At 58.6% G+C, this 57,671-nt stretch carries 46 protein-coding genes and 8 pseudogenes (1 of these 54 running past the window's edge); 25 read left to right on the top strand and 29 right to left on the bottom strand.

Annotation, left to right across the window (positions count from 1 at the left end):
• Positions 1–1,607: the 3' portion of a dihydroxy-acid dehydratase gene (ilvD, locus tag AACY45_RS03865; protein ID WP_339544230.1), read on the top strand. The gene continues 325 nt to the left of window position 1, outside the view; only the last 1,607 of its 1,932 coding nucleotides appear in the window; its start codon lies beyond the left edge, outside the window; the stop codon is at positions 1,605–1,607.
• A gap of 68 nt (positions 1,608–1,675) precedes the next feature.
• Here ilvD and AACY45_RS03860 read toward each other — a convergent pair whose 3' ends face one another.
• Complete coding sequence (locus AACY45_RS03860; RefSeq protein WP_339544229.1) at positions 1,676–2,119, bottom strand: tautomerase family protein; 444 nt, start codon at positions 2,117–2,119, stop codon at positions 1,676–1,678.
• 95 nt (positions 2,120–2,214) lie between these two features.
• Here AACY45_RS03860 and AACY45_RS03855 point away from each other — a divergent pair, with 95 nt between their 5' ends.
• Positions 2,215–3,177 (top strand): GlxA family transcriptional regulator, encoded by a 963-nt coding sequence (locus tag AACY45_RS03855; RefSeq protein ID WP_339544228.1) that lies wholly within the window; start codon positions 2,215–2,217, stop codon positions 3,175–3,177.
• 338 nt (positions 3,178–3,515) lie between these two features.
• Here the strand turns inward: AACY45_RS03855 and AACY45_RS03850 are convergent, their stop codons facing one another.
• The gene (locus AACY45_RS03850) at positions 3,516–4,013 is read right to left on the bottom strand and encodes a hypothetical protein (RefSeq protein WP_339544227.1); all 498 of its coding nucleotides are present in this window, start codon (positions 4,011–4,013) and stop codon (positions 3,516–3,518) included.
• Between the two features lie 12 nt (positions 4,014–4,025).
• Complete coding sequence (locus AACY45_RS03845) at positions 4,026–4,733, bottom strand: TetR/AcrR family transcriptional regulator (RefSeq protein ID WP_339544226.1); 708 nt, start codon at positions 4,731–4,733, stop codon at positions 4,026–4,028.
• Positions 4,734–5,057: 324 nt separating this feature from the next.
• Between AACY45_RS03845 and ltrA the strand changes: the two genes are divergently transcribed.
• Positions 5,058–6,824 (top strand): group II intron reverse transcriptase/maturase, encoded by a 1,767-nt coding sequence (ltrA, locus tag AACY45_RS03840; protein ID WP_445261157.1) that lies wholly within the window; start codon positions 5,058–5,060, stop codon positions 6,822–6,824.
• Between the two features lie 167 nt (positions 6,825–6,991).
• Here ltrA and AACY45_RS03835 read toward each other — a convergent pair whose 3' ends face one another.
• The 3 genes from AACY45_RS03835 to AACY45_RS03825 all read right to left on the bottom strand — a co-directional run bounded on the left by AACY45_RS03835 (position 6,992) and on the right by AACY45_RS03825 (position 8,752).
• Entirely contained in the window at positions 6,992–7,414 is a 423-nt protein-coding gene (locus tag AACY45_RS03835; RefSeq protein WP_339544225.1) for a GNAT family N-acetyltransferase, read from the bottom strand.
• 427 nt (positions 7,415–7,841) lie between these two features.
• Positions 7,842–8,462, bottom strand: a complete 621-nt coding sequence (locus tag AACY45_RS03830) for a substrate binding domain-containing protein (RefSeq protein WP_339544224.1) — start codon at positions 8,460–8,462, stop codon at positions 7,842–7,844.
• The gene (locus tag AACY45_RS03825) at positions 8,459–8,752 is read right to left on the bottom strand and encodes a LysR family transcriptional regulator (protein WP_339544223.1); all 294 of its coding nucleotides are present in this window, start codon (positions 8,750–8,752) and stop codon (positions 8,459–8,461) included. The genes AACY45_RS03830 and AACY45_RS03825 overlap by 4 nt, the downstream gene beginning before the upstream one ends.
• A 112-nt stretch (positions 8,753–8,864) precedes the next feature.
• Between AACY45_RS03825 and AACY45_RS03820 the strand changes: the two genes are divergently transcribed.
• The 3 genes from AACY45_RS03820 (at position 8,865) to AACY45_RS03810 (ending at position 10,919) form a co-directional block, all read left to right on the top strand.
• Positions 8,865–9,005: a hypothetical protein gene (locus tag AACY45_RS03820; protein ID WP_258615201.1), complete on the top strand. Its 141-nt coding sequence runs from the start codon at positions 8,865–8,867 to the stop codon at positions 9,003–9,005.
• Positions 9,002–10,195 (top strand): MFS transporter, encoded by a 1,194-nt coding sequence (locus tag AACY45_RS03815; protein ID WP_339544222.1) that lies wholly within the window; start codon positions 9,002–9,004, stop codon positions 10,193–10,195. The genes AACY45_RS03820 and AACY45_RS03815 overlap by 4 nt, the downstream gene beginning before the upstream one ends.
• A gap of 148 nt (positions 10,196–10,343) precedes the next feature.
• Positions 10,344–10,919 carry an NADPH-dependent FMN reductase gene (locus AACY45_RS03810; protein WP_339544221.1) on the top strand — a complete coding sequence of 192 codons (576 nt, stop codon included), beginning with the start codon at positions 10,344–10,346 and terminating at the stop codon, positions 10,917–10,919.
• Positions 10,920–11,161: 242 nt separating this feature from the next.
• Here AACY45_RS03810 and AACY45_RS03805 read toward each other — a convergent pair whose 3' ends face one another.
• The 4 genes from AACY45_RS03805 to AACY45_RS03790 are packed head-to-tail and all read right to left on the bottom strand — an operon-like array spanning position 11,162 to position 16,573.
• Positions 11,162–12,160, bottom strand: coding sequence for a helix-turn-helix transcriptional regulator (locus AACY45_RS03805; RefSeq protein WP_339544220.1), 999 nt, complete (start codon positions 12,158–12,160; stop codon positions 11,162–11,164).
• A gap of 6 nt (positions 12,161–12,166) precedes the next feature.
• Positions 12,167–13,396: a serine hydrolase domain-containing protein gene (locus AACY45_RS03800; protein ID WP_339544219.1), complete on the bottom strand. Its 1,230-nt coding sequence runs from the start codon at positions 13,394–13,396 to the stop codon at positions 12,167–12,169.
• A gap of 9 nt (positions 13,397–13,405) precedes the next feature.
• A complete protein-coding gene (locus tag AACY45_RS03795; protein WP_445261156.1) occupies positions 13,406–14,764 on the bottom strand; it encodes a DUF1329 domain-containing protein in 1,359 nt (452 codons plus the stop codon).
• Positions 14,765–14,776: 12 nt separating this feature from the next.
• Complete coding sequence (locus AACY45_RS03790) at positions 14,777–16,573, bottom strand: DUF1302 domain-containing protein (RefSeq protein ID WP_339544217.1); 1,797 nt, start codon at positions 16,571–16,573, stop codon at positions 14,777–14,779.
• A gap of 228 nt (positions 16,574–16,801) precedes the next feature.
• On the opposite strand from AACY45_RS03790, the pseudogene AACY45_RS03785 reads away from it, so the two are divergent.
• The 6 genes and pseudogenes from AACY45_RS03785 to AACY45_RS03760 form a co-directional block, all read left to right on the top strand.
• A pseudogene (locus tag AACY45_RS03785) lies at positions 16,802–17,347 on the top strand (IS66 family transposase); the annotation flags it as partial.
• Positions 17,348–18,016: 669 nt separating this feature from the next.
• Positions 18,017–18,637, top strand: a complete 621-nt coding sequence (locus AACY45_RS03780; protein WP_445261155.1) for a hypothetical protein — start codon at positions 18,017–18,019, stop codon at positions 18,635–18,637.
• Positions 18,633–19,094, top strand: a pseudogene (locus AACY45_RS03775) (enolase C-terminal domain-like protein); the annotation flags it as partial. The gene AACY45_RS03780 and the pseudogene AACY45_RS03775, both read left to right, overlap by 5 nt.
• Positions 19,095–19,196: 102 nt before the next feature.
• On the top strand, positions 19,197–20,510 hold the full coding sequence (dctA, locus tag AACY45_RS03770) for a C4-dicarboxylate transporter DctA (protein ID WP_339544216.1): 1,314 nt from the start codon (positions 19,197–19,199) through the stop codon (positions 20,508–20,510).
• Between the two features lie 120 nt (positions 20,511–20,630).
• Positions 20,631–21,503 (top strand): isocitrate lyase/PEP mutase family protein, encoded by an 873-nt coding sequence (locus AACY45_RS03765; RefSeq protein ID WP_339544215.1) that lies wholly within the window; start codon positions 20,631–20,633, stop codon positions 21,501–21,503.
• A 26-nt stretch (positions 21,504–21,529) separates the two neighbouring features.
• Positions 21,530–22,516 carry a 2-hydroxyacid dehydrogenase gene (locus AACY45_RS03760; protein WP_339544214.1) on the top strand — a complete coding sequence of 329 codons (987 nt, stop codon included), beginning with the start codon at positions 21,530–21,532 and terminating at the stop codon, positions 22,514–22,516.
• 157 nt (positions 22,517–22,673) lie between these two features.
• Here AACY45_RS03760 and AACY45_RS03755 read toward each other — a convergent pair whose 3' ends face one another.
• Positions 22,674–23,264 (bottom strand): TetR/AcrR family transcriptional regulator, encoded by a 591-nt coding sequence (locus AACY45_RS03755; protein ID WP_339544213.1) that lies wholly within the window; start codon positions 23,262–23,264, stop codon positions 22,674–22,676.
• 100 nt (positions 23,265–23,364) lie between these two features.
• On the opposite strand from AACY45_RS03755, the gene AACY45_RS03750 reads away from it, so the two are divergent.
• Positions 23,365–24,123: an SDR family oxidoreductase gene (locus tag AACY45_RS03750; RefSeq protein ID WP_339544212.1), complete on the top strand. Its 759-nt coding sequence runs from the start codon at positions 23,365–23,367 to the stop codon at positions 24,121–24,123.
• A 120-nt stretch (positions 24,124–24,243) separates the two neighbouring features.
• A complete protein-coding gene (locus tag AACY45_RS03745) occupies positions 24,244–25,116 on the top strand; it encodes an NADPH-dependent F420 reductase (RefSeq protein WP_339544211.1) in 873 nt (290 codons plus the stop codon).
• Between the two features lie 352 nt (positions 25,117–25,468).
• Here the strand turns inward: AACY45_RS03745 and AACY45_RS03740 are convergent, their stop codons facing one another.
• Positions 25,469–26,344, bottom strand: coding sequence for a LysR family transcriptional regulator (locus AACY45_RS03740; protein ID WP_339544426.1), 876 nt, complete (start codon positions 26,342–26,344; stop codon positions 25,469–25,471).
• Between the two features lie 160 nt (positions 26,345–26,504).
• On the opposite strand from AACY45_RS03740, the gene AACY45_RS03735 reads away from it, so the two are divergent.
• The 3 genes and pseudogenes from AACY45_RS03735 to AACY45_RS03725 form a co-directional block, all read left to right on the top strand.
• Positions 26,505–27,335 carry an oxidoreductase gene (locus AACY45_RS03735; protein WP_339544210.1) on the top strand — a complete coding sequence of 277 codons (831 nt, stop codon included), beginning with the start codon at positions 26,505–26,507 and terminating at the stop codon, positions 27,333–27,335.
• A 187-nt stretch (positions 27,336–27,522) separates the two neighbouring features.
• Positions 27,523–27,696, top strand: a pseudogene (locus tag AACY45_RS03730) (aldo/keto reductase); the annotation flags it as partial.
• A gap of 107 nt (positions 27,697–27,803) precedes the next feature.
• Positions 27,804–27,974 (top strand): annotated as a pseudogene (locus AACY45_RS03725) (IS66 family transposase); the annotation flags it as partial.
• A 58-nt stretch (positions 27,975–28,032) separates the two neighbouring features.
• Here the strand turns inward: AACY45_RS03725 and AACY45_RS03720 are convergent.
• From AACY45_RS03720 to AACY45_RS03690, 8 genes and pseudogenes are all read right to left on the bottom strand, one after another.
• Positions 28,033–28,620 carry a hypothetical protein gene (locus AACY45_RS03720; protein ID WP_339544209.1) on the bottom strand — a complete coding sequence of 196 codons (588 nt, stop codon included), beginning with the start codon at positions 28,618–28,620 and terminating at the stop codon, positions 28,033–28,035.
• Positions 28,621–28,715: 95 nt separating this feature from the next.
• Positions 28,716–28,886: a hypothetical protein gene (locus AACY45_RS03715; protein ID WP_339544208.1), complete on the bottom strand. Its 171-nt coding sequence runs from the start codon at positions 28,884–28,886 to the stop codon at positions 28,716–28,718.
• Positions 28,887–29,354: 468 nt separating this feature from the next.
• Positions 29,355–29,711 (bottom strand): NTP transferase domain-containing protein, encoded by a 357-nt coding sequence (locus AACY45_RS29230; RefSeq protein ID WP_445261160.1) that lies wholly within the window; start codon positions 29,709–29,711, stop codon positions 29,355–29,357.
• Between the two features lie 54 nt (positions 29,712–29,765).
• Positions 29,766–30,734: pseudogene (locus tag AACY45_RS03710) on the bottom strand (GTP 3',8-cyclase MoaA).
• Between the two features lies 1 nt (position 30,735).
• The gene (locus tag AACY45_RS03705) at positions 30,736–31,719 is read right to left on the bottom strand and encodes an XdhC family protein (RefSeq protein ID WP_339544207.1); all 984 of its coding nucleotides are present in this window, start codon (positions 31,717–31,719) and stop codon (positions 30,736–30,738) included.
• 2 nt (positions 31,720–31,721) lie between these two features.
• Positions 31,722–33,908: a xanthine dehydrogenase family protein molybdopterin-binding subunit gene (locus AACY45_RS03700; protein WP_339544206.1), complete on the bottom strand. Its 2,187-nt coding sequence runs from the start codon at positions 33,906–33,908 to the stop codon at positions 31,722–31,724.
• Positions 33,909–33,919: 11 nt separating this feature from the next.
• Positions 33,920–34,378, bottom strand: a complete 459-nt coding sequence (locus tag AACY45_RS03695; RefSeq protein WP_339544205.1) for a (2Fe-2S)-binding protein — start codon at positions 34,376–34,378, stop codon at positions 33,920–33,922.
• Between the two features lie 144 nt (positions 34,379–34,522).
• Positions 34,523–35,140, bottom strand: coding sequence for a hypothetical protein (locus tag AACY45_RS03690; RefSeq protein ID WP_339544204.1), 618 nt, complete (start codon positions 35,138–35,140; stop codon positions 34,523–34,525).
• A 477-nt stretch (positions 35,141–35,617) separates the two neighbouring features.
• On the opposite strand from AACY45_RS03690, the gene AACY45_RS03685 reads away from it, so the two are divergent.
• Together AACY45_RS03685 and AACY45_RS03680 are read left to right on the top strand one after the other, a co-directional pair.
• Positions 35,618–36,544 (top strand): AraC family transcriptional regulator, encoded by a 927-nt coding sequence (locus AACY45_RS03685; RefSeq protein WP_339544203.1) that lies wholly within the window; start codon positions 35,618–35,620, stop codon positions 36,542–36,544.
• Between the two features lie 100 nt (positions 36,545–36,644).
• Positions 36,645–37,922 (top strand): annotated as a pseudogene (locus AACY45_RS03680) (low temperature requirement protein A).
• A 315-nt stretch (positions 37,923–38,237) separates the two neighbouring features.
• Here AACY45_RS03680 and AACY45_RS03675 read toward each other — a convergent pair.
• Positions 38,238–38,747, bottom strand: coding sequence for a ClbS/DfsB family four-helix bundle protein (locus AACY45_RS03675; protein WP_339544202.1), 510 nt, complete (start codon positions 38,745–38,747; stop codon positions 38,238–38,240).
• Between the two features lie 149 nt (positions 38,748–38,896).
• Positions 38,897–39,484 carry a TetR/AcrR family transcriptional regulator gene (locus AACY45_RS03670; RefSeq protein ID WP_339544201.1) on the bottom strand — a complete coding sequence of 196 codons (588 nt, stop codon included), beginning with the start codon at positions 39,482–39,484 and terminating at the stop codon, positions 38,897–38,899.
• A 148-nt stretch (positions 39,485–39,632) separates the two neighbouring features.
• Here AACY45_RS03670 and AACY45_RS03665 point away from each other — a divergent pair, with 148 nt between their 5' ends.
• From AACY45_RS03665 to AACY45_RS03650, 4 genes and pseudogenes are all read left to right on the top strand, one after another.
• Complete coding sequence (locus AACY45_RS03665) at positions 39,633–40,733, top strand: alkene reductase (RefSeq protein WP_339544200.1); 1,101 nt, start codon at positions 39,633–39,635, stop codon at positions 40,731–40,733.
• Between the two features lie 54 nt (positions 40,734–40,787).
• On the top strand, positions 40,788–41,576 hold the full coding sequence (locus AACY45_RS03660) for an SDR family NAD(P)-dependent oxidoreductase (protein ID WP_339544199.1): 789 nt from the start codon (positions 40,788–40,790) through the stop codon (positions 41,574–41,576).
• A 73-nt stretch (positions 41,577–41,649) separates the two neighbouring features.
• Positions 41,650–42,648, top strand: a complete 999-nt coding sequence (locus tag AACY45_RS03655; protein WP_339544198.1) for an NADP-dependent oxidoreductase — start codon at positions 41,650–41,652, stop codon at positions 42,646–42,648.
• Between the two features lie 357 nt (positions 42,649–43,005).
• Positions 43,006–43,185, top strand: a pseudogene (locus tag AACY45_RS03650) (GNAT family N-acetyltransferase); the annotation flags it as partial.
• Here the strand turns inward: AACY45_RS03650 and AACY45_RS03645 are convergent.
• The 5 genes from AACY45_RS03645 to AACY45_RS03625 form a co-directional block, all read right to left on the bottom strand.
• On the bottom strand, positions 43,160–43,396 hold the full coding sequence (locus AACY45_RS03645) for a hypothetical protein (RefSeq protein ID WP_339544197.1): 237 nt from the start codon (positions 43,394–43,396) through the stop codon (positions 43,160–43,162). The pseudogene AACY45_RS03650 and the gene AACY45_RS03645 sit on opposite strands and share 26 nt — an antisense overlap.
• 443 nt (positions 43,397–43,839) lie before the next feature.
• Positions 43,840–46,218, bottom strand: coding sequence for a TonB-dependent siderophore receptor (locus AACY45_RS03640; RefSeq protein ID WP_339544196.1), 2,379 nt, complete (start codon positions 46,216–46,218; stop codon positions 43,840–43,842).
• A 16-nt stretch (positions 46,219–46,234) separates the two neighbouring features.
• Positions 46,235–46,963, bottom strand: a complete 729-nt coding sequence (gene fhuF / locus AACY45_RS03635; RefSeq protein WP_339544195.1) for a siderophore-iron reductase FhuF — start codon at positions 46,961–46,963, stop codon at positions 46,235–46,237.
• Between the two features lies 1 nt (position 46,964).
• Positions 46,965–48,626, bottom strand: a complete 1,662-nt coding sequence (locus tag AACY45_RS03630; RefSeq protein ID WP_339544194.1) for a cyclic peptide export ABC transporter — start codon at positions 48,624–48,626, stop codon at positions 46,965–46,967.
• A 143-nt stretch (positions 48,627–48,769) separates the two neighbouring features.
• Positions 48,770–49,732 carry a FecR family protein gene (locus AACY45_RS03625; protein WP_339544193.1) on the bottom strand — a complete coding sequence of 321 codons (963 nt, stop codon included), beginning with the start codon at positions 49,730–49,732 and terminating at the stop codon, positions 48,770–48,772.
• A gap of 207 nt (positions 49,733–49,939) precedes the next feature.
• On the opposite strand from AACY45_RS03625, the gene AACY45_RS03620 reads away from it, so the two are divergent.
• Positions 49,940–51,286: a lysine N(6)-hydroxylase/L-ornithine N(5)-oxygenase family protein gene (locus tag AACY45_RS03620; protein ID WP_339544192.1), complete on the top strand. Its 1,347-nt coding sequence runs from the start codon at positions 49,940–49,942 to the stop codon at positions 51,284–51,286.
• A 56-nt stretch (positions 51,287–51,342) separates the two neighbouring features.
• Positions 51,343–51,915 (top strand): annotated as a pseudogene (locus tag AACY45_RS03615) (GNAT family N-acetyltransferase); the annotation flags it as partial.
• Between the two features lie 39 nt (positions 51,916–51,954).
• Here the strand turns inward: AACY45_RS03615 and AACY45_RS03610 are convergent.
• Together AACY45_RS03610 and AACY45_RS03605 are read right to left on the bottom strand one after the other, a co-directional pair.
• Positions 51,955–52,911: an alpha/beta hydrolase gene (locus tag AACY45_RS03610; RefSeq protein ID WP_339544191.1), complete on the bottom strand. Its 957-nt coding sequence runs from the start codon at positions 52,909–52,911 to the stop codon at positions 51,955–51,957.
• 33 nt (positions 52,912–52,944) lie between these two features.
• Positions 52,945–57,671: amino acid adenylation domain-containing protein (locus AACY45_RS03605; protein ID WP_339544190.1), on the bottom strand; the 4,727-nt coding region annotated here is incomplete at its 5' end.

The following is a 57,671-nucleotide window of genomic DNA, read 5'->3' as shown; positions in this document are numbered from 1 at the left end:
ATGCCCATTGCGCCGATGCACTGGTGTGCATCTCCAACTGCGACAAAATCACCCCAGGCATGCTGATGGCTGCCATGCGCCTGAACATCCCTACCGTGTTCGTTTCTGGCGGTGCGATGGAGGCTGGGAAGGCGGTGATCAAAGGCAAGCTCCAGTCTCTGGACCTGATCGACGCAATGGTGATCGCCGCCGATGATTCCTATAACGACGAGGAGGTCGCAGCGATCGAGCGTGCCGCCTGCCCTACCTGCGGTTCGTGCTCCGGTATGTTCACCGCCAACTCGATGAATTGCCTGACGGAAGCACTTGGCCTGGCATTGCCGGGCAATGGTACGGTGCTGGCGACCCATGTCGAGCGTGAGGGACTGTTTCGCCAGAGCGGGCGACTGATCGTCGAGTTAGCCAAGCGCTGGTATGAACAAGACGACGCGCGGGCGTTGCCGCGCAACATTGCCAACCGAGCGGCTTTTTCAAACGCCATGAGCCTGGACATCGCCATGGGCGGCTCGACCAACACTGTCCTTCACCTATTGGCAGCTGCTCGCGAAGGCGGCGTGGAGTTCAACATGGCCGACATTGACCTGCTGTCTCGCCGAGTCCCGTGGCTGTGCAAAGTCGCGCCCGCCTGTAGCGATGTGCACATCGAGAACGTGCATCGAGCCGGTGGCATCATGGCGATCCTTGGCGAGTTGGACCGTGCAGGCTTGATCGACACAAGTTTGCCTACAATCCACGCGCCCACCTTGAGAGATGCGCTGGATCGCTGGGACATCGCCCGTAACCCAGACCAGCAAGTGCAGACTTTTTTCCGTGCCGCGCCGGGCAATGCCCTCACCCAGCGAGCCTTCAGTCAGTCAGCGCGCTGGGATGATCTGGACACAGACAGGTCAACGGGCGCGATCCGATGCGCTGAACAGGCTTTCAGCAAGGACGGCGGCCTCGCGGTGCTGTTTGGCAACCTGGCGCCGGAGGGCTGTATCGTCAAAACAGCCAGTGTCGCCCCCTCCATGTTGGTGTTCGAAGGCAAAGCCGTGGTTTTCGAAAGTCAGGAGGCGGCGGTGGCTGGCATCCTTGGCGACCAGGTGGTGCCTGGCGATGTTGTGGTCATCCGCTACGAAGGCCCCAAGGGCGGCCCTGGTATGCAGGAAATGCTCTACCCCACCAGCTATCTCAAATCCAAAGCGCTGGCCAAGTCCTGCGCTCTTTTGACCGACGGGCGATTTTCGGGCGGCAGCTCCGGCCTGTCCATCGGCCATGTATCACCGGAAGCGGCGGAAGGTGGACTGATAGGCCTGGTGGAAACAGGGGACGTGATCAAGATCGATATTCCCAACCGTTCCGTTGAACTGATGGTCGATGAGGCAACGTTGAACCAGCGTTACCACTCGATGGATGCCAAGGAAGGGCAAGCCTGGCAGCCAGCCGCACGGGCTCGAAAAGTGTCGGCGGCACTTCAGGCCTACGCGGCACTGACATCGAACGCAGCTCGCGGTGCGGTCAGGGATGTGACGCAGGTTCAACAGCGATTTGGCGGCAGGCGAGCATCTCCCCCTGTCTCACAGCGAATCGCAACAGTACCGCCAACCGTTTATCTCGACGGGGACTGAAACAACCGACAGTTCGGCCGGGGGACGAATAAGCGTACAGATGTACGCTTTCTGGAGGGCCCATATCGCTAGTCCGCGAGATGCCCGTATCCGGCTGCACGGGTGAAGTCGGCCAAATGCCAGATCTCACCGTTCGCCCCCCACGTTCCATCAACAACCTCCTCGATCTGTATCGAGCTCAGCAACCGGCGCTGATCCCCCGCGGCCAGGCTCGATTGTATGGCGCCATGCAGTTCACCCACGTAGCGCTGGCGCATCGGTGCATCAAGGACGCCGGCGGGCACCTTGACGATGACCATGCACGGGACAACCTGGGCATGAGGAGCAACGCCTCCGCACAGCCATTGATCGGCCTGCACTTCCTCGATGAGCACCCAGCACAACATACGTTGCTGAGGGGCATCGCCCATGTGTTCATTAATCATTGCCACCTCGCTCACGCTTCGAAGCAACTGGTGGCGCTGTGGCAGGTTGAAAGCGCCGGTAGGTACCTTGATCAGGATGTTTGGCATGGGGAAACCTCGCTGTTAACTGGAGGCGCCATTGGGCCAGTTATCCCTTCCCTCGATAAGTGACCGATTCGTCTTCTTTCGGGCATAATCGGACAATGTACGATTTCACTGTCCTCATCTTTCCCGGGTCGTTCGCCTCAAGCGTCGCAGCGACCTTGGACATCCTCGGCACCGCCGCCACACTGGCGCAGCGACGCGGCCTTGCCGTGCCACGCTGGCGCGTTTGTGGGCCGCAGCCAGGGCTGACTACGCTGGGCCAAGGCATGCTGTTGCAGGTTGACGCGCTGACCACAGACGTAGAGGACAACTCATGCTGGGTCATTCCGGGCCTCGGCATCAGCGACTTCGACGCGCTGCTGCAGCGTCTTGAAGAAGACTGGGTCCTTCAGACACTGCCAGCGCTGAAGGCACATGTGAATCAAGGCAAGGAGATTGCCGCCTCATGCTCGGCGGTCTTTCTCCTGCACGCCGCAGGGTTACTCACGGGGCGACGGGTGACGACTTCCTGGTGGCTCGCCCCCTGGCTGTCGAGCATTGCGCCTGACTGCATCGTCGACCCCAACGTCATGGTGCTCTGCGACCCGCCCTTGACGACCGCCGGCGCAGCCTTCGCGCAAGCTGACCTGATGCTGCACCTGCTGCGCAGACGTCTGTCGCCGGAGCTCGCCGACGTGGTGGGCAAGGCCCTTCTACTCGATGGCCGGCAGTTGCAATCCCCATTCATCAACCCGGCAATCATGGCCCAGGGCAATACGCTGGTCGCCAACCTCTCCGCCTACATAGAAGCACAACTGCCCCATCCGCCCAGTGTCCCGAGTCTTGCGGCTTACGTCGGCATGTCTGAGCGAACGCTGTCCCGGCACCTTCAAAAAGCGACCGGTCTTTCAACTCGGAATCTGATCCAGCGTGTGCAATTGAACAGAGCCCGCGTGCTGCTGGAAACCAGCAGGCACTCCGTTGAATCTATCGCCGCACAGGTGGGATACCAAGATGCCACGGCCCTGCGGCGACTGATGCGCCGCCTGTTGAACGCCTCCCCAAAACAACTGCGCCAGTAAGCTCCATCTCTGAAGATCTCGTCCGCAGACAGCTCGTAGCAGAAGGTTTGCCCATCACCAAGACGCTGAACTTATGCTTAGGTGTCTCTCCCGAGCTCCAGGCGACGCCGAGGGTTAACTTACCGGTCAGGTCTGCCATAACGGCGACGGTTGGCAGCCTTGATACGACGTCTACACTCGAAATCGGCCGGGGAATGGCCGACCTAACGCCACTGGGCCGCTACGACGAGATCAACGGCGCCGCCCACATTTACAACGTTGGTTCCGCGGATCGCTTCACCGCCCTCTACTGAAGATTGTGGTTAACGGCGTGAGTAAACCCGATGTGGCGCCATGACCTATAGACCCATCGCAGACTTGGTCGCGTAGGCGACAATGATCACCGCCACGATGACAAGACCGATCAGCACGGGCCCAGGAATCGATGGTCGGCTCGATATTACCGCGCTCGATGCGTCGTACCGGGAGAGCATGATCACCGCCAGCACCAGCGCCCCACCGAGGACGGTGCCGAGCCATTCAAGCGTGGTCAGGAGAGGCGACATAGGGTTCGGCGGTACCGGAAAAATACGGCCGAGATCGAGTAGATAGACGCAGACAAAAGCGAGACCGGCAAGCTCCGGCAGGCCATATCCCCGGCCCTTGCGCGCGACGATAACGGCAAGCACCAGACTTCCCAGACCAAGCACTGTCAGGAACGCATTGAATGCGCCAAGCACAATCGCGGGATAGGCGCTGAAATCACGGGTCTCGACAAACCCTCCCGGCACCATGAGGCTCAGATTGATAGCGGAGGCGATCAGGAGGGTGACAACGGCGAAACGGAAAACGGCCATGAGTGCGATCCTTCACGGTGATGTGGTCGAACTTGCCAGTTCGGTGGCGCTTTCCATCGGTGCCATCATGGCGATCATGAGGCCCACGGCCCGGCGGTTCAGGTTGAGCGCGTGTTGTTCGCCAAGGTCGTGCACGTTCAGCGCAAACCACCGATCAATCTCACGCACCACGGCAAAGGCCGTGTCGGTCAACAAGCTCAGCGGCAGATCCGAACGGACGGCACCAACATCCTGCCCAGTCTCGAGCAGCCGCTTCAGATGGCCATGCAGACCGCTGAGCAGGTCTTCAATGGCGGCTTGTGCAACCGCTTCGCGATAGATGCCGCGCCCCAATTCGGCCAGACGGTTGTTTTGCTGGAATATAACCGTTACTTTGCCGAAGAGCGCGGCGGTCTGGTGCCAGTAACTCAGGGCGGAATCCGTGGTGGGTAGGCGTGCGTCGAGCAATCCGGCAAGTTCAGCCATCGCTCGCTCGATCACGGCGCGATAGAGCTCGCCTTTGTCGGCAAAGTAATAATAGGCTTGTCCCTTGCTGATGCCGGCACGCGCCAGAATCCGGTTCAGCGATGCGCCTTCGAACCCATGGACCTTGAACTCGTCTTCTGCCGTATCGAGCCAGACAGTGCGCTGGACATCCGGCAGTTTCCGCAAGCGTTCTCGCGCCTGATCTCGATGATTAATGGAGTGATCCTCAATGGTTGTCACAATGAAGCCGGGCATAATTTTAGACCGATGGTCTAATTCAGGTCAAGCGCACGTCAGCATCGATGATACTCGGCAGGTACGAGGGGTGTACCGGCGACGCGGGAGGCTTATGGGGCTGATTCTTCATCCACTACGTAAAGCGCAGAGACGTGCAAACTCTTTCTGAAAACCACAGGTGAAACCATGGTGGGTTCCGGAGCGGGAAGCGAGAAGGTAGGTTGCACAACTATAAGCTGACTTGGCCGGACGCTTAGTGCGCCAGTTAAAGCTGGCGGAGGATAGTCGATGAAAGTTCGATACTGGTAAGAAATGGCGAATCAACCAGACCCCGAGTCATGCATGTTGCACCGTGAGGTGCAGGGTGAAGCGTTGACAGGGGAAACCGATGGGCCAGCCATTGAGCCGCGGAATCAGGAATCCGGGATGCCGATGCTGTTAAGCGAAGCAGAAGGCAATACGGAGCATGGCGTTATACGCCAGTCATGCTCTGATCCCGCGCGGTCGGAGACCCTGTGCACGTCGGGAAGTCCTTCGCACAGAAACTGGGAGATCTCAGCACTGCCCGGTGCGCAAGCACCGGGCGGAGCAGGAAAGGCCAAAAGCCGTAACCCTGCTGTCCACGGCGCTGAGAAGTCGGATACGTCCGTAGTACCTGAGAAGCCATCGAACAAAGGGCTAAGCCCTGCGGAGATAGTGGAGGAAAGGGACGTAGCCAAGGGAAACACCAACGGGCCTCCCGCGCCCCGGACACTGAGCCGGATCAGTTGCGCGTCGATGGGACTTGAAGGTGTACGTGAAGCAGCCCGAAGGAACAAGGGCACGCAGTTCACGGCATTGCTGCACCACGTCACACCGCAGTTACTGGCGCAGAGCTTTTATGCCCTGCGCCGCGATGCCGCAGTGGGCGTGGACGGCATGTCGTGGCGAGAATATGAGGAAGGTCTTCTCCAGCGGGTGAGCGATTTGCACGCAAGGCTTCACAGTGGAGCCTACCGGGCAACGCCGTCGCGGCGGGTCTATATCCCCAAAGCCGACGGCAGGCAGCGTCCGCTGGGCATTGCCTCTCTGGAGGACAAGATCGTACAGCAGGCGGTCGTTACCGTTCTGAATGCGATCTATGAAGAAGACTTTCTGGGATTCTCGTATGGGTTTCGGCCGGGGCGTAGCCAGCACGATGCACTGGATGCGTTGACGGTCGCGCTCAAGGGCCAGAAGGTGAACTGGATATTGGATGCGGATATCACGTCGTTCTTTGATGAGATCGACCATGAATGGATGCTGATGTTTCTGGGACACCGGATTGCAGACCGGCGCCTGCTCGGGCTTATCTGCAAATGGCTTCAGGCGGGTGTTATGGAGGATGGCCGTAGGATGGCTGCGACCAAGGGAACGCCCCAAGGCGCAGTGATATCGCCGTTGCTGGCGAATATCTATCTTCACTACGTGCTGGATCTGTGGGCAAGGCAGTGGCGCCAGCGGCATGCCCGTGGCGATGTGATTGTTGTGCGATACGCGGACGACAGCGTGGTGGGTTTCAGGACGCAATGGCAGGCTCAACAGTTTCTGGTGCAGTTGCAGAAACGCTTGGCCGGGTTCGGTCTATCCCTCAATGCCTCGAAAACACGGCTGATTGAATTTGGTCGTTTTGCTGCGAGAAATCGCAGGAAGCGAGGGTTAGGTAAACCGGAGACGTTTGACTTCCTGGGCTTCACGCACTGTTGCAGTACCAACAGAAGCGGTGGTTTTCAAATACTGCGACTGACGATCAAGAAGCGAATGCGTGCGACGCTGCTGGCTATTCGGGATGAGCTGAAGCGCCGATGTCATGAGCCCATCCGGGCTCAAGGGCAATGGCTTACTCGGGTGGTCAGGGGCTACTTCAATTACCACGCGGTGCCGGGAAACCTGATACGTCTTGGTGGTTTTCGTTCGGCGGTATGTCGCCTATGGCGGCAAGCCCTCAAACGTCGCAGCCAGCGTAATCGGCTTCAATGGTCACGCTACGGATGCCTTGCTGACCTCTACATACCTAGACCCAGAAATGCACATCCTTACCCTGAGGATCGCTTCGCGTCACATACCCGAGGCAGGAGCCGTATGCGGTAGTTCCGCACGTACGGATCTGTGCGGGGGGCGGCAGGCAACTGCCGTCCCTACCGCGACCGGCGATGCCACCTACTTAGCTGAATAATCAGCCACATCATAATTCTGCTCGGTTTGGTGCTCCAATTTCAGAACCCGCTCTCCGGAAACCACTCCACCCCCATATTAAATTAAGGGGATATGCGTATTTGAGGACGAATATCGGCACTCACGTCGTCCGTAAGATATTTCTGTCGCTCCCGTTTCATCTTGAAAGAGTTTCCTGAGTCCGTAACGATTTGGAACCCCAACCGCCTATAGAGATTTATGGCTTTGTTACCCTTCAAAACAGTGAGCGATACAGCAATATCAGCTGAATCTGCCCGGGCCAGCCATTCGGTTAGGAGTTGCTTCGAAATACCTTGCCCCTGGTAAGCCGGTAAAATTTGAACTTGCACGATTTCCCATTCAGCTAGACCTTCAACGTATTTAAGTAAGCCAATAGGAACAGATGCCCATAATACGATATGTGCATCGCAGGCTCGGTATCTGATACGGGCCAAGTGAGCGGCATCATCAGTAGGCTCCCCAGCACGCCTCAGGTGCTCATCCATGGTCACACGCCGCAAGGCAAGTAGAAACGGTTCGTCCTCCGACGTACACTGACGAAGGCTTATGTCATTTAGCCTCATATGTTTCCCCAGTATCATTTCAAGAGTCCGCTGGATCATCCTGTATAAGCTCGAATGGATCCACTGATACGGCAGTAGTTCTCCGGTCTCACCCGCACTATGCATACGGACCATCTCCGTTTTCCGCTGCGCAGTGCGCCTGCGAGTCGGGTCAACTGAAGCGAGTTTCCCCTCGGATCCTCACTGAACCGCACATGACAGTCTCCTGTCATACGGTATCCAGTACACGACTTGGCCGAACGGATACGACGCAACAGACAAGGGGATGACGAAGCTTGTGCCTCAACGGCTGGGCGTCTGTTTAGCCAGGCAAACTGTGCTGAAATCCCGTATCAGAGGGACTGTTCGACTAAATCAGATCCCAAGGCGCCTTACGCCAGCGTTCGACAAGAAAATCGCTGAATACCGTCAGTCGCCGAGGCACCGGCTCGCGACGTGCCCGCACCATGCTTATTTTCGAGGGCTGCGCCTCCCAATCCGGCAAAACCCGCAGCAACCGCCCATCGCGTAGCTCCTCGTGGATATCCCAAGTCTCACGCAGCGAAATGCCCTGCCCGGCCAAGCACCACTCATGCAGCGCATCGCCGCTGTCGCTGCAAAGTGTGCCACTGACCGCGATTGCCACTTCTCGCCGCCCGTTGCGCAGAGGCCAAGTATTTTGCAACAACCCCGGATAGGCGAATACCAGGCAGTTGTGTTGCTCAAGCTCCGCCGGCTGTTCAAGTTGGCCGTACTTCTGCAAGTAAGAGGCAGATGCCACCAGCACACGCCGGTTATCAGTCACTCGCCGCGCGACCAATCGCGAATCGGCCAGTTCGCCCATGCGAATCGCTAAATCCAGATCAGCGCTGAACAGATCTTGCACCGAATCGGACAGACGCAAATCGAAGCCTACTCCGGGATACAAACGGCAAAAGTCATGGATGGCCGCAGTAACGTACTTGCGGCCAAACGGCGCGGGTGCGGTCAAGCGAATGATGCCCCTGAGTTCCTGGCGCCCCCCGCTGCCAATTCCTGTATTTCTTCTAGCACCGCCAGGGCAACTCGCGCTCGCTCAGCGATGGCGCGGCCTTCGTCCGTAATCCGTAGATTGCGGGTGTTGCGCTCGAACAGGGTGGTGCCCAACGCGTGCTCAAGACGGGCAATCTGCTTGCTCACCTTCTTGGGTGCCAGGTGTAGATCACGTGCGGCGGCGGAGAAGCTCACACGGTCTACCACCTGCACGAATATCGCTAGGTCATCCAGATTACGCACACTCATTTGGGCAACTCCAGGGCAAGTACTTGTCCATTCTGGTCGTTTAAAGGGTATATCAAAATCGCCAGAATGGCGCTCCCGGCCGCATACGCCTGCCAGATTCCAGGAGTTTTTGATGACACAACGCATTCTTTTCGCCCTGATCCACCGCGATCGCAAAGGACCTGCGGTTCACCTCGACGCCAATGACTTGGTCAGCGCCAAGGGAGGCGATACGCAAGTCGATGGTCTCGATCTCGGTGGGTTTGATTCATGAACGAGCGCATGCCTTTTGTGATTTATGTTTTTGCACTCTGCACATTTGCCCTGGGCTTCACCGAGTTCGTCACGATCGGATTGATCTCGACCATTTCCGCGGATTTGCATACCAGCGTTAGCCAAGTGGGGGCGGCTGTCACCGCTTATGCGCTCGGCGCGATGATGGGTGCACCAGGGCTGACCGCACTGGCAACACGCTGGCCGCGTAAGCGGCTGCTGCTAGTGGCAATGGGTTTGTTCACGCTGGGCAATGTGTTGGTGAGCATGTCCGATACGTTGATGCCCATGCTGATGGCACGCTTCGCCTCCGGGCTGGGCCATGGAGTATTCCTGGCCGTGGCGTCCAGCGTCGCAACGCAACTGGCAGGGAGGCATCGCGCTGGAGTGGCTGTGTCCGTGGTATTTGGCGGCCTGACATTAGCCCAGGCGATAGGTGTTCCGCTCGGCACATATCTGGGCGGTTTGTTTAGCTGGCAAGTCATCTTCATGGCCGTGGCTGCGAGTGGCACCCTCGGCTTCCTGGGTTTGCTGATCATGATGCCAGCGGTTCGTGATGATGCATCAACACAGGCAAATGCGATGGATGGGATCAAAGTCATCTTTAATTCATACCTGTTAGCCGGCGCTGGCATCACGGTGCTGGCTTACGCAGGGTCATTCGCGCTCTACACCTATATTTCTCCGATTCTGTTGCAGGAGACGAGAGTCAGCGAGGGTACAGCCAGCTTGTTGATGTTGGGGTACGGCGTGATGGCGGCCATCGGCAACTTCTGGGGCGGACGCCTGACCGATCGAAAAGGCGCGGACTTTGCGGTGATGACGGTGCTGGCTGGGTTGCTGGTGGTACTGCTGGCCATCTGGCTGTCAACTTCGTCCCTGTCACTGATGACTCTATTGACCGGTGCCTTGGGTGCGCTGACCTATGCGGCTGTGCCGGCATTGCAGGCACGGGTGCTCGGCTTGTCGCACCTACACGCACCGCAGGCTCCGGCAGTCGCGGCGGGCCTGAATATCGCAGGCTTCAATGGTGGTATCGCGCTGGGTGCACTGCTGGGGGGCGCGAGTTTGGAAGGGATGGGCCTGATCAGTACAGCCTGGGTCGGGGCTATTGTCGTCGGTCTGGCGATCACGTGGATGCTTTGGCAGATGCGCAAGCCTTTGGCTCGAAACGCTCAAGTACTCGAATGACGATAGGGCGGTATACATCCGACCAACCATCTCCCTGAATCCAACGAATAGGTTTTTATCCTGTAAACACATTCGTTCGTAGCAGCAAGATGGAAGAATATATCCATTGCCGCATTGCTATGCAGCAATGGTGCATGAGGTCCGGCTCGTGCGAAACTTCACCGACTTACGAATCACGAATGGTGTTGAAATGGTACGTTTGGTTGCTGTTTCGGGAAGTCTGCGTCAGGCCTCCTCCAACTCGATTTTGCTACGAGCAGCTGAGCGTCTATGCCCCGAAGGGGTATTGGTCGTGCATTACGAAGTCATAGCTGAATTGCCTCACTTCAACCCGGATCTGCTCGAGGATCCCCCCGATGCGGTCATAGAGTTACGCGCAATTATCGGGCAGGCGGATGGGCTGTTGTTTTCATGCCCCGAGTACGCTCGAGGTATTCCTGGCGCATTCAAAAACATGCTCGATTGGCTCGTGAGCAGTGAAGAGTTTCCGGGCAAGCCTGTCGCGCTTTTCAACGCATCGCCCAGAGCCAGTCATGCGCAAGCCGCATTGCGACTGGTCCTGGATACGATGTCGGCTAGCATCATCGAGGAAGCGTCATTGACTGTTAACCTCCTGTCCAGCCAGTTGAGCGCCGAGGGCATTGCCACCGACCCGGTGATGGGCCCACTGATTGGTACTGCGCTCGGCGCTTTTAAACGACGCCTCGACAATCAAAACCTTTGATGCACCAACATGGGTTGCCCCCGTAGGTTTGACTGAGTGAAACGAGGCGACAAGCACTTGTCGGGCTTACGGGCGTTCAGCGCGGTTACCCGAGGCAGGAGCCGTATGCGGTAGTTCCGCACGTACGGATCTGTGCGGGGGCGGCAGGTAACTGCCGTCCCTACCGCGACCGGCCGTGCTTCAAAACAGCATGAAAAATCTAGAATTCGAGGCCTCATCTGGATTTTCCGACTCTCCGCCCTCTAATTGTCCTGTCGCGTTTCACGTTTAAATGTGTTGATGGAATACCCAGTCCACCTTCTGAAGGCGTGCCTGAAACTGGAGACGTCTGCGTAGCCAAGCATTTCGCTAATTTGCTCAATCCTTAGATGCGTCAGCGTTAGAAGCTGCCTGGCTTTTTGATGTCGTGACTCGTCGACAATTTGCCGGTACCCGCACCCTTCCTCTGCGAGCCTGCGGCGTAACGTGCGCTCGGTAAGTTTGAGGTGGAGGGCCACGCTTTGTATGTCCGGAAACGGTTCGGGCAGTGACTTCAGAAGGCTCACTACTCGCTGGCGTATGCCGCCCATCTCCATTTCTAAAAGCTTGGTGAAACTTTCGTTGGCCATGGCCAATGCAATTTCAAATACAGCCGGGTTTGCTGTTCGGATCTTCCTTTCCATCTGGTCGGCCGGAATATGGATCACGATGTTGCTACCGAACAGACGAACTGGAACATCGAAATAGTCTTCGTAGAGCCGGGCGGAACCTGGGCGTGCGGGTAATGTTAGGCCGGTGACTTCGAAGTCAGATCCGTGAAGCGCTCTCAGTAATTTGAAGGCACCAGAAGCCACCACATTGGTATGGAATAGGCAGGACTCTGCCGCCCAGCCGGGGCGTGAATTGACGGATATCGAGATACCTACCTCGCCTAGGCTGGGGTGCTCAACTCGAATGTCGGCGATGTCCCTATTGAAGATCAGCATGTAGGCACGAATAACATTGAGTGCGTCGGCAGAGGTAGCGGAACTCAGGAGCGCAAGCCCTGCGGCACCGTAGTCCGATATGTTGTAGAACTCACCCAGTTTCAGCCCCTCGGCAGCGCTTGAGCAGTTGCTCACAATCCAGTCGTATAGTATCTCACTCGGAAGCTGCCCTTTACGCTGCGCAGGCAAGTGCGGCGCACTAATACCCTGTTCTTGAAGATAGTTCTGTAGTGGGCGCCACTCGTAGTCGAACGCAATTAAAGTGGCGGACGGCATTAACTCTCACTCCCCTCGTTTGGTGAATTGTCGAGCGATGCTACGGAAGCCCTCGAGCGACTCGTACTCCATACGAATACCATCTTCGTTGTAGTTGGCATATGCCGAGGTCTTGGCGATAACAACGTTACGTGCGGGATTCACATACACGAACTGGCCGTACACACCGACCGCCATATATTCGCCTTCGCTGCTTTGCGGAATCCACCACTGGTAGCCATATCCCAGAATCGGCTGCCCTTCTTCCACTGCCCTGCCCGGCAACAAATGCGCTTTGTGCGGATGAACCGAGGCTTGCACCCATTGCGCAGGCACCACCTGCTCGCCAGCGGCATTCTTGCCATTGTGCAGATAAAGTTGGCCGAGCTTGGCGAAATCACGCAGACACAGGGTCAAGCCACCAAACGCCAGCTCGTTGCCCTGGCCATCGGCGAGCCAGTGAGCGTCGCACTCTGGCCCAATTCGTGACCACAGCTTTTCCGCAAAATAGTCGGACAGCGATTTGCCCGTGACAGCTTCTATCACCATGCCAATCACCTGCGTATCGACGCTGATGTAGTGATGTTGAGTACCGCCAGCGCGGTCACGTTGTTTCAACGCGGCAACCCAGTCATTGACCGACCGGCCATAGGCCAACACCTCGCCCAACTGGTTGATGTCCGCCTTGGGATCTGCGTAGTCCTCGTTGAAGGCCACGCCGGACGACATCTCCAGCACGTCTTCCAGAGCGACGCCGTCATAGCCACTGCCCTTCAAGGCCGGCACGTAAAGGGTCACCGGATCGCGCACACTTTTGATTGCGCCTTCGGCGATGGCGATGCCCGCTAGCGCCGAGACAAATGACTTGCTCACGGACCAGGCAATGGCCTGACTCTGCGGTTGGTAGCCTTGGAAATACCGCTCGTATGCCAGCTTGTCGTTATGAATCACCGCCAGGCCGGTGGTGCCCGTGCGCGTCAGCCACTCGTCGATGGCGACCTCTTTACCGGCAAAGGTGAACTGCACGGGAAGCGCCTTGCTCTCTTCCGCCCAGGCAGTCTGTTTACCGGCACGGGCAATTTCATGCGCGTCGAAAATGCTAGGCATGGATCGAAAGTTGTTGACGATTTTCTCCGGGGCGAAAATCGTGGTGACTTTCCAAAGTCGGTAGGCTTGCTGGCCGAAAATAACGGCAGCGATCAACACCACGGCGACAATCGCCGCGCCGATCAGGCGTTTGGAGGCGGTACGGTTCATAGCGATTCCTTAGTTGGTGCCCATGCGGCGAAGGTTGGCCGGCTGCCAATAGCTGTCGGCAGGCGCAGGAAGGTGGAATTGCCGAGGGTTTTTCTCTTGGCTGCGCAGGCCCAGCACGGTGTATTCGCGGCTGATCAGGTCGTGAAACGTGTTCGCTTCGGTCATCAGCACCGGCACTTCGTACGCCTCTTTGGTGAAGGCCAGGTTTACCCGCCAGAGCTGACCGCGCGAGTCGTAGCTTTCCGAAACAAGCGCTGCCCAGCTGTCTTCATCCAGGTAGAAGCGGCGTTTTCCATAGGCGTGGCGCTCGCCCGGTTTCAGGGTGGCTTCAACCACCCACACCCGATGCAGTTCCCAGCGCGTGAGGTCCGGATTGATATGGCCTTTTTGGATCACCTGATCCAGTGGCATGCCCGGTTGGTTGAGGCGATAATTGTTGTAAGGCACGTAGAGCATCTTTTTCCCCAGCAACCTCCATTCGTAGCGATTGGGCGCGCCATTGAACATGTCGGCGTCATCGCTCACATAGCCGTCCACCGGGTTGTCGTACGCCACGTTTGGTGCACGGCGTACACGGCGTTGGCCGGGCAAATAGCTCCAGGCCATGCGCGGCATTTCCACTTGGTCGATTGACTCGTGAACCAGCAACGCCTCCCCCGCCGACCGTGACGGCGGCAGCACCACGTTGAGGTAGCGGAACATCAGGTTGCCCAACGTGTCGGCCGTCTTGCCTTCGGCGTAGTAGTTGGACAGGTACTGACTCTGCTCGCGGAAGCTTGAGTAGCTGCCGTTGGCGCGGACGATGGCGGTGGTGGCGATGTCAAAAAAATATTGCCCCTGCCAGCGCGCGATGTGGTTCCAGATGGCCTCGGAACCGTTTTGCGGAATCGGAAACGGAATGCCGCCGTAGGCATGCACGAAGCCGTCGCCGCTCTCGACCAGTTCGGCATTCAGTGCGTTGTTATAGGTGTTCGCATATACCGCTTCCGGCGCCGCAAACGTGCGCTCGGTTGGGTAAACCGGGAGTTTGAAACTGTCTGGGTAAGACGCCAGCAAGGCTTGCACGCCTTCACTCAAATGCGCGTCGTATTGCTTGCGGTTAGCCGCGTTGATGACCAGCGTTGGCTTCTGATCCGCGAGCGGGTCGGCCTCGAAGCTACCCGGCCCTTTATAGTTGGCGGGCGGCACCTGCAGCCCACCGGACCACGCCGGAATACCGTTGGCGGCATCGCCTGCGCGCTCGGCGCCAAAGGGTGTGAGGTCGGTTTTTAAATGACTGGCCTGTTCAGGGCCGACTTTGGCGAAAGCCCCGACTGGTAATAGTGCGCAGAACAGCGCGCCAGCGAGACCACAGCGTAAAAATGTCATGGGTGTACCTGCTTAGAAGGAGTAGGAAACGTTCAGCGCAATGTTGTCGCGATCAATCAGCGGGTTGTCTTTTCGCGCGCCCCAGAACGCCGTATAGGCGAGCTTGCCGTTCAGGCTTTCGCCGTACTGGGCACCGAGTTGGACAGTCGAGGATTTACGCCCCTCAATGAAGTTTTCATTGAGCGCCGGTGAGGTCCCGCTGACGTCCTCACGAAAGGTCAGCCCGGGAAGTAAATCGATACCCGGCAGCGCATTTTCGATGGTCCCGGAAAAGCTCATCGTGTAGCCCCACGCGAACGGTGACAGGTACGCGTAGTTCGGCGTGCTGGTGTAGCTGCCCGGCACGTAGTTGGCCGCGACTTCGCCCACCAGATACAGCGCATCGAGCCCCAGGCTGGGACCGAACGCATGCACGACCGACACCGAGCTGGTGTAGAGCTCCTTGCGCTTGTACAGATTGATCGCGTCGGTGCCGGCGGCGCCGGATACCCCGAGGTCAATCGGCACACCGGACGCGCCTCCGCCCAGCAGCGCACCGTTGGCCAGTTGCTCAAGCTCATAACTCATCGATGGTTCGATGGGCGCGTTGGGGCGGTAGGTCAGCTCAAAACCGAAGTTGGTGTCGCCGACATTGCCGGAAGCGGTAAAACCAAATAGCCGAATATCTTCGGGGTACACCAGGTCATACGCCGAGGTGTCGAGCAACACCAGGCCGTCCACCAACGGCACGCTCGCCGGATCCACCGCACCGGCCAGCCCGCAGAGATCGGCAAAGCGCCCGCCACCGACAGCGCTGCATCCGAATGACTGCCCCGGCTGGATGGAAAGGAACGGCACCTTGCTGTGGTAGTTCAGGTAGTACAGGCTAAACTCGGCGTTGGCCATTTCCTCGGCCATAAACCGCAGCGCGATACCGAACTGGCCATCGTCGCGGGCGTCACGATCACTGCGGTAGCGTAGGCCCGCCACCACGCCATCGACACCGTTCACACCGGGCACCAGTTCCAACGGAATGCCAGCCTCAGTCAGTTGGTCGCGCAAATCAATTATCGGGCCGTTGGTGCCCTTGCCGAAAATGTCGGTGTTGTTGAGAAACGCGCCCGTCGGCATTACTTCATTGCCACGCCACTCGAGGCCATAGAAACCTTCAAGGCTAATGCTCTCGGTCAGCCCGGCCTGGAACGAGATTATGTTGGTTGGCAACAGCGCTTCTTTCAGGCTCGCGCCAGGCAACACGATGCGGCCCACATCCACCGGGTTCACCACGTTCAACCCATCGGCATAGAACAGCCCTTCGCCCCAATTGATGACCTGGCGACCGACGCGGAGGTTGACCGGCACATCGCCAAAATCTCGGTTGCCGTAGACATAGGCGTCAAGCAATCGAGCACCTTGGCCGAATCGATTTTTCAAGTCCGATGGGTAGCGCTCGCTGCTGTCTGTGTTATTCAGCGCAAACGTTCCGCCGCTCGGTTTGTGGTCCATTAGCTGGGTGTCGTACCACGCGCTTCCCCGTACGAAGAAGCCGTCGTCATCCATTTTAAGACTGAGTTCAGAGGTGATTTTGAACGCGTTGGAAACCAGCCCTCGGCTGTAATACTCGCTGCCATCGTTGGCGTTGGCGAAGATGTTTTGGCCGTCACGGACAATGCGTTCCTGCTTGGCCGTTCGGTACATCGCTGAGTATTCGACCACGCTGTCCAGCGATGCCTGTAAGTCCTCCACAGGAGTCTCGAAAGAAAATGCGCAAGCTTCATGCGAGGCCGCTACACAGACCCACGCAACTACTATCGCAGTAATTTTTTTCATTGTTATGTGCTCTGCCAGGATGAATTACCCCGACGCCTATTGAATCAGCAATCTCAGCGCTGCTTCGAGTAGATGAGCGGACAAAACGCGGCTTTTTTCGGACACATCTAGTTAAAAACCATCAGACCAGTGGGTCACTGCCCCACGCTATGGTTCCTACCCAATCCTCCTGCCCGGATGCGGCGGATGTAAGCGCGCAGCTGATGCATCGATTAAAAGGTTTTGGAGAAAATGCTCACTCCAGGTTCGAAGAAAACCCATCGCTCCTATGTCTGGGCCTACGCCACCAGCCAGTTCTCGGACTTCGCAGCGGTGGTTTACGACTTCAGCCCCAGCCGCGCCGGAGAACATGCACGCAACTTCCTGCAAGACTGGAAGGGCAAGCTGGTCTGTGATGATTTTGGCGGCTACAAAGCCGGTTTTTAGCTTGGCGTCACCGAGATTGGCTGTATGGCCCATGCGCGGCGTAAGTTCTTCGAATTACACGCCGCCAACAAGAGCCAACTCGCCGAGCAGGCCCTGCGTTACATCCAGTTGCTGTATGAAATTGAGGGTGAAGTCCGCACCCTGGAGCCGGATTTACGCCGCCGAATACGGCAAGAAAAAGCGGTGCCGGTGATGGGGGCGCTACATGCTTGGATGATCGTCCAGCGTGATCTTGTGCACGGTGGTTCGGCTTTCAGCAAAGCGTTGGACTACAGCCTGTAGCGCTGGACGGCGCTATCGCGCTACCTCGATGACGGGGCCTTGCCCATTTACAATAATTGGGCCGAGGTGCGACACGAAGTCGCTTAATGAAGTTGTTCCCCTCGACGGGAACCACCCGTGTCACCGGGTGAATCTAGAAGGCTGAATCAAGAGCGCCGTTGACAATGTAACGAGGCGCCGCGAGGTGCGGGGTACCAATCGTGAGAGGCGTACCCTTCTGGCAGCCATGGCCGGACAAGTGCTAGATAGTTGGTATGGTGAACACACGTGAATCTGCGCAACGATCGTTAAATTGAACGAGCGGAAATGGCTTACACGCTCGAACCAAAACGGTAATGGAGGTGGGAATTGCGTCTTTCGACTACGCACTCGTGACCCACAGCCACCCGGTCGATAGCAGGCACCTAACCCGACGTACTTCAGTAAGCGGAACGTGGACATCCCGTATCGCTCCCGTCAGGGAAAGCCGTTTGCAAAAACTGCCCATGGCGGTGCGGGCGAAGGAACGAGGAAAAAGCGAACGCCATTCTGTAAAGCGCAGAGACGTGCAAACTCGTTCTGAAAACCACAGGTGAAACCATGGTGGGTTCCGGAGTGGGAAGCGAGAATGTAGGTTGCACAACTATAAGCTGACTTGGCCGGACGCTTAGTGCACCAGTTAAAGCTGGCGGAGGATAGTCGATGAAAGTTCGATACTGGTAAGAAATGGCGAATCAACCAGGCCCCGACTCATGCATGTTGCACCGTGAGGTGCAGGGTGAAGCGTTGACAGGGGAAACCGATGGGCCAGCCTTTGAGCCGCGTAATCAGGAATTCGGGATGCCGATGCTGTTAAGCGAAGCAGAAGGCAATACGGAGCATGGCGTTATACGCCAGTCATGCACTGATCCCGCGCGGTCGGAGACCCTGTGCACGTCGGGAAGTCCTTCGCACGGAAACTGGGAGATCTCAGCGGCGCCCGGTGCGCAAGCACCGAGCGGAGCAGGAAAGGCCAAAAGCCGTAACCCTGCTGTCTACGCCGCCGAGAAGTCGGATACGTCCATAGTACCTGAGAAGCCATCGAACAAAGGGTCTGGCCCTGCGGAGATAGTGGAGGAAAGGGACGTAGCCAAGGGAAACACCAACAAGCCTCCCGCGCCCCGGACACTGAGCCGGATCAGTTGCGCGTCGATGGGACTTGAAGGTGTACGTGAAGCAGCCCGAAGGAACAAGGGCATGCAGTTCACGGCTTTGCTGCACCACATCACACCGCAGTTATTGGCGCAGAGTTTCTATGCCCTGCGCCGCGATGCAGCGGTAGGGGTGGACGGCATGTCGTGGCGGGAATATGAGGAAGGTCTTCTCCAGCGGGTATGAGGAGATCGGCGACCCGCTCGATTACGCACTCCAGGCTGAGCTTGCCAATCACTATGAACTGCCCATGGCGACCGGTGAAAACCTGTTCTCCCACCAAGACGCCCGTAACCTGCTGCGTCACGGCGGCATGCGCCCGGATCGCGACTTCCTGCAGTTCGACTGTGCGCTGTCCTACGGGCTCGTGGAGTACATGCGCACCCTGAAAGTGATGGAAGAAATGGGTTGGTCTTCCCGTCGCGTAGTTCCGCACGGCGGTCACCAGATGTCCCTGAACATCGCAGCCGGTCTGCACCTGGGCGGCAATGAATCTTACCCCGACGTGTTCCAGCCTTTCGGCGGCTTCGCTGACGGGATCAAGGTGGAAAATGGTTATGTCGGTCTGCCAGATATTCCAGGTGTTGGCTTCGAAGCCAAGTCCGCCTTGTACGCATTAATGCGTGAGTTGGGCGAAGGCTGATCAACCTCGATCTGCGGCCCCTTTGCAAGAGGCCGCAGACTCAGGCGTCACCCACTGACGCCAAGCCACATGCCCATCACAAAAATAAAATGAGGTGCTTCCGTGGGAATCTCCAAATCCCGTTGGTATAGCCAGCTGTATGTACAAGTGCTGATCGGCATCGTGATCGGTGCAGCTATCGGTTACTTCGTACCCGATATCGGAGCCAAGCTCCAACCTTTTGCCGATGGTTTCATCAAACTGATCAAAATGCTGTTGGCGCCCATTATTTTCGGTACGGTCGTTGTAGGTATCGCGAAGATGGGCAGTATCAAAGAAGTCGGGCGGATTGGCGTAAAAGCGCTGATCTACTTTGAGATTCTATCTACCATCGCCCTAGTTGTCGGCCTTATCGTGGTCAACATCGTCAAGCCTGGCGTCGGTATGAACATTAACGTCAGCGCGCTTGATGGAAGTGCTATCAACAAGTACAGCCAGGCTGCCAGTGAACAGGGCGGCACCATTGATTTCTTCCTCAATATCATCCCCCACACGTTCCTCGGCGCATTCTCCAATGGCGTCATGCTGCAGGTCATTCTGCTTTCGGTTTTGATGGGTGTTGCCCTGGTTCAGATGGGCGAAACCAGCAAGCCGCTGATCAACACCATTGATCTGTTCCTGCAAGGCCTGTTCAAGATCGTTGCAATGGTCATGCGCTTGGCGCCGATTGGTGCGGGTGCCGGTATGGCGTTCACTATCGGCAAGTACGGGATTGGCACCTTGCTGTCACTCGGTCAGTTGCTGATCGCGCTCTACATCACAACCTTGATTTTCATCGTGGTGGTGCTGGGTACGGTGGCCAGATGGTCGGGCATGCCGCTCATGCAATTCCTTCGTTACTTCAAAGATGAAATTCTCATCACGCTTGGCACCTGTTCAACCGAAGCCGTGCTGCCACGAATGATGGTGAAGCTTGAAAAGCTTGGCTGCAAAAAGTCAGTAGTGGGCATGGTGTTGCCAACGGGGTACACCTTCAATGCGGACGGCACCTGCATCTATCTCACCATGGCCGCCATCTTCATCGCCCAGGCGACCAATACGCCACTGACGTTTGTGGATCAGATGATTCTGCTGGGCGTATTCCTGCTGACGTCCAAAGGCTCGGCTGGCGTGGCAGGTGCGGGGTTTGTGACGTTGGCTGCAACGCTCACAACTATCCACTCCATTCCTCTGGTAGGGCTCGTTTTGCTCTTGGGCATTGACCGGTTCCTGAACGAAGCGCGGGCCGTGACCAACCTGATCGGTAACGGCATCGGCACCATTGCCATTGCCATTGCCAAGTGGGACAACTCGTTCGATGTCGAGGCCTGTGAGCGTGAAATTGCCGCCATGAAACATGAAAAGACGGCAAGGAAGGCATTGCTGGCGCAGAAATAATCCGCAAAGCGACCCGGTCATTCCACGTCAGAAACGGTTATGACCGGTAGTGCTTTCCAGGTCTCGTTCAACTCGGAACGAGCCCAACGAATTACTTGAAAGAATTTGATGGAGCCAAAAATGATTGAGCGATCACATCATGAATTGCGCAAGGTGTTTGGTGAATTACTTCAGGGAACCGTTTGTAAATTTGCCGCTTCTGTATTCGATCCCATCTCGGTCCGTATGGCATCCGACCTTGGCTTTGAGGTTGCCATCCAGGGAGGCTCCGTCGCCTCGCTTCAAGTGCTCGGGGCACCGGACATTGCACTGCTCACGCTTGATGAATATGTCGAGCAGGTTTCCAGAGTCGGGCGAGCCAGCCAAATCCCAATTATTGGGGACGCTGACCATGGATTCGGAAACGCGCTGAATGTGATGCGAACAGTGACCGAGCTTCAGAAAGCTGGAGTTGCCGCCCTGACGCTGGAAGACACCCACCTGCCGGCCAAATACGACGAGCAGTCGCACGTACTTATCGAAAGGGAAGAAGCCGCAAGCAAGATTTACGCTGCACGGTTTGCCCGTTCAGATGATGCCCTCAACATCATCGCCCGTACGAATGTGGCCGTTACCACTTTGGAAGATTCCATTGCACGCACCACGGCCTATCAAAAAGCTGGGGCCGATGCGATTTGCCTTGTCGGAGTACAGGATTTCCAACACTTGGAAGCACTCACCTCACATCTTTCCCTGCCGATCATGCTGATCAATTATGGAAATCCTGCTCTGAGCGATGTTGAGAAACTGAGTGCAGCCAATGTGCGGATCGTGGTCAATGGGCATGCCCCCTATCTGTCCGCAATCAAAGCAACCTACGAGGCGCTGCGCGAACAAAGCGGCACGGAGGGGAGCGAGCTTTCCCTCCCTGAGCTGCTTTCTAAATACACGCTCTCGGACAATTACCAGGAGTGGGCAAAGACCTATTTGAAGTCAGAGCACGATTCGAATTGAGTTTGAAACAGGTGAAATAGAGCGTCATGAAAAAGACAATCCTGGCCTTCAGCCGCGTCTCACCCGGCCTGCTTGAACCCTATAAAGATAAGTACAACGTCATCATCATGAGTCCCGAGCTTGGTGACATGGATGCCCAGTTTGAAGCTGCCATTTCCAGCGCGCACGGACTGATCGGCGGTAATCGTCGCCTGGGTGAAGCTGAGCTGGCTTCGGCTGAAAACCTTGAGATCATTTCGAGCATATCGGTTGGCTACGACAACTATGACCTCAGCTATCTCAACGGCCGAGGGATCATGTTGACCAACACGCCGGATGTCTTGAACGAAACTACAGCTGATCTAGCTTTCGCTCTAATCCTCGCGACAGCGAGACGCATCCCTGAGCTTGATGCCTGGACGAAAGAGGGGAACTGGAAAAATACCATCGATGCATCCCATTTTGGGAGTGACGTGCATGGAAAGACCTTGGGCATTATCGGCCTGGGCAAAATCGGAGAAGCCATCGCACGCAGAGGTCGGTTTGGTTTTGGCATGAGCATTTTGTATAGCGGCAATAGTCGTAAGCCACATCTGGAACACGTGCTCGGGGCGAGGTTCGTCCCGCAAGAAAAGCTTTTAATCGAGGCTGATTTTGTCTGTCCGGTCGTGCCATTGACGGACGGAACGAGAAACCTCATCGGACGCAAAGAGCTAGCGTTGATGGGCGCGGAAAGTATCTTGATCAACGTTTCTCGTGGCCCTGTGGTTGATCAGGACGCACTCATTCAAGCGCTTGAAGAAAAGACGATACGAGCAGCTGGTTTAGATGTTTATGTGAAAGAGCCGCTAGCGAGTTCAAGGTTTTTCAAATTAAAGAACGTGGTCACCGTACCTCATATCGGCTCTGCGACCACCGATACGCGCAATGCAATGGCACAGCGTGCTCTGGAAAATTTGCTGATGGGTCTCGAAGGACGGCGACCGAGAGACCTCGTGAATGTCCACGGGCTAGGACGCAGGTGGACGGAGTGACCAGAAGGACGCTGGCAGTATGGTCGCCTTACTGGATGGAGCACGGCTTATAGGTTGGGGCACCTACTCAAGCTCAAGCCGACTCTAAACAAAACCGGCTTTTGGTCGATGCGCTCCGTTTCCTGTTGTCGCCGACGCGTCTCCTGATTTTTGGATGCTAGACGTTATTCTTTTTCAGGCTTTCGGGGCTGCCTGCGCATAGACCATCCATCACCAAGTTCATCAGTCTGTCAAGACGCGAGCGCCATTCGCTCTGGGAATCCATTTGCCATATTCCAGCGATGGCTAGAAAAAAGTCGTCGTTAGTAATCCCACTACGAATCGTTCCAGCCTTTTCATTTGCCCTCAAAAGCAACTCTGCAGCTGCCTGGACTGGAGCGTATCCCGACTTCCCAGGGAACTCGTAAATAGACGCAGCTTGTTGTATCGCTGTAGCGAGTCCTGCCTTTGTCATTGCATATTCAGCGAGGCAGTCCATCCATTCTCTGAGGGCCTCCTTAGGTGGTTTTGTCGCGAGGAGCTGTTCCGCCAACGATGCCACCTGCTGCATCTCGAATTGATAAACCTCGAATACCAGCTTCTCTCTGGTGGCGAAGTGGCGATAGAACGTGCCCTGTCCCACCCCAGCCTTCTTCGCAATCGTACTCAACGGAACCGCAGGATCGCTAGTCAGCTCCACCACCGCGACCTCCAGTATCCGTTCACGGTTTTTCTTGGCGTCAGAACGCATCACCAACTCGTCAGTCATGAGCAAAGTTTTCCTTCATTGCGTTGCTAAACGGACAGTTGTCCGGTACTTTTCTGCAAGTGGACACTTGTCCGCTTAAGCATCGTTTCTGGAGTTTACTATGAACAGCACTGGCAACACGATTCTGGTTACTGGCGGCACCTCAGGCATTGGCCTCGGTCTGGCGCTTAGGCTTCACAAGGCGGGCAACAAAGTCATCATCGCGGGACGTCGCAAGGCTCTGCTCGACGAAATCGTGTCAGAACACCCAGGTATTGAATCAGTATTGTTGGACGTCTCCGATCCACAATCCATCCAGCGCACCAGCGACGCACTTGCGATCAGCCATCCAAATCTGAACGTTCTCATCAACAACGCAGGGATCATGCACTGGGAGGATCTGACTAATTCGAAATACCTGAGTACAGCCGAAGATACCGTGACAACGAACTTACTTGGCACGATTCGTATGGTGTACGCGTTTACTCCCCATCTGATCAAGCAGCCTAGTGCAACGATTATCAATGTCAGTTCGTCGCTGGCATTCGTCCCGCTACCTGCGACACCGACATACAGCGCAACCAAAGCGGCAGTTCATTCGTTCACTCAAAGTCTTCGAGCGCAGCTAGAGGACTCGCCGGTCGAGGTCATCGAGCTTGCGCCGCCGGGTGTACGTACCACTTTGCTTGGGCAGGAAAACGACGAACACGCCATGCCCTTGGACGACTTTCTGGATGAAATCTTCGAACTGCTCGAGATCTCTCCGACCCCACGCGAACTTGTCGTCGAGCGCGCCAAGCCATTACGGTTTGCTGAAGCGAGCGGTTCACATGATGAGGTGTTGAAAATGCTTGCGGGATACAAACCACCGGCAGAATGATGTTAACCGTTTGGGTAGCACCTTGTGCCTTCCAGGTAAGCAGATGGCATCTGCTTGCCTGGACTCAGTCGCCTTTCGCTCAGCGTGCATGAGCGTTAAACAGCGACGTACGAAAACGTCATGATGGCACTGGAGATCGCTTGCCAAGGCCAGTCGTTTGAAGCTGGCTTTCGCAGCGTTTATGGACTGACAGGCACCGCTTGTTTGAATAGCCAAGCAATAGCTTGTTTTTTGTTTGTAGGTGAGGATGTTATTGAAATGAAAATCGGAATTATCGGCGCAGGCAACATCGGGGCTACGCTTGCTCGTAAGCTCGCTGCGTGTGGCCATGAAGTCAAACTGGCAAACTCGAAGAGTCCTCATACACTTCAAAACCTTGCCAACGAAATCGGTGTAAGCGCGGTGACTAAAGAAGATGCTGTGTCCAACGTGGATGCCGTTATCCTCTCGATCCCCTTTGCAAAATACCCGGATCTCCGGCAAACGTTGAGTAATGTTCCCGAGAAGGTCGTCGTCATTGACACCTCCAATTACTATCCGGGGCGAGACGGGGCAATTAAAGAAGTAGATGACGGTAAGCCAGAAAGCGTTTGGGTAAGCGAGCAAATTGGACGCCCGGTCGTTAAGGCATGGAATGCCGTCCTCGCAGCGACTCTTGCCGAGCACGGCCAACCAGCCGACTCGTCCTCACGCATAGCCCTACCTGTAGCTGGTGGTGACATCAATGCTGAAGCAATCGTGCAGGATCTTGTAGAGGATACCGGCTTTACCGCACTTGCCGCTGGAAGCCTTGAAGACTCATGGCGTCAGCAACCAGGCACACCTGCCTATTGCACCGAACTGAAGTTGCCAGAGTTGAAGTCGGCCTTGTGCGCGGCAGACAAGTTGAGGGCGCCTCAAAACCGGGATGCCCTGATGACCAAGTTCATGACTCCCGCTGGCAATTTCACACACGAGGAAATTGTTACCATGAATCGGGAACTAACAGCCTGACTATCGGGAGCCCCCTAACCTCCATCCACTAGCAGTCTGGAAGTACACTGAAGGCCACCCAGTTCCATCTTGGTTTTCTGTCAAAAATCGCCATTTGCGATCGCTCGCATATTGGCGGAGATTGGGGGCAACAATGGGGGCATTCTTTGGATAGTTTGAAAAGGATGCCCCCAGGCTGAAGGTCCAACAGCCACTTCTCGAAAAAGTCATACGCTGCTGCTCCCAAACCACCGTCGAGCGCTATCCGATCACCTCAATTTGTAGACTTGAAGCGATCTTCTGGCGCCTCTGAAATCCTGACAATTCCGTCCAGGAACGCCAATTACAGAGGTCGTTGGAAAAAATAATAACGCTATAAATTTTTGATCTGGCGGGTAGAGCGAGTGAATTCAATAAATGCCTTTAGCGGAGCAGGAGTATGTCGCCGGCCAGGGTAGTACAAGTGCAGCCCTGGATAGTATGGGCACCAATCGGCTAAGACCTGTTTCAGTCTCCCATCTGCTAAATATTCAGTCACCATGCCTTCAAAGACATAAGCCAACCCCAGCCCATCTATGGCTGGTCCGAGCATTAGGCTGACGTCACCCAGAGTGAGTGGACCGTTCACTTCGATTTCTTGGGCGATTCCCCCCCGCTCGAATTCCCAGCGATAAATCGAGCCGCTGGGAAATCGATGGCGAATACAGGGGAGACGATGCAAATCCTCGGGGTTTTGCGGCGCAGCATGGCGTTCGAAAAGCGAAGGTGCCCCCACAACAATTGACCGCATGTTGGGCCCAATAGCCAGAGAAACCATGTCTGCTTCTAGACGATTACCGAAGCGCACCCCAGCGTCAAACCCTCCAGCTACTACGTCTACAAACGCATCACTTTCGACAATCTCTACTCTGATATCCGGGTACTGCTGGAGAAACGGGCTAACAATTGGGAGCAGCACCAATTCGCAAGCTTGGCGTCCTGCGGTGATGCGCAAACTGCCAGAAGGCTTGTCACGAAAGCTATTGAGATCTTCAAGGGCATCATCGATATCTCGAAACGCAGGCCGCAAACGAATGTACAGCCGCTCCCCCGCCTCCGTAAGGGCGACGCTACGAGTCGTCCGATTGAATAAGCGCACGCCGAGACGACTTTCCAGTACTCGCAGCGAATGGCTCAATGCTGAGGGGGTAAGGCCAAGATCTATCGCCGCTCTACTCAGGTTTAGATGCTGAGCTATGCTCAAAAAGATCCATTAATCGGCGGGAGATGGAGATTTCATTTGTGAGCCGCTTTCACAGAGTTAAGTAAATTTCATGGTATTAACACATCAGTAATGCACATTTAAAGTTGCGTCAACTTATCAGTAAGGCCCGGCAATGCCGCACGGGCTACTGGCAGGAGGAGTTGATATGCATACTTGGTTCATTACAGGCGCTTCTCGTGGTTTTGGCACACTCATCGCAGAACAAGCTCTGCGTGCTGGTGATGCAGTCATCGCTACCGCTCGCAAGCCTCAAGACATTACCAGTCGCTTGGGAGATCACCCGAATCTGTTGGCTGTACGCCTGGACGTAACCAGCGAAGAAGAAGCACATCAGGCTGTTGCCGAAGGTATCAAGCGATTTGGCCAGATCGACGTGACCGTCAACAACGCCGGCTTTGGCGTGTTGGGCGCCGTTGAAGAAACCAGTGCTGAAGAGACGGAACGCCTGTTCGCCACAAACGTCTTCGGTGTGCTCAACGTGACGCGCGCTGTTCTGCCGCACCTGCGTCGGCAACGTAGCGGGCACATCATCAATATTTCCTCGGTAGGCGGATATCAGTCGTTTATTGGTTGGGGTGTGTACTGCTCCACCAAGTTTGCTGTGGAAGGCATTACCGAAGCACTGCATCAGGAATTGGCACCTTTGGGAATTCGAGTGACGGTCGTTGAGCCCGGTTTCTTCCGCACCGACTTTCTTGATGAGCAGTCGTTGATCAAGACCGCGCTGGAGCTGTCTGACTACGATGAGACGGTCGGTAAAATGCGGCAGTTTGCTGAGGGCGCTAACCACGCGCAGCCCGGTGATCCATTGAAGTTTGCAGAAGCCATGTTGACGCTGGTCAATGCACCTAACCCTCCACAGCGTTTGGCGATGGGTAGTGACACGGTAGCCATCGTTGGCGAGAAGAATCGTTTGGTTGAAGCTGAGTTGCTCGAATGGAAAGAGCTGTCTATCTCGACCGATTTCAAAGACTAAACACGCAATGACATAGAAACCGAACTTGCTCGGTTTTTGCGTTGAGGGCTGCGAATGCAACTACCCACCCAATCGAAGTTTTGATGGAGGATTTATGAAGTACGTGAAACTTGGTAGCACGGGCCTTGATGTTTCCAGACTGTGCCTTGGATGCATGACCTTCGGTGATCCTGATGCTGGCATGCATCTTGCGTTGGCATGGGTGTTAGCCAAGCGTGGCGTCTCAGCACCTATCGTTGGCGCTTCTAAGGCAACCCAACTCGACGACGCAATCGCTGCGCTGGAGTTGGTATTGAGCGAAGAGGAAGTCAAACACCTTGAGGCCCCATATGTACCCCATGCGGTGACTGGATTTTCCTGATGTGGCAGTAAAAGAGATACCGGCAAACTTATGCCGGTATCAGCTTATCGCCGCTGATCGACTCCTACTCTGGCACAACCTGCGGCATGACTTTCTCGCCCAGCCTCGATCAGATGCCCAATGGATCAGCAACGGCCAACACCCTGGGTTACAGACTTAAACGCTGGGTAGCGCTGACGCGCTACCTGGAAGACGAGGCCGCGCCCATCGACTACAACCCGGTGGAGAACCATATCAGGCCACGGGTACTTGGGCTCTCAACCGGTTGTTTACCGGGCCGCCGCGTGCAGATCGAAGCTTGCGGCGCCCGTGGGAGACCCGCGGGTGCGAGCCTTGTCAAAGGATGACATAAAGCCTCAAGATCCAACTCACCTGATAAGTAATGGCCGCGAGCACCAAAACCATCTGGAGTTTCTTTGAAGTGATTGCTACTGCAATTATGCAAAGGAGGACGAACGCAATCTGTCGGATCAAGTACTCGACCCCGAGTGAGTACAGATAGTCCTCGCCTTTGATTAATGTATCTCCAACATCTAGCAAAAACGCAAAGGCAAGTAGTCCGAAAAACCAGCGCTTGCGCTGCTCGAAGTAGTCCTCGAATCCCTGGTATTCATACATTTGGTCGGGAAACAATAATGCCGTGAGCGCTGCAAACACCATCGCATAGAAAAGCAGGAACCCATAGAGTGGGAATGTCCAGACGGGGATCCGCGATAAATGGAATTCATACCACCAAAAGTGCACGATCGTGATGAAGAGGAATATCACCCACCCAAGGTGGACAGGATAAACTTTAATTGTTCCAGGGTGCTGTACGAAGCGTGTCAGGCCATTTACCAGTCGCGCAAGGCTTAGGCCCAAGACCATGCCGATAATCGTGCGCACATGCGCAAAATACTCTGGATGAGTTGAGGTAACTTCCATAGATAGTTCCATCCTTGATGACCAGTACGGTTTTTGGGGCCAAGCGGCCGAGTATTCCTATATTTAACTCCAACGCGGTCTTGCCCGAAAGAAAATTACTCCGGTTCACCGGTCAACCTCCGAGTTTCGGCTTCTATGAGGTATCGCTTTATCAGCCCCCGAATGATTTGCGACGTTGTTTTGTCTTCCTCTTCTGCGACCTGCTCCAGACGCTGTTTAGTCGATGGGGCAATCAAGATTGTCAGCCTTTCAGTATTCTTTTGCATTTGCGTCCACTCCTCCGGCGCCTATATTTCGTCACTCCGCCTAGGCTTTTTGATTGTAGTGCATGCTGCCTCGCAAGCCAGTCCAGCTATTCTGGCTCGGTCATAGACCGCTGCCAGCTCTTCCGCTCTTTGTCAGGCAGTTGGAGCAGTTCGGGAAGCACCATGGCGACGCGGGTGGGTATCTGCGATTCGCTTTTCCAGGCGAGGACTTGCGCTTAGAAGGGATATGTCAAACTGCAGGTACCCTGAGTAGATATATTTTCCAACGACTAGGTAAAAATAGCGCCCCGAGGGGCGCTAAAGATTCATCTCTTTCCAAAGGAGCTCTACAGAAAAGCTTCAGAGATGAATGTTTCTCGATGTGTAGCTTGTAGACTTGGATGTTGTTATTCGCATTTAACCAGCTTAAAAAAGGTAGAACGTCGTACTTGTACAGCTAAGCGAACGATGAAAACTCTAAAGGCGTGATCACCATTCGATGAGCTCTTCGATTTCGACACGCCGCCGGGAATCGATATCGCTTAGTTCTGGGGGCCATACAGGGTGCGGAGCCACCTGCAATTGGTCTTTTTCATCGAAGTCCTCAGCAAGCAACTTTAACGTTTGCCAGAACTGCCGCTTTAACAAGAAATTAGCCCCTTGCACCCTCCTAAATGTCGGAATAACTATGCGTTCAGGCGAGACTACTGACACGAGATGATGCAGAGTGTCGCCAGTGATCCAGGGCATGTCACTGAGAAAGCTCGCCGCTGACAATGCATCCGCGTGCTCGATCGCCCGTATACCACTTAGCAGGCCCTGGCTCCTAGCCCGGGCAGAAACCATGCTGCGTATTACCCATACCCGAGGTGGCGATTCAGTTTCAGGGATCATTGCTTCTTACCCACCAATGACTTTCATGATCATGAGGTCGCCCGTGAAATGAGTCGGTTGTTTGTCCAGTAAGGCGTGCCTCGACAATTCGCGAATACGTGACAAGGCAAGATCGCGTGGAAGTTCAAGGGCATCGCCCAAGTAATGGCTTTGGCTGGAGGAAAGTCACCCATGCAGCCACCCGCTCGAACTTAGGCGCACTCGGTTACAACTGCAGCAAAAAGGCGCGCTGGCGTTGGCGATCACGCCGAAGTGACCTCGCCCAGGTATATCGAAGCGCAATGCCGTGGCGCTGGGCGCACTCGGTACTGCTCTGAACGGATGGTGCTGACCGATAACCTCAAGAATCTCGGCCATGCCATAGAACTGCCGACGAAAAGTTTCATCATCGCGCGCCAGATGCCCCATGCGCATCAACTCGATGAAGCGCAATTCCACCCCCCGGGCCAGACAGTACTCAAGTAGAGGCAGGATCTGATCATGGTTGTGCCCACGAAGCGGCACCATGTTGATTTTTACCTGCAAACCAGCCTCCAGGGCCTGGTCAATGCCATCGAGTACTGTGGCCAGATCCCCACCCCGGGCGATGCGCTGGAAAGCCTCTGCATCCAGTGTGTCGAGCGAAATGTTGATACGCTTGACGCCAGCCTCCAATAACAGAGGGAGCTTGCGCGACAGTAATTGACCATTGCTGGTCAGCGATACATCTTCGAAGCCCAGCCGCCCTACTGCCCCGAGAAAGCCATCGAACAAAGGGCTGATCAGCGGCTCGCCGCCGGTGATCCTCAGGCGCTCCAGTGGATTTACGGTTTTCAGGTATTCCACCGCCAGCAACAACTTGTCCAGCGACAAGCTATCGTTGCGAGCCTGAAGACGTTTGCCATCAGCTACGCAGTAGATGCACGCGTAATTACATGCGCTGGTCAGGCTCAGACGCAGGTTGCCCAGACGCCGCCCTTGCCCATCGACGATCAATTCAGAGCGCATCACGCGACCTTCCACGCTGGACTCGGATGATATCTGCCATCACTGCCAGTGCGATCTCGGCAGGCGTCTTGCTGCCCAAGGAAAGGCCTATCGGCATGTGCAATCGAGCGACTTGCGCGTCGCTCAGCCCCCCGATGCGGCGAAGTCGCTCCGCGCGCACCATAGACGTGTGCAGCGACCCCATCACGCCGATGTAGAAGGCGGGCGTGCATATAGCTTCCATCATCGCCAGGTCGTCGATGCGCGGATCATGGGTTAATGCCACTACTGCCGTGGCAGCGTGACATCCCCCTGCACTGATGAACATCGACGGCAAGATAGGCTTAATTTCTATGCCGGGTAGCTCGATGTCTAATAAAACTTCCTCCCGTGGGTCGCAGAGGATGACCTCGAAACCAAGCGTGCGGGCGAACTCGGCGCACGCCACCGATACCGGCGACATACCTGCGATGATCAGGCGCGCAGCCGGACCGATCCGCAAATGCACGATTTCACTTTCGACCTGTTCAACTACCCGCGGGCCAAGGCCGTCGTCGACCTCGAAACGGGCATCGCCGCTGCTTAAGTTGACACAACGCAGCAGATGGCGCTGCCCGCGCAGTGTCGAACGCATGATCTCCAACTGGTCCAGTGTCGCCGAGTCGGCCGGCAGACGCTCGATCAGCACTTTCAATATTCCACCGCAAGGCAGAGTGATTCGCGAATCCCGTGGTCCACCCTGGGCATCCCCGTAACGCACGACCTGAATACGATCCCCGAACTCACCCTCCTGCAAGCGTTCAAGGAAATCCTCCTCGACACAGCCACCCGACAGTGAGCCAACGTAGCGCCCATCGCTGCGGGCCACGAGCCAGGAACCTGGCCCTCGCGGAGAGGACCCGAAAGTGGCGAGCACTGTGCACAGCCAAACATCCTCGCCACTACGGGTCCAGGTCAACGCTTGCTCAATAACCTGCAAGTCCAAATGCTGCATGGTCAAGCCGACAACTGGTCACTGATAGGCAAGCGCCGAATACGCTTGCCGGTCGCCGCAGCCAAGGCGTTCACCAGCGCCGGCGCGAGGGGCGCAACGGGCGGCTCACCGATACCGCTTGGCGGGCTTGCCGACGGCACTATATGTACCTCGACCTTAGGCATGTCATAGATGCGCAGCGGTTCGTTGTTATGGAAGTTGGATTGATCAATCTTACCGTCGGTCAAGGTAATCGCTTCGTGCATGGCCGCTGAGAGAGCGAAGCCAATGGAGCCCTCGACCTGAGCACGGATTACATCCGGGTTGACCGCAATGCCGCATTCCACCGAGCAAACCACACGGTCCACTTTGAATTTGCCGTCGCTTTGCACCGTAACCTCGACCACTTGCGCCACCACAGAGCCAAAGGCTTCGTGCAGAGCCACTCCCCGGCCACGACGTTCACCCTGCTTGCCAGCTGCCAACGGCGTGTCCCAGGCAGCCTTTTGCGCCACCAACTTGAGCGTTTCGATGTGACGTGAATGCCCTTCGAGCATTGCCAGGCGCCAGGCCACTGGATCCTGTCCCGCCATCTGAGCGAGCTCGTCAAAAAAACACTCAGTGGAGAAAGCGTTATGGGAATGCCCCACTACCCGCCACCACTGTATGGGTACTGGAATATCGCTTGGGGTATGCAGATCAACACGCAGATTGGGGATTCGATAAGGAAGCGTCGACCCTCCCTCTACCGATGTGGAGTCGATGCCATCCTTAATAAACGCAGCGAAAGGTGATCCTGCGAACACGGATTGACCGACCAAACGGTGCTGCCAGGCGACCAGTTTGCCTTGCTCATCTAGCCCCGCAGTTAGACGATGATGGTACATCGGTCTGTAATGGCCGGCCTGCATGTCGTCTTCGCGCAACCACACCAGCTTTACCGGAGCTTTTCCACCGATAGCTTTGACGATATGGGCATTTTCCAAAACGTAATCAGCATCTTTACTAGCCCGCCGGCCGAAACTGCCACCGGCGTAAAGCGTGTGGACCCGAACCTGCTCCGGTTCCAGGCCGAACAGATCGGCCAACACCGTCTGCACATGTGACTGCATTTGCGCACCATGCCAAGTTTCGCAACCGTACTTAGTCAGGGCGACCACGCAGTTCATCGGCTCCATGGCCGAGTGGGCAAGAAAGGGAAAGTCGTACTCCGCTTCCAACGTACGCGTTGCGCCCGCAAGACCGGTATTAACATCACCATCGTTGCGAACAACCGTGCCCTGCGTTTTGGCTAACTCACGGTAGCGCTGGAACAATTGCTCCGAACTCTGCTTGAAGGCTCCACTCTCGTCCCACTGGATCGCTACAGCGTCACGGCCCTTCTTCGCGCTCCAGGTGTCTTTAGCCACAACAGCGACGCCGCTGGGGATCTGCACCACATGTACCACTCCAGGGATGGCAAGCGCCGCCTTGGCATCAAAAGACTTCAACTTGGCGCCAATGCGCGGTGGATGAGCAACCACAGCCGTAAGCATGCCGGGCAAGTGAATGTCCTGGGTGTAGATCGCCTTGCCATTGACCTTGTCAGCCGAATCTTTACGCGCCAACTGCTGCCGACCGATCAGTTTGAATGCACTAGGATCTTTGAGCTTGACCTCGGCCGGGACCGGCTGATCGGCGGCGAGCTTGGCAAGTTGGCCGAATGTTGCCTGCTTACCCGACGCAGCATGCCGCAGTACGCCATCTACCACTTCGATTTCTTGCGCCGGCACTTTCCACAGCCAAGCCGCGGCCGATACCAGCATGGCGCGAGCGGTAGCTCCGGTCATGCGCAGTTGTTCCCAAGAGTTGGCGATGGAGCTGCTGCCACCGGTACCTTGAATACCCAATAGCGAATTCTTGTAGCGCGATTCTGCTGGGGCGCTTTCAACACGAACTTGCGCCCAGTCTGCATCCAGCTCCTCAGCGACCAAAGTGGCCAGACCAGTGTAAGCGCCTTGTCCCATCTCCAAATGTTTGGAGATGACGGTGACAACATTATCTTCGCCGATGCGCAAGAAAGCGTTGGGTTCGAACTCTCCCTCCTTCTTGCCTGCGCGCGCGGCGCTGTCAGCCAGCGACCAAGGCATATAAACGGCCAAAGTGAGGCCTGCTGTACCTTTGAGGAAGCGGCGACGACTTTCGTTCTCGATAGACCGGATCATATTCATTACCTCGTTGCTCAAGCCAGCGACTTGGCAGCATCATGGATGGCCGCGCGAATGCGTACATAGGTTGCGCAGCGACAGACGTTGCCACCCATTGTTCGATCGATGTCGGTATCTGAAGGTGAGCGATTGGTTTGCAGCAAAGCCACAGCACTCATGATCTGACCTGACTGGCAGTAACCACACTGCACCACGTCGAGCCGTTGCCAGGCCTCCTGAACTACCTTACCGGTCGGGGTTTCGCCGATACCTTCAATCGTGACGATTTTGGCCTCGACTGCTGCCGAGACAGGTGTAACGCAAGAGCGGACGGGCTGGCCATTAAGGTGAACAGTGCACGCCCCGCACAGGGACATACCGCAGCCGAACTTGGTACCGGTAAGCTGCAAACTATCGCGCAGCACCCACAGCAGAGGCGTATCGGGGGCAACGTCGACACGCAGGTCCTTGTTATTGATATTAAGCGTGATCATGAAATCCTCCGGCCCGTAGGTGTTGTAATAGCTGGCTCCAGGCCAACCTTGCAAAGCGCTTGCCCGAAGGCTGTTCAAAGGACGAGCGCCAAGCACTCGCAAATCGCCCGCCAAAAACTGCTTGGCAGTACATCGATAAAGTCATCATTCGGGACAAGGCTGACCTGCAGCACCCCATACGGTCATGTCTTGCACGTGCGTCTCGAAACTACCAGGCGGTGTAGAGCGTCCTGGTCCGGGTACCCAGGCCCAGGGAATAAAGCCCTTTATTTTTGCGTCATGATGCAGGTGCTCAACCAGGCCCGCGGCATCACGGCCCCCATTGCGCTTGGGGTCGCGCAACTGGGTACAAATCTCCGCGCCGGTCTTTGCAAACCACTCGAACGCCACTGGGGCGAGTTGCCAGGGAAGGCCCACATGCGGCGGCATGTTGGGAGCAACGTTTGGTGTGTCCGAACTTGCGTGACAAGCAACGCAAGACACCGTTTCAGCGCCTATTCGCGAGTCACCCGCGTGGATATTCATGCCGTGCGGGCGGGTCTTGTTCTCACTGGAGATGGTCCACATTGGAATATTGTCGGGGCCGACGTGACAGTTGGCGCAGCGCGGGTGAGTCACCACGGCTTCAATCCTCTGCCAAGCCTTTAACCCCTCGGCTTTACTGACACTGCCTGCCGGAGGCATTGAATTGCCTGCGCTGTCAGCCAATGCCGTGCCCGAAATGGGCAATGCCAGTAGTAATGCGATCAGTCCTATTTTCATTGTAAAGGTCCTTCAGGCGAACTCACGGTGTTGGACAGACGGCTTGGCGGATGCTTTCTCCAGAACATGCCAGGTTATTCAGGCGGCATCTTTGCGCCGCTCACGATTGATCCGATGACAGCCAATGGATAACCAACAGCGCGATTTCTGATGGTGCAGTCACCACTTTGTTGTCCACGCAGATGCTTCAGACTAGGTGAGCCGCGTCTCGACCGCTTGCACAAAAGTTATGATTACTTGCCTGATTAATCGGATTCGGCAATTAGGGACGCGGGAGGCGAATGATCTTGCGATGCTGGACTGCCAGGCAACACCGGTCGGGCATGGCTTGCATCTAGTGGACTGCACTACAACCAAGACCAAGTTGCCTGATTCTTAGATTTTTTTACCTAAAAGACGGAAATTTCAGGGGGGCTGCAACTTCCAGTGGCGCCTGCTGCTACCATTTTCCGTTTAGGTAGCTAAGGAAATTACCAAATGCACGGCGATCAGGGATCTAAAACCGTAAATGTCCCTCAGGCAGCAGAGTTGTCCGCCGCGATTCAGCGCTTTGCCAGCACTGACGGTGATTTCACTACAGCGCTTCCCGCGCTGACGATGCATCGCCGTCATGGCGTTAGCGAGCCGATGCCTTGCATCTATAACCTGGGAATTGGCGTCATTACCCAGGGCTATAAGCAAATCATGGTCGGCGACAAGGTACACAATTACGGGCCTGGCCAATTGATGCTGTCGACTTTCGACATGCCAGTGACTGCCCATGTCACGCGGGCGTCTCGCAGCGAACCACTGCTGGGTATGATGCTGAAGCTGGACATTCGCCAGATTGCGCAAGTGGCCTATGAGATGGAGCTGCCGTCTTCGCCCGAGACCGCCTATGAGCCGATCTCTGTCCACAAGCTGGAGCCTGCTTTATTCGATGCGTTTTTGCGACTAGTACGGCTACTGGACGAGCCGCAATTGGTAAGCTCACTTGCACCACTGCTTCAGCAAGAAATCATCGTCCGTTTGTTAGTTGGCCCCCAAGGATCCCAACTTCGCCACATCATTGCCGATGGCACGCCGCGCCAGCGAATGGCCCAAACCCTTTCCTGGCTTAGAAAGAATTTCAAACAAGCTTTGAATCTGGATGACCTGGCCGCTCACGCGCACATGACTCCATCAACGTTCCGTCAGCACTTTCGCGATATCACCGGTATGAGTCCTCTGCAGTTCCAAAAGCAAATGCGCCTGCAAGAGGCTCGGCAATTGATGTTGAACCAGGCTTTCGACGCAGGCGAAGCCAGTAACCTTGTCGGCTACGAAAGCGCCTCGCAATTCAGCCGGGAATATAAGCGACTCTTTGGCTCGCCCCCTTCGCGTGATATTCGGCGCATACGTCTCGACGCGGACGTGTCTGAATAGACGACTCCTTGGGCCAACCTGTCGGTGACGTCACGCACGGGAAACAAAAAAGCCTATGCGGATCACGTAGATCCATAACTTTTCAAACCACCTTTGATACATGGCGCTTGCCAACGAGGGATCACGCATGAGCGCATCGGCGTCTGTTACTAAGGCTCTTCACCATCACCTACGACGGATGTCCGGCCGCGACCCGCACGAGACACACCGCGTAGCTTCGTCTCTCGAGTTATTGTTCGACCTGACCTTCGCGACCTGCTTCGCGTTTGCTGCTACCCAACTCGCACATGCATTAGCAGCAGGCCACTACTCCACTGCATTGATCGGGTTCGGATTCGCGAGCTTTTGCATTTGTTGGGCTTGGACCAATTTCTCGTGGTTCGCATCAGCCTACGATACTGACGATTGGATTTTTCGCCTTACCACAATGGTGCAGATGGCTGGTGTCCTCGTGCTTGCGATCGGATTGCCACGGCTGTTCTCCTCAATAGAGGAGGGTCACCAGCTGGATGCTTCAGTTATGGTACTGGGCTACGTGATCATGCGCGTTGCGATGATATTTCAGTGGTTGCGAGCAGCGAAACAAGACCCTTCAAGGCGCCGCGCCTGCATCACTTACGCTGTCTCGATCGCGGTTGCGCAACTTGGCTGGATCGCACTTTTCATTTTTCCTCTTTCGATAGACGCCACCATCACACTGTTTTTTTTGTGGTTTCTGGTCGAGTTTGCAGGTCCGATATTGGCGGAACGCAGGGACGGCGGCACGCCGTGGCACGCGGAGCACATTGCAGAACGCTACAGCTTGTTCGCAATTATTGCCCTGGGCGAAGGGTTGGTGGGGACGGTCGCAGCCCTGTCTGCGGAGATGGAGCATGTGGGATAGACGGCTGAAACGGCACTGGCCTGCGTTGCAGGTGTCGGAATCACCTTTGGAATGTGGTGGGTCTACTCAATTCTGCCATCGGCTAATGTGCTGCACGCTTATCGCTCCCGCGCTTTCGTATGGAGCTATGGGCAGATACTGATCATTGCCTCGATTGTTGCAACGGGTGCGGGACTGGACGTCGCGGCGAACTTTATCGAGAACAAAGCCCACATTGGAGTGCTACCGGCTCTGCTCGCCACAGCTATTCCGCTTGCGATCTTTCTTGGGTTGATTTACGCGCTTCATTATTTTCTAGTGCGCCACTTTGACCTACTGCACGTATGGCTCTTGCTAGCGACCGTTGTGGTCATCGCGATTGCGATCGGCGCAGCTATGTTGGGCATGAGCATCGTAGTGTGCCTGGTCGTGCTCATGTTTGCGCCTATCATCACAGTAGTAGGTTACGAGGTTCTAGGGCATCGTCATCAGGGAGAAATGCTCAGTGCCCATTGAACGATTAGCGGAGGTCGCGTAAGTCGGAGTTATCTTTCGACTCCTTACCTCGATAGCTTGGGCCTGGAGGCAACGATCCCCGCGGGAGAAAAACACTGAGTACCAGCCACTGCCATACTGGAGTCCGTCGGAAACCGCCCTTCGCGTTCATTCGCGTATTCGGTGCGAATGGGGGCAAAAGTGGGGGCAAAAACAAACTCGTTCGACCTGGAAACACCGTCCTAGAGCCAAGTCAAAATGTTCTTTGGGGATCCGGACAGTCTCTAATGATGAGTCCAGACCAAGTGCCAATACACGCTCGTAAACCATCCGCACTCACAGTAGGTTCTTGGCCTTTATCCCTTTGCGCAAACGCACGCGCGCATTGCTGTAGGGCGAGGCTGTGTTGAACTGGATCATGCGTCCCAGCGTCCATTTCCCATACCAGCCACGGCCGTACAGATCGTCGTTGCTGCGGGCCTGTACCGAAGCAACAATTCGAGCCTTGGCGCCTTCCAGCCGCTCCACGAGCGGCAGGAACGGCACGTCTTCATAATCCCGGTAGAACTTCTGCGCGAGCCGGCCTAGCTCATTCCATTTGAAACCTGTTTCGGGAAAGTCAATCGCTTGGCCGGCGACGCTGCGGTCGAGCCATTTCAACACCAGTTCGTTCCAGCCGACCAGGTAGGCCGTGAGATTGGCGATGCTCATCTGTGTTCCCTGAGCGTGCCCCTCCATGCAGCAGTCATCCACCGATGACAACGGGACGCTGCGCAGGTCTTTCAAAAGCTTGTCGAACGTCGAATTTATCGCGCCAAGGAGTTGGTCTTTGTTTTGCGGGATCATGCTTTTCTGCTCTATAGATCAACAATAAAGACACCCTTCACGAACCGCTCCTGCTCCGCCGCTGAGACTGTAGTTCATCAACCTGACCTGCCGTGCGCAGACCAATGAAACCCGCTCATGTGTCCCGGGTCGTTGAATGAGTCGCCCCGCTACACCGCTTCCACTTCATGGGGCGACAACGAAGCCAAGATCTCGGCGCGGCACACCTCAAGGATCTCGTCCGCCAGTGCAGAATCGTCCGGGCAGGCACGCGACAGAATAATCGCACCGACCGCACGAGACAGCAGGTCGATCATCTTCTTTCTTCCCTCATCTGGAGCGGCATCCGGCCTCGTCGGGCATTTGTCCCCCAGTGTCTGCAGGGTGTGCTCGATCCCTTCGGCAAACGTCGCTTTCAGGTCATCCGATTGACGCGCCGCGTCGCCACACAACGCCGCCAGGGTGCAACCGCTGCCACGTCCATCCCGATGTTCGCGTGTCACATAGACGTCGATGAAACCCGCAACATCGAGCGACTGCGCACCGGCCAGGGATTTGGCAAGGCTGCAGGCCGAGGCTTCGGCCATCAGGTCGGCCTTCGAAGCGAAATGCTTGTAGAAACCTCCGTGGGTGAAGCCGGCAGCCGCCATGAGATCCGACACACCGACGCCGTCGAACCCGCGTTCACGAAACAGCTCAGAGGCCGTCTCCACGATGTGCTCCCGATTGGCCTGCGCCTGGGCCTTGGTCACTCTCACGTGCAATACCTCATGTTCACTGGGTAATCGTGCCCCGATGATACATAGATGTTGGTCATAATCAAAATCGTTGACAGTTTAGATTTCGATCATCATCCTAATTGCAAGTTCCACCCACCTCCATTAACGGGCACGGAAGACATACCAGATGACTGACCAGAATCTGTTCACCCCTTACACCCTTGGCGCCCTCACGCTGTCGAACCGTATCGTGCTCGCGCCACTGACACGCAACCGCGCAGGCGAAGGCTGTGTGCCAAGCGCGTTCGCGGCCACCTATTACAGCCAACGCGCCAGCGCAGGCTTGCTGATCAGCGAAGCCACGCAGATCTCCCAACAAGGCCAGGGCTATCAGGACACTCCCGGGATCTACACCCAGGCGCAGATCGAGGGCTGGCGTACAGTGACCGAGGCCGTCCATGCCAAAGGCGGGAAAATTTTCCTGCAACTCTGGCATGTCGGCCGCGTGTCCCACGTTGATCTGCAGGAAAACGGCGCCGCCCCCGTGGCCCCTTCTGCGCTGCGCGCCGCGACAAAAGTATTCGTCAACAACCGCTTTGAAGACGTCAGCGAGCCGCGCGCCCTGGACATCAGCGAACTGCCGGGGATCGTCGCCGATTTCCGCCAGGCCGCGGCAAACGCTGTCGCCGCCGGGTTCGATGGCGTGGAGATTCACGGTGCGAACGGCTATTTGCTGGATCAGTTCCTCAAGGACAGCGCCAACGTGCGCACCGATGCCTACGGCGCATCGATCGAAAATCGTGCGCGCCTGTTGCTCGACGTGACGGCTGCTGTCGTCAATCAAATCGGCGGGGATCGTACCGGTGTGCGCTTGTCGCCGGTGTCGCCCGCCAATGACGTTTCCAGCAGCGATCCGCAGGCGCAATTCGAGTACGTCGTCGATCAACTCGACGCCCTCGGCGTGGCTTATCTGCACGTGGTCGAAGGCGCGACCGGTGGCCCGCGTGATGTGGCGCCCTTCGATTTCGATGCCCTGCGCCAGCGCTTCAAAAACACCTACATCGCCAACAATGGCTATGACCTGGACCTGGCGACAGCGCGGCTCGCCGCAGACCAGGCCGATCTGATCGCGTTCGGGCGCCCGTTCATTGCCAATCCGGATCTGGTGGCGCGCCTGCACAAGGGCGCGCCGTTATCCGCCTTCAATCCCGCCACCCTCTATGGCGGCGGCTCGGCAGGCTACATCGACTACCCGACGTTGGCTGAATCGAACACCACCGCAGGCTGAGCAATCAGTGACCACGCGTTGTGTTTTCACACACCCTGAAAGAGAGATAACCCCATGAGCACTCGCCCTACTGTTCTTATCACCGGCGCTTCCACCGGCATTGGCGCCGTCTACGCCGAACGCTTCGCCCAACGCGGCCACGACCTGGTACTGGTGGCCCGAGACCAGGCACGCCTGGACGCACTGGCCGCCCGCTTGCGCAGCGAGCACAACGTCGGCATCGAGGTGATTACGGCAGACCTGACCCAACTCAGCGACCTGACCACCGTGGAGGCCCGACTGCGCGACGATGCCCGTATCGGCATCCTGGTCAATAACGCCGGCGCCGCGCTGTCCGGCAACTTCATCTCGCAAAGCACCGACAGCATCGCGCACCTGGTGGCCCTCAACACCACGGCGCTGGTGCGGCTGGCCAGCGCCATCGCCCCGCGCCTGGCCAAAGCAGGCGTTGGCGCAATCATCAACATCGGTTCGGTGGTGGGTCTAGCACCGGAGTTCGGCATGTCGGTCTACGGTGCGACCAAGGCGTTTGTGCTATTCCTTTCCCAAGGCCTGAGCCTGGAACTCTCGCCTCAGGGCGTCTACGTGCAGGCCGTGCTGCCGGCCGCCACCCGCACGCAGATCTGGGATCGCTCGGGCATCGACATCAACACCTTGAATGAAGTCATGGAAGTCGGCGATCTGGTGGATGCCGCACTGGTCGGTTTTGATCGACGCGAGCCGGTGACCATCCCGCCGCTGCAGCAAGCTGAACGCTGGGATGGCCTGCAGGCCGCACGCCACGGCCTTCTGGAGCAGATCCGCCAGTCTGTGGTTGCCCCGCGCTACCAACCCCCCGTGTGATTTTTCTGTAGCGAACGACAACGCCGCAAACCCTGCGCCCACCCGCATGAAAACCGACAAGAGCCGCACAACGATGAAGGCATTTTTAATTGATCGCTATGGCAAGAACACCGGGCGCCTTGGCGAAGTGCCCGCCCCCGCGGTGGGCGCCCACGACGTTTTGATCGAGGTGCACGCCAGCAGCATCAACCTGCTGGATTCGAAGATCCGCAAAGGCGAATTCAAACTGATCCTGCCCTATTCATTTCCGCTGGTGCTGGGCAATGACCTGGCGGGCGTGGTGGTGGCGGTTGGCGCGCAAGTGAAACGCTTCAAACCGGGAGACGAAGTCTACGCCCGCCCGCCCGAAGCGCGGATCGGGACGTTCGCGGAGTTGATCGCGGTGCACGAAAACGCGGTCGCCCTCAAACCTGCCAATATCAACATGGCACAGGCTGCGTCCATCCCCTTGGTCGCACTGACCGCCTGGCAAGTGCTGGTGGAAACCGCGCAACTGAAAAGGGGCCAGAAAGTGCTGATCCACGCGGGCTCCGGCGGTGTCGGCAGCCTCGCCATCCAACTGGCCAAACACCTCGGCGCGTTTGTCGCGACCACCACCAGCACCACGAATGTCGAATGGGTCAAGGCGCTGGGGGCCGATCGGGTGATCGACTACACACAGCAGAACTTCGACAGTGTCTTGCACGACTATGACCTGGTGTTGAACAGCCTCGGCGCGGACGTACTGGAGCAGTCTCTCAAGGTCCTCAAGCCCGGCGGCCAACTCATTTCCATCTCCGGGCCACCCACTGCGCAGTTCGCGCAGGAGCAAGGGTTGTCCTGGCCATTGAAGCAAATCATGCGCCTGCTGAGCCTGGGTATTCGGCGCAAGGCACGCAAACGGGCCGCAAGCTACGCATTCGTGTTCATGCGGGCCAATGGTGCCCAACTGCAACACATCACCGCGCTCATTGAGGCCGGCATCATCAAACCTGTGGTTGACCGCACTTTCACGTTCGAATCCACGGCACAAGCATTGAAGTACGTCGAACAGGGGCACGCCAAGGGCAAGGTGGTGGTTACGATCAAATGACTACCCTACCTAGCGAAGAGTCGACCGCCGACGCTGCGCAACCTTTGCGGCTTCAACAGTCATCGTGCGAAGTGACTCCGCCCGCGTTGCACAAACAGCATGAGCTGCAACCGGACGTTGTGCCGGTTGCACCGCCCGTGATCATTTGGCGCAGCTTGATGCTTGAGCAGTAGGACGCGAGACGAAGGCCCGCACATCGAAGAATCCGAGCGTCGTCGGCGCTTGATCTGGATCAAACAGGGGGGCCCGGATAGGTGTAGAACCCTAAGGGGGCTGTATGAACCGTCCCCCTTCGGAGTAAATCCCATGGCAACTGGTCATTCCATTGCACACTCCCCGTCCACCCCCGCCTTTGCGGGCGCTCTGCTGCTGGGCCACCTGATCGACAAGGCGCGGGCCAACGGGTACACAACGATGTATTCAATTGACTCTGCCGCCAATACGGCAATGCACGAACTGGCTCGCGAGCTGGGTTTCTCGACCTCTCGAGACCCTGACGACAGCAGCCAAGTCATCCACCGCCTTTCATGGGCTTGACGAGGCTTGCGGGGTGGGCAACTGCCCCTTGAACAAAGGGTCGATACGGCGCTGCAACACCGTAGGCATCGGCCAGTTCGTCAAAGGGCTCACGCAAGGCCGCGACAGACTCTTCAACCCAACCAAGCACCGCACTGGCATCAGCAACAAAAGCGGGTGCAATGCCGTAGGCACACATCAGGTGCAACTGCGCATCGCACGGCAGCGCCATGCCGATAGCTGCGCGAATGATGGTGTGATTGAAGTCGTTCTGTTGCGCCAGTTGCCCAGCCCTTGGATGACGACATAGAAGACGCCTACGACTTGTTCGCCCATCAACGTGACGACGTCATGAAAGTAGCCATTACCCCCTGAGTTCACCTGGCCTGGAGTGCTTTGAACCCCCATCCGGCAGGCACCTGGGGCGGCGTTGCGTCAGGCGAGACATCGCCTGTCCAGCCTTCTGGGGCACACACCCAACCCTCCGCCCCCGGATCTAGAAATCATGGCAGTTCCCGCGACAGAATCGCTGGTGGGTCCACCTCGATGTCTGGGTGGGCAGTTATTGACCGAGACAGAGGTGCGCGAGGCCTTGATGCGCTTGGCCGCTGCCCAGGTCATTCTGAGAGATGATGAAGCGGCCGTGCAATTCAGCACGGCCCGGTCCACCGAGACTTACCAGTTGTAGCTCACCGTGCCATACACGGTCCGCTGCTGGCCGTACTGGCAGCCCACGGTGCTGTAGCAGCCTGCCACGTATTCTTTATCGAACAGGTTCGCGGCGTTGAGCGAGACTTCCACGCCGTCGAGCGAGGCGTCGACTTTGCCCAGTTGGTAGGCGAGCAAGGCGTCGACCACGGTGTAGCTATCGACCTTGAAACTGTTGGCCGAGTCGCCGAAGGTGCTGCCCACGTAGCGCGCGCCGCCGCCGATGCGCAGCCCCTCGAGCGTACCGCCCTGGACGATGTAGTCGCCCCAGATCGACGCCATGTGCTCCGGCACCCGGAACGGTGTATTGCCTTTGTTGCCGACGTCGGACTTAGTGACCTCGACGTCGTTCCAGGTGTAGCTGCCGATCAGATTGAACCCTTGGGTGATCTCGGTCTTGGCTTCCAGTTCGACACCCTGGGAGCGGACTTCGCCTTCCTGGCGTGAGAAGCCGCCGACGTTCTCGGTGGCGTTCTGCTTGGTCAAGTCGAACACCGCGACGGTGTACAGGCTGTTGCTGCCTGGCGGTTCGTACTTGAGGCCGATTTCGTACTGCTTGCCGATTTCCGGGTCGAGCTGCGAGTTGTCGATCGTGACGCCCATGACCGGCAAGAACGATTCGCTGTAGCTGGCGTACGGTGCCAGGCCGTTGTCGAACAGGTAGACCAGGCCCGCGCGACCACTGAATTTTTCATCCTTCTGGGTTTGCGGTGCGCGATCGTCCTTCTGGTTGCTGGCCCAGTCGTAACGGCCACCGAGCAAGAACACCCACTTGTCGATCTTCAGTTGATCCTGCAGGTACACGCCGGTTTGCGACATTTTCTGCTCATAACTGGAGGCACTGAACGGGACCAGGGTCAGCGGTTCACCGTAGACCGGATTGAACACGTCGAACTTCTGGTCGATGAAGTTCAGCGACTGGTCCTGGTTGAACTTGCCGTTGTTGTAGTCGACGCCAGTGAGCAAGGTGTGTTCCACCGGCCCCGTGGCGAAGTTGGCCTGGACCTGGTTGTCCATGGTGAACAGCCGGCCGTCGCCCTTGCGCTGGTCGTTGTAACGCGAGTAGAGGTCGCCTGCCGGGGCAAACAAGGCAATCTCGGAGCTGGACTGGCGGTAGTCGCTGTAACGCACGTTCTGGCGCAGGGTCCAGATCTCGTCGAGGTTGTGTTCAAACACGTAACCCAGCGACGTCTTCTCGTTGGTCATGTAGTCGTAGGCGCTGTCGCCGACGTAGGTATCGCGGTCCAGGCGGCCACGGGGGTCGCGAAACACGGTGCCCTGTGCGGGCAGTGGGTTGGCGAAGTTGCCCGTCTGCTTCTGGTACTCGCCCAGTACGGTCAGCTCGGTATCGTCGTTGGGGCGAAAGCTGATGGCCGGTGCCACGTACTCGCGGCGGTTGGTGATGTGGTCGGCCTGGGCATCGGCTTCGCGGAACAGACCGGTCAGGCGATAGCTCCACACCCCCTCCTCGTCCAGGGCATCACCGAGGTCGAAAGCGGTCTGCTGGTAGTCGTGGTTGCCCATCTGCAGTTGCACTTCACGCAGCGGTTCGGTGGTCGGGCGCTTGCTCACCAGGTTGATCTGGCCACCTGGGTCGGAAGCACCGTAGAGCACCGAGCTGGCGCCGCGCAGCACTTCGATGCGCTCCAGGCCATAGGGCTCGGGGGCGTCCCAGCCAAGAAAGTCTGGCAGGAAGGTGCGGGTCCCGTCGCGCAGCATGCGCCCGGTGCCTTGCTGGAAGCCACGGATGGTCAACTGGTCGGTGACGAACTGCGGGCCGGCCAGTTCCGCGTTGATCCCCGGGGTGTAGCGCAGGGCCTGGGCGACTGTCTTGGGTTGCTGGGCCTCGATCTGCTCACGGGTCACCACCGACACCGAATACGGCGTTTCAATGATCGGCGTGTCCGTCTTGGTGCCCGCCGAAGCGCGCTTGGCCACATAGCCGTCATCCGCGCTCACCGAGCTGTACGCCTGGCCGACCACACTGCTGACCGGCAGGGTCAGCGCCGCATCGTCGCGGCTGCCTTGCAAGGTCACATGGTTGCCGTCGATCCGATAGGCGATGCCGGTCCCCTGGATCAACTGGCGCAGCGCCTCTTCGGGCTCCATCTGCCCGGACACACTGCGGCTGCGCAGGCCGGAGACGGTGTCCTGGCTGTAGATGATCTGCAATTTGGCCTGGTTGCCCAGCTCGTACAAGGCCGAGGACAGCGACTTGGCTGGGATGTTGATCTGCACAGGTTCGGCCAGCGCCGGGACCGCCACCGCCATGGCAAGCCCGAGTGCAGCGGCGGCGATGCAGCGACGCAAGCGCTGTGCCGGGTGATTCAGTGGATAAACGCTCATGATGTTCCCTATGGTTTTATAGTTGTGTTGGCCGGTTGGATGGGGCTTGGCGTGTGGCCAGGGGGCAGACCGCACACCGTTCGAACGCCAGGCGCTCGCGCAGACAACAGACCCGCCGCTTGACCGCGCCGGCGCCATCGCGGCGCAAGGCACTGCGCAACGCCTGGCTGCCCTGGCCCTGGCCCTGGCCGCTGTCGCAAAAATGCGCCCGCGCTTGCCCCAGCGCGCGGGTGGGCACACAGCCCTGGGCCACCTCCAGGACCCAGTCGATACACAGCGCCACGTTGCCCCACAGCAGCCGCGGTGACAGCCCGCTATGGGCGGCGAAACGGCTGACGAACGGCTGCAGCAACTGCTCATCGAGCGCGTCCAACTGACGCGCGCCATCGCCCTCGCTCAATGGCGCCTGCCCTGGCGCCGGGACATGCAGCTCGTCGGGGACGCCCTGCTGATTCACGCTCATGCGCAGTTGCCCGGGATCCAGGCACACGGGCTCGCCGTACAGCAGGCGCGCCAGCAGCAGCGGTGGCAGGATCAGTGCGCTGACCTGCTGGTGCCATTGCGATGCAATTGCCCGTGGATCAGCCTGTGGCCAGTGCTGGGCATAACGCGCCAACCCCTGGGCCAGCATGTCTGGCTGCAGCCAGCGGCTCAGCGCAGGTGCCTCGCTGCCGGGCGCAATGTGCATCCGCGCCGCGAGCGGCCGCAGGTCCGGCGGCAAGCGCTGGGCCAGCGTCAGGCTCACCTCAGCCGGCCTCGACAGCGCTGGCGCGGTGCTGCACCAGACGGCCGTTCTCGATGCGCAACAGGCTGTCGGCGGCATCGAAATAGCGGTCATCGTGGGAGATCACGACGATGGTCTTGCCCAGGCGCTGCAGGTCTGGCAGCAGTTCGGTGTAGAAAATGCGGCGGAAGGTCGGGTCCTGGTCGGCTGCCCACTCGTCGAACACCAGCACCGGCCGGTGCTCGGTCCACGCTTGCAGCAGGGCCAGGCGTTTGCGCTGGCCGGTCGACAGATCGAGGGTGGAAAAACGACCGTCTTCGATGCGCACCTTGTGGGCGATCTCCAGGCGCTCCAGGTACACCATCGCCTCTGGCGGCACATCGGCGCCTTGCTGGACAAGGTCCTCGAACAGGAAGAAGTCCGACAGCACGGTGGTGAACAGTTGGCGGTAATCGTCGCGCTGGGTGGCGTCGACCGGTTTGCCGTCCAGCAGCAGGCTACCGCTCTGGGGCACGTACAAGCCCAGCAACAGCTTGATCAAGGTGGTCTTGCCACCGCCGTTCTCGCCGACGATGAACACAATCTCGCCCTTGCGGATCGACAGGTTGACCGGGCCAATGGCAAACCCTGCGCCACCCTCCTCGCTCGGATAACGGTACTGCACGTCACGCAGCTCGATGCTGTTGATTGCCTCAGGCAGCGGTTTGTCGTGTGCCTCCTGCAAGTGCGGTTCGGGTGAGGCGAACTGCTCGGAGAGTTCGGCCACCCGGCGGAACGCTACTTGCGCACGGCTGATGTTCGGCAGCGTACCGAGCAGATGCTCCAGCGGCCCTTTCATGTACAGCAACACCAGGATGAAGCCGCTCAGGGTCGCGGTGCTGGTGCTCGGCCACATGGCCTGGAACCCCAGGGCCACGCCAATCACGATGAAGAACAGCGTGGAGCCGACCCCCTTGGCCACCACGAACTGGTTGATCGCGTTCACCTGCTTGCGGCAGATACTGTCAGCGGTGCCTTCGATGCTGTCCTTGAGCAGGCGCTGGCGGCGCGGACGGTTGATGCGCAGTTCCTTGGCGCCCTCGGCGATGGAGCGATAGTGCTTTTGCAGATCGTCTTCCAGGTCGCGGGCCTCGAAGAAGCCCTTGATGCCACGGGCCCGGGCGTAATACTGGGCAACCGAGCCCAGCAGAATCGCCAGGGTGGTGGTGAGGAACATCCCTGGCGACAATTGCACCAGGTACACCAGGCAGCCAAGGGTGACGCTGAACGACACCGCGAGCGGCGCGAAGGCGAAGGCAAAGTCACTGATGGTGTCGACATCGTGGGTCAGCACGGGGATCAGCCGATGGCTGCGGTAGCGTTCCAGTTGATCGATCGGCGCGCTGAGGATCTTCAGGCCCAGGGTCTTGCGCAGCCGGGCGATCACATGCTGGCCCACATAGTTGGTGCCGATGTCCGAGATCACCGAACCGAGCAGCGCCATCAGGCACAGCCCGGCGAAACCTAGCAACACGCCGCGACTGGCGCCGCCTTCGGCGTGCAGGGCATGGTTGATGGTCGCCAGCAGGCCAGTGATGCTCAAGCCACCGAGAATGCCCAGCACGGTCGAAACCAGCAACAGCGGCCAGAAGGGTCGCAAAACCTGGGTCAATTCATGCAGGGTACTTCGTGCGGGTACGCTCATTGTCTCGGCTTCCAGGCTTGACGCCCGTCATCGTCCCGTCCGCAGACGGCCGGAATGAGGGCGTGTTAAGGGGCATGCCTGATCGACGAATGAGCGTGGGGTTTGTTCAGCAAATTATCTGAAAATAACGGCCGAGGCTGGGGTCAGCGGGACGAAACAAGGATCACGTCATCGCCGCGAAGCAATTTGACCGGGAGCACACGCGGCAGCGCGTTGATCAACTGGCCCAGGTCGTTGGTGTCGTAAATGCCGCCGAAACGCAGCTCGCCGACCTCGTTGCCTTCCAGTTGCAGGGGCACCTTGAGGTAGCGATTGATCTGCACGATGGCATCGCGCAGGCTGATGTCGTCCAGCATCAGCTTGCCGTTGCGCCAGGCCATCGAGCGCACCGGATCGATGCGCTTGAGCTGGAGCATGCGGCCCTGGCTCACCACCGCCTGCAAACCGGCAGTCAGTTCGGTGCCCTGGTTGCGGCCGTCGTCTGCCTCGCCGCGCGACACCAGCACCGTGCCTTCGCTCACGCTGACAGTGGTCTGCACTTGTGCGGTCCAGATATTGAAATGAGTACCGGTGACCCGCACGCTGGCGTTGTCGGTACTGATCAAGAACGGCTTGTCGATGTCGCGTTGCACAGCGAAATAGGCCTCGCCGTCACGCAGCAACACCTGGCGCCGATCACGAAAGCCCAGGTACAGCATGCCGGTGCGCTGATTGAGTTCCACCTGGCTGTGATCGGGTAGCTGGACCTGACGGCGCGTTTCCTCGGCCATGAAGTAGCGCACACTGCCCGGCAACATGCCCCCCGCCCAGCCGCCCGCCCACGCGGCGCCCACGGCCAACGCCAGCACCGCGGCGCGGGCCAGCAACGGTGTGCGACGGCGTCGCGCATGGGCCGCAAGCGGCACCGGCGCACGGGGCGGCAACTGCTCGCTGACCTGCCAGACCCGGCACATCTTCAGGTACTCCGCAGCGTGTTCCGGGTCGGCATCGTACCAACGCAAAAACTCGGCGCGGTCCGCGTCCGTGCAATCCTCGAAATGCAAACGCACGCACCAGTCGGCGGCCATTTCGCTCGGAGTTTGCTGGGGAAGGGAGGGGTTGGGCATGGTGGTAGACAGCGGAAGAATTTCGCCAAGCTTACTCCATCCACTTGGTTTTTGGTTGGTTTCACTCTAAATCGTTCATTTGCCTACGCGCCCCTACGACCACTTCTGAAGAAGCTGTCGGCTCATTCGTCAAGTCTGATGAACGCCTCTGACACGGCCTGTACATGGCCGCGTGCTCAGGGCACCACTTCAAAGGAGGATTCGCGAATGTCCCAGCGACAGTCCAGCAACAAGCCCTTCGACGTCATCGGCGTCGGCTTCGGCCCTTCCAACCTGGCCTTGGCCATCGCCCTCGAGGAACAGGCAGAAACGGCAGGCCGCCGAGCCAACACCTTGTTCCTCGATCGGCAGACTGACTATCACTGGCACGGCGATACCCTGGTCAGCCAGAGCGAATTGCAGATCTCCTTCCTCAAGGACCTGGTGACCCTGCGCAACCCCACCAGCCGCCACAGTTTCGTCAACTACCTGCAGCAGCACGGCCGCCTGATCGACTTCATCAACCTGGGCACGTTCTATCCTTGCCGCATGGAATACAGCGACTACCTGCGCTGGGTCGCCGGGCACTTCCGCGAGCAGTGTGCCTACGGCAACCGCGTGGATCGGGTCGAACCCGTGATCGGCATGGATGGCAGCGTCGAGTTGCTGGACGTGATTTCAGTGGACAGCCAGGGCCGCGAACACCGCCGGCGCACCCGTTCGGTGGTGGTCGGCACCGGTGGCACGCCGCGCATTCCTGCGGTGTTCAAGGACCTGCGCGACGATGACCGGGTGTTCCATCACTCCCGGTACCTGAGCCGCATCACCCAGCAGCGCTGTGCCCGTGGTGAGCCGATGCGCATTGCCGTGGTGGGCGGCGGACAGAGCGCGGCCGAGGCGTTCATCGACCTCAACGACAGCTACCCGAACGTGAAGGTCGACCTGATCCTGCGCAGCGAAGTGCTCAAACCGGCCGACGACAGCCCCTTCGTCAACCAGATCTTCGCCCCGGAAAACACCCACCTGTTCTTCAACCAGCCCGAGCCCGAGCGCGAGCGGCTGATCAGCGAATTCCACAACACCAACTACTCGGTGGTGGACCTCAATCTGATCGAGCAGATCTACGCCATTCTCTATCGCCAGAAAGTCTCCAAGCATGAGCGCCACGCCTTCCGCTGCCGCACTCAGGTGCAGAGCGCCACGTCCGGCGAACACGGCGTGCGCCTGCACCTGCGGGATGTCGCAACGGGCCAGGAAGAAGTCCAGCACTACGATGCGGTGATCCTCGCCACCGGCTACGAACGCACCTCGCACAAGACCCTGCTGGCACCACTGGCCGACTACCTGGGCGACTTCGACGTCGAGCGCAGCTACCGCGTGCGCGCCACGCCGAACCTCAAGGCCGGCGTCTTCGTCCAGGGTTTCTCGGAAGCCAACCACGGCCTGAGCGATACCCTGCTGTCGGTCTTGCCGGCCCGCGCCTGGGAAATCTCCGAGGCGTTGCTGGACATGGCCGAGTCCTGCGAGCACGAGCACCTGCAGTTGCTCGACACTGCCCTGTCGGCGTCCGCCTGAATGGAGCTGCCTGGATGAACATGACCACCGGACCACTGACCGCGGCTATTGGCAGCAAACCCCAAGGCGAACTGTACCGTCGCTACGACGAGCACCTGGGACTCTGGATGTCCTTGCGCACGCTGGACATCGAGCAGGACCTGACGCTGTTCAACCGCTGGCAGAACAACGCCCGCGTCGCGCACTTCTGGCAGGAACAAGGCACGCTCGAGGAGCACCGTGACTACCTGCAAAAGATCGCCGACACCGCGCACATCTTCAGCGTCATCGGCTGCCTGAATGACGAGCCCTTTGCCTATTACGAAGTCTACTGGGCGGCCCATGACCGCATCGCGCCGTTCTACCCGGCGGGTGAATTCGACCGCGGTATTCATATGCTGGTGGGCGAAGAGCATCATCGCGGCCCGGCCAAGGTCGATTGCTGGCTGCGCTCGCTGGTCAGTTGGCTGCTGCTCGACGAGTCACGTACCACCCGCGTGGTGGCCGAGCCTCGGGCCGACAACGACAAGATGATCGGCTACATGACCTCGGTGGGCTTTCGCAAGCACAAAGAGTTCGACTTCCCGCACAAACGCGCGGCACTGATGGTGCTCGAGCGCGACGACTTCGGCCCGCTGCTGGCGGGCTGACCTCCCCTGCCGGGCGCTTGGCGCCCGGCCCTCTTTTCTTCAGTTCGCCAACGCCTGGGCCAGATGGCTCGCCAGCTCGGCGTAGACCTGATCCACACCCGGCATGATCGCCCCCATCCGCAGCAGGTCGTGGGTCGCGGCGTATGAGCGGTAGGTCACCGTCACCCCGGCCTGTTGCAAGCGTTCGGCGTAGGCCAGGCCTTCATCGTGCAACGGGTCGTACTGGGCCAGCCCCACGAACGCCGGGGCCGCGCCCTGCAAGTGCTCACACAGCAGTGGCGAAAAGCGCCAGTCCAGGCGATCGGCCGGGGTGCGCTGGTAGTGGTTGTAGAACCACTCCAGCGTCGCGCTTTCCAGCAGGTAACCTTCGTCGAACAGCTCGCTGGACACCGTGGTGCGCGAGGCATCGGTACTGGGGTAACACAGCAACTGCAGGCGGATCGACGGCCATTGCTGCGGGGCCTGCGCTGCCTGGATGGCCAACACGGTGGCCAGGGTCGCGCCAGCGCTGTCGCCGCCCACCGCCAGCCGCGTCGCATCCAGGCCATGCTCGGCGCCCTCGGCCACCAGCCAACGCAGGGCATCCTCGGCATCGAACAGCGCGGTGGGAAAGCGGTGCTCCGGGGCCCGCCGGTATTCCACGGCGAGCACCGCACAGGGCGTGCGCCAGGCAAGCTCTGCGCAGATGCCGTCATGGGAGTCCAGGCTGCCCACCACATAACCGCCGCCGTGGAAGTACAACAGCACCGGCCACGGCTGCGCGCAAGCAACCTCGGGCACATACAGCCGCAGCGCCAGGCTGGCGCCATCGCGGGTACGCGCCGTCAACGCGTGGCGGGCCACTTGCTGGGGCCAGGGCCAGACCAGCCCCACCGAAGCCTGCTCAAACGTGTCGCGGGCCAACGCCGGCGACAAGGCGTGCAACGGTGGACGGCCGGCTAGCCGCCCCTCCTCCACCAGGTCCAGGAAAGCGCTCAACTCAGGATGCAATGACATGGTTCAAATTCCTTGAAAACGGGATCGCGCGGCTCATTCGAGCCCCGCGCATTGTTCAATCAGGCTGTGCAGTTCGGCCTGGAAGGCGTCCAGCAGCCCCTGCACGGTTTCCGGGCGATACCGCTTGCGGCTATAGATACAGCGCATCCCCAAGCGACCGTCATGCACCTGGCCGATGATTTCCAGCCAGTTGGCCAGGGGTGCCGACGGGCTGTGGAAGTCGCCCAGGCTTTCAGGCGCAGCACCGAACAGCGCCTGTGGGCTGGCGGCCTGATCCAGTTGCCCGAGGTAGTTGAAGGTGATGCGTGGCTGCGGCAGTTGCGCCAGGGCCTCGCGCACGTCGGCACGCCCCAGGTAACGCAGGACGCCAAAGCCCAGGCCGCGCTCCGGCAGTTGCGCCAGTTGCTCGCGCACCGCCCGGACCGACTCGGCCACCTGGCCATTGCCCGGACGCAGGTGCACCGGGAACATGCTGGTGAACCAGCCCACCGTGCGGCTGAGGTCGAGTTCGTCGAACAGGTCCTCGCGGCCGTGTCCTTCGAGCTGGATCAACGCCGAGTCGTCCTTGCTCCAGCGGCACACGGCACGCGACAGCGCGGTCAGCAGCAGGTCATTGATCTGCGCCTGCAGGGCCGCCGGCACCGCCTTGAGCAACAACTGGGTACGGGGTTGATCAAGAGTGATCCGGACTTCGGCCGACGTGCCCACCAGGTTGCATCCCCGCGGGTTATCGATCGGCAGAGTCTGCGGGGTCCCCGCGCCCAACTGTTGCCTCCAGTAGTCCAGTTCAGCCTCGCCTTCCGGGCTGCGCGCCCGCGCCTGCAGGCGCTGTGCCCAGTCACGGTAGCGACTGCCCGGCAGCGCCAACTCAGGCAATCGCCCGGCACATGCCGCCTGGTACGTCGCCAGCAGGTCCTCAAGCAACACCGGCCAGGACACCCCGTCCACTGCCAGGTGATGAACCACCAGCAGCAGGCGCTCGCCCCCTTGTGCCAGGCGTGCATGCAGCACCCGCAACAGCGGGCCGTTGCTCAGGTCCAGGCTGCGCTGGGCCAACTGGATGGCCGCTTCCAGCGCTTGGCTGTCGGCGAGGTCTTGTTGCCAGAGCACCGGCACCTGCTCGACCTCCTCGAGGCTGGCGTAACGCTGCGACCAGCCGCCCGGCCCCTGGACGAAGCGCAACCTAAGCGCCTCGTGACGCACCAGCAGGTGGTGCACCGCCTGCTTCAGGGCCTCGGTCTGCAGCGGTTGCAGCACGTCCAGCAGCAGCGCCTGGTTAAAGTGCTGGCGCTCATCCATCGGCACCTCGAACAACCACTGCTGGATCGGCAGCAGGTTGAACAGCTCACCCTCGGGCAAGGCCAGCTCCGCCGTGATCGCGCCAGCCGTCGGCGCATCGACCGCCGCCAGCAGCTCGGCGATGGTCGGTTTGCGCATCAGGTCGCGCAGGCGGATCTCCCGTTGCAACTGCGGATGGTTACGTGCCCGCGACACCACCTGCAGGCTGAGGATCGAGTCGCCACCGAGCTCGAAGAAGTTATCGGCGATGCCCACCCGCTCCACCCCCAGCACCTCCTGCCAAATCTGCGCCAGTACCTGTTGGTCATCGGTCTGCGGCGCGACGAAGCGGCTGTCCAGGCTGATCTGCGGCGCCGGCAAGGCCAGGCGATCGACCTTGCCATTGGCGTTGAGCGGCAGGGCTTGGAGCACCACCACGTGAGTCGGCACCATGTAATCCGGCAGCCGCTCACGCAAACGCTGGCGCAGGGACTCACCCAGGCCCTCGGCAGCCACCGCCGCCACATAGGCGACCAGTTGCTTGCCGGTCTGGCTGTCGCGGGCGACCACCACCGCGCTCTGCACATCCGGCTGCTCACGCAACCGCGCTTCGATCTCACCCAGTTCGATACGGAAACCGCGGACCTTGACCTGATGGTCGAGGCGTCCCAGGTAATCGAAGGTGCCATCAACGCGGCGGCGCACCAGGTCGCCGCTGCGATACAGGCGCCCGCCGACGCTGAACGGGTCGGCCACAAAACGTTCGGCCGTCAGTCCCGAGCGCTGGTGATACCCACGCGCCAGGCCTTCGCCGCCGATGTACAGCTCGCCGGCCACCCCTTCAGGGACCGGATTGAGGTCGGCATCCAGCACATGCAGGGTCCGCGCACCGACCCGCTGACCAATTGGCGCATAGGCCGCACCACAGGTGGTCGACCCTTCGGCCTTCCACAACAGCGGCGTGATGACGGTCTCGGTCGGTCCGTAGCCATTGATGATCGCTTGCGGGCGCAGCGCCGCGCGGGCACGTTCGAACGCGGCCTCCGGCACGGCATCGCCACCAAAGCAATACACCCGCACCGCCGGTGCCTTGCCTTCGGCCTCGGCCTGGCTGGCCAACGCTTGCAGATAGGCCGGCGGGAACGCGGCCACCGTGACCCCGTGTGCGGTCATGGCGGCCAGGGTCTGTTCCGGGGTCCACAGTTCATCGTCACGCACCAGCAGGCTGGCGCCGAACAACAGCGGCACCAGCCAGCGCTCATGGGCGCCGTCGAAGGCAAACGACATGAAGTGCAGCTCACGGTCCGCCGGGCTCATGCCATAGCGCTCACCGATCGCTTCGCAGTGCATGGCCAGCGGCCCGTGGGCCACCGCCACCGCCTTGGGCTGTCCGGTGGAGCCGGAGGTGTAGATCAGGTAGGCCAGGCTGTCGGCATGCCAGTCCACGACCGGCGCCTGATCGTCCAGCCCTTCCAGCGCCAGGCGGTCCAGCGCGTAGTGAGTGACGCCGTCCTGCACCGGCAGTTGCTCCGCGAGGCTGGAGTGGGTGAGCAACAGGCGCATGCCCGAATCGCCCATGATGAAGGCCAGGCGCTCGGCCGGATGACCGGTGTCCAGCGGCAGGTAGGCCGCGCCGCACTTGAGCACGGCCAGCAGCGCCACCGGCCAGTCCACCGAACGGGGCAAGGCCACGCCGACCACGGTTTCCGGCCCGGCCCCCTGGGCCCGCAGGAACTGCGCCAGGCGATTGGAACGCGATTCCAGTTCAGCGAACGTCAGGCGCTGCTCACCGCAGAGCACAGCATCCCAGTGCGGGCTGCGCCGCGCCCATTCGGTGATGCCCTGGGTGACCGACGGCAAGCGGCGGCGCGGCGGCAGGTGATTGGCCTGGGCGCGGGCGCGCAATTGCGCTTCATCGAGCATGCCCAGCTCACCCAGCGGTGTGTCGGCAGCGGCGCAGAAGCCTTCGAGCAGGTGCTCAAGGTGAGCGCGAATGCCCTCCACCTGGCTCAGGTCGAAGTGCTCGCGCAGGAACATGTACTCGATCTCCAGCGCTTCGCCGAGGGTGACCATCAGGTCCATGGCGAAGTTGGTCACGCCATGGCCACGCGCCGTCTCGAACTGCAGCTCGCCATCGTCCCATTCACTGAGCAGGCGGTCGACCGGCTGGTTCTCGAACACCACGATGCTGTCGAACAGGGCCTGGCCACCACGGCCAGCCCAGCGCTGCACCTGGCTCAACGGCGTGTGCTCGTGTTCCCGCGCCGCCAGGTTGTAGGCCTGCAGCGCCTGCAACCAGTCGCCCAGGCGCTGTTCGGGCTGCGGCGCCTGGACGATCGGCAGGGTATTGATGAACAGCCCCACGGTGTCTTGCGCTCCGGGCAATTGCGCAGGCCGGCCCGATACCGTGGCACCGAATGCCACGCAACGCTGGCCGGTGTAACGCTGCAGAAGCAGCAACCAGGCCGCTTGCACCAGGGTATTGAGGGTGACCCGCTGGCTGCGGGCAAAGTCTTTCAGGCGCCCGGTGCGCGTGCTGTCCAGATGGCTGTAGATCGCCTGGTGACCGCGCTCGCTGCGCTTGCCGGTCAACGCCTGAGCAAGGAAGGTCGGCTCTTCCAGTGGCTGCAGGCGCTCGCGCCAGAAGCGCTCGCTGACCAGGGGATCGCGGGTCTGCAACCAGTCGATGTAATCGCGGTAGCGACCCGGTTCCGGCAGCGGCTGGCGGAGGTAGCGACGCAAGACCTGGCCGATCAGCAGCGACAGGCTCCACCCATCGAGCAGCAAGTGGTGATAGGTCCACACCAAGCGATAGCGACGTGGCCCCAGTTGCACCAGCAACAATCGTTGCAGCGGGGCCTGGCCCAGGTCGAACGGACGCTCGCGCTGCTCGCGGGCCACGGCCTGGACCTGCTCCTCCGTCGGCGTGTGTTCACGCCAGTCCAGTTGCTCCACCGGCAACGTCACGGCGTGATGGATCACTTGCATGGCATCGCTAAAACCTTGCCAGACAAAACTGCCACGCAGGCTGTCATGGCGCCCGCTGACCTCGTCCCAGGCGGCAATGAAGCGCGGCGCATCCAAGCCGTCGATCACCACGTCGAGCTGGTTCACGTACAGCTCGCTGCCGGTGTCCAGGGCGTGGAACAGCATGCCCTGCTGCATCGACGACAGCGGCACGATGTCTTCAATCGCCTCCAGGCTCACCGGCAGCGCGGCCAGGGCTTCTGCGCTGAGGGCACTCGGATCAAAGCGTGCCACAGCCCGCGGCGCGACCGCCTGCAACGGCTGCGCCTGGGCGGCGAGTGCCCGCACACTCTGGTGCAGGAACAGGTCACGCGGGGTCAGCGCCAAACCGGCCTCACGGGCGCGCGCCACCACCTGCACCGAGACGATCGAGTCACCGCCCAGTTCGAAGAAGTTGTCCTCGACGCTGACCTGCGCCAGGTTCAACACGGCTTGCCAGATCGCGGCCAGCGCGG

Origin of the sequence: Pseudomonas sp. RA_35y_Pfl2_P32, from assembly GCF_963970735.1 — a bacterium.
In the GTDB taxonomy this organism is placed as follows: Bacteria; Pseudomonadota; Gammaproteobacteria; order Pseudomonadales; family Pseudomonadaceae; genus Aquipseudomonas.
Note: the sequence above shows the minus strand (reverse complement) of the source record. Positions and strands in the feature narration are given on the sequence as shown.

What these genes read in the sequence shown, in the direction of transcription:
- AACY45_RS03860 (WP_339544229.1), bottom strand. Translation starts at nt 2,119, where the DNA reads ATGCCAAACATCCTGATCAAGGTACCTACCGGCGCTTTCAACCTGCCA.
- AACY45_RS03855 (WP_339544228.1), top strand. Translation starts at nt 2,215, where the DNA reads ATGTACGATTTCACTGTCCTCATCTTTCCCGGGTCGTTCGCCTCAAGC.
- AACY45_RS03850 (WP_339544227.1), bottom strand. Translation starts at nt 4,013, where the DNA reads ATGGCCGTTTTCCGTTTCGCCGTTGTCACCCTCCTGATCGCCTCCGCT.
- AACY45_RS03845 (WP_339544226.1), bottom strand. Translation starts at nt 4,733, where the DNA reads ATGCCCGGCTTCATTGTGACAACCATTGAGGATCACTCCATTAATCAT.
- ltrA (WP_445261157.1), top strand. Translation starts at nt 5,058, where the DNA reads ATGTTGCACCGTGAGGTGCAGGGTGAAGCGTTGACAGGGGAAACCGAT.
- AACY45_RS03835 (WP_339544225.1), bottom strand. Translation starts at nt 7,414, where the DNA reads ATGGATGAGCACCTGAGGCGTGCTGGGGAGCCTACTGATGATGCCGCT.
- AACY45_RS03825 (WP_339544223.1), bottom strand. Translation starts at nt 8,752, where the DNA reads ATGAGTGTGCGTAATCTGGATGACCTAGCGATATTCGTGCAGGTGGTA.
- AACY45_RS03820 (WP_258615201.1), top strand. Translation starts at nt 8,865, where the DNA reads ATGACACAACGCATTCTTTTCGCCCTGATCCACCGCGATCGCAAAGGA.
- AACY45_RS03815 (WP_339544222.1), top strand. Translation starts at nt 9,002, where the DNA reads ATGAACGAGCGCATGCCTTTTGTGATTTATGTTTTTGCACTCTGCACA.
- AACY45_RS03805 (WP_339544220.1), bottom strand. Translation starts at nt 12,160, where the DNA reads ATGCCGTCCGCCACTTTAATTGCGTTCGACTACGAGTGGCGCCCACTA.
- AACY45_RS03800 (WP_339544219.1), bottom strand. Translation starts at nt 13,396, where the DNA reads ATGAACCGTACCGCCTCCAAACGCCTGATCGGCGCGGCGATTGTCGCC.
- AACY45_RS03795 (WP_445261156.1), bottom strand. Translation starts at nt 14,764, where the DNA reads ATGACATTTTTACGCTGTGGTCTCGCTGGCGCGCTGTTCTGCGCACTA.
- AACY45_RS03790 (WP_339544217.1), bottom strand. Translation starts at nt 16,573, where the DNA reads ATGAAAAAAATTACTGCGATAGTAGTTGCGTGGGTCTGTGTAGCGGCC.
- AACY45_RS03780 (WP_445261155.1), top strand. Translation starts at nt 18,017, where the DNA reads ATGTTGCACCGTGAGGTGCAGGGTGAAGCGTTGACAGGGGAAACCGAT.
- AACY45_RS03765 (WP_339544215.1), top strand. Translation starts at nt 20,631, where the DNA reads ATGATTGAGCGATCACATCATGAATTGCGCAAGGTGTTTGGTGAATTA.
- AACY45_RS03760 (WP_339544214.1), top strand. Translation starts at nt 21,530, where the DNA reads ATGAAAAAGACAATCCTGGCCTTCAGCCGCGTCTCACCCGGCCTGCTT.
- AACY45_RS03755 (WP_339544213.1), bottom strand. Translation starts at nt 23,264, where the DNA reads ATGACTGACGAGTTGGTGATGCGTTCTGACGCCAAGAAAAACCGTGAA.
- AACY45_RS03750 (WP_339544212.1), top strand. Translation starts at nt 23,365, where the DNA reads ATGAACAGCACTGGCAACACGATTCTGGTTACTGGCGGCACCTCAGGC.
- AACY45_RS03745 (WP_339544211.1), top strand. Translation starts at nt 24,244, where the DNA reads ATGATGGCACTGGAGATCGCTTGCCAAGGCCAGTCGTTTGAAGCTGGC.
- AACY45_RS03735 (WP_339544210.1), top strand. Translation starts at nt 26,505, where the DNA reads ATGCATACTTGGTTCATTACAGGCGCTTCTCGTGGTTTTGGCACACTC.
- AACY45_RS03720 (WP_339544209.1), bottom strand. Translation starts at nt 28,620, where the DNA reads ATGGAAGTTACCTCAACTCATCCAGAGTATTTTGCGCATGTGCGCACG.
- AACY45_RS03715 (WP_339544208.1), bottom strand. Translation starts at nt 28,886, where the DNA reads ATGCAAAAGAATACTGAAAGGCTGACAATCTTGATTGCCCCATCGACT.
- AACY45_RS29230 (WP_445261160.1), bottom strand. Translation starts at nt 29,711, where the DNA reads ATGGTTTCTGCCCGGGCTAGGAGCCAGGGCCTGCTAAGTGGTATACGG.
- AACY45_RS03705 (WP_339544207.1), bottom strand. Translation starts at nt 31,719, where the DNA reads ATGCAGCATTTGGACTTGCAGGTTATTGAGCAAGCGTTGACCTGGACC.
- AACY45_RS03700 (WP_339544206.1), bottom strand. Translation starts at nt 33,908, where the DNA reads ATGAATATGATCCGGTCTATCGAGAACGAAAGTCGTCGCCGCTTCCTC.
- AACY45_RS03695 (WP_339544205.1), bottom strand. Translation starts at nt 34,378, where the DNA reads ATGATCACGCTTAATATCAATAACAAGGACCTGCGTGTCGACGTTGCC.
- AACY45_RS03690 (WP_339544204.1), bottom strand. Translation starts at nt 35,140, where the DNA reads ATGAAAATAGGACTGATCGCATTACTACTGGCATTGCCCATTTCGGGC.
- AACY45_RS03685 (WP_339544203.1), top strand. Translation starts at nt 35,618, where the DNA reads ATGCACGGCGATCAGGGATCTAAAACCGTAAATGTCCCTCAGGCAGCA.
- AACY45_RS03675 (WP_339544202.1), bottom strand. Translation starts at nt 38,747, where the DNA reads ATGATCCCGCAAAACAAAGACCAACTCCTTGGCGCGATAAATTCGACG.
- AACY45_RS03665 (WP_339544200.1), top strand. Translation starts at nt 39,633, where the DNA reads ATGACTGACCAGAATCTGTTCACCCCTTACACCCTTGGCGCCCTCACG.
- AACY45_RS03660 (WP_339544199.1), top strand. Translation starts at nt 40,788, where the DNA reads ATGAGCACTCGCCCTACTGTTCTTATCACCGGCGCTTCCACCGGCATT.
- AACY45_RS03655 (WP_339544198.1), top strand. Translation starts at nt 41,650, where the DNA reads ATGAAGGCATTTTTAATTGATCGCTATGGCAAGAACACCGGGCGCCTT.
- AACY45_RS03645 (WP_339544197.1), bottom strand. Translation starts at nt 43,396, where the DNA reads ATGGCGCTGCCGTGCGATGCGCAGTTGCACCTGATGTGTGCCTACGGC.
- AACY45_RS03640 (WP_339544196.1), bottom strand. Translation starts at nt 46,218, where the DNA reads ATGAGCGTTTATCCACTGAATCACCCGGCACAGCGCTTGCGTCGCTGC.
- AACY45_RS03630 (WP_339544194.1), bottom strand. Translation starts at nt 48,626, where the DNA reads ATGAGCGTACCCGCACGAAGTACCCTGCATGAATTGACCCAGGTTTTG.
- AACY45_RS03625 (WP_339544193.1), bottom strand. Translation starts at nt 49,732, where the DNA reads ATGCCCAACCCCTCCCTTCCCCAGCAAACTCCGAGCGAAATGGCCGCC.
- AACY45_RS03620 (WP_339544192.1), top strand. Translation starts at nt 49,940, where the DNA reads ATGTCCCAGCGACAGTCCAGCAACAAGCCCTTCGACGTCATCGGCGTC.
- AACY45_RS03610 (WP_339544191.1), bottom strand. Translation starts at nt 52,911, where the DNA reads ATGTCATTGCATCCTGAGTTGAGCGCTTTCCTGGACCTGGTGGAGGAG.